The sequence below is a fragment of the Bacteroides salyersiae WAL 10018 = DSM 18765 = JCM 12988 genome (assembly GCF_000381365.1).
Lineage (GTDB): Bacteria > Bacteroidota > Bacteroidia > Bacteroidales > Bacteroidaceae > Bacteroides > Bacteroides salyersiae.
Genome location: NZ_KB905466.1, coordinates 473,100 through 530,770 on the forward strand (window position 1 = coordinate 473,100; position 57,671 = coordinate 530,770).

Genomic DNA, 57,671 nt, shown 5'->3' on the forward strand with positions numbered 1-57,671 from the left:
CGACCACTCTGCCACCTCTCCAAAACTTCTTCTTCATCTCTTTCTCACGAACCTCATCTGTTGTTCGTTTAAATTCAAATCAGAAGCGCTTTTCGTTAAAAGCGGTGCAAAGATACAAAGAGATTCTAAAACTCCAAACGTTTTCATAAAAAAAATGATATAATCTTTTATTCTCATTCCCTATTTATAGGTATTTTATGCTATTAAACACAAAATGGAGAATATTTATACCCATAATATGAAAAATGGTTGTAACTTTGCACGCTCTAAAGAAGATGGATACCCCCAACCACTAACTAAATATTTTATTATGGAATTGAATAAAACCTTTAATGACGGACTTTGGAGCAAAGAAATCAATGTGAGGGACTTTGTCAGCAACAATATCACTCCCTATTATGGAGATTCTTCTTTCCTGCAAGGCCCTACCGAACGTACAAAAGCGGTGTGGAACTGCTGTCTTAAAGCACTCGAAGAAGAAAGGGCAAATAATGGTGTACGATCACTCGACCACAAAACCGTATCAACAATAACTTCGCATAAAGCCGGATACATCGACAAAGAAAATGAGCTAATCGTCGGCCTGCAGACAGATGAACTGCTGAGACGTGCCATCAAACCGTTCGGTGGAATCAATGTGGTGGCTAAGGCATGTCATGAAAACGGTGTGGAAGTAGACGACCGTGTAAAAGATATTTTTACTCATTATCGTAAAACACACAACGACGGGGTATTCGATGTATACACCGAAGAGATCCGCTCGTTCCGTTCATTGGGATTCCTTACAGGACTTCCAGACAACTATGCCCGTGGACGTATCATCGGTGACTATCGCCGCCTGGCCCTCTATGGCATCGACCGTTTGATTGAAGCGAAACAGGAAGATTTGAAACACCTGACAGGCCCGATGACTGAAGCCCGTATCCGCCTTCGCGAGGAAGTAGCAGAGCAAATCAAGGCACTGAAAGAAATGAAAGTGATGGGCGAATATTACGGACTCGACCTCAGCCGCCCCGCATACAATGCCCAAGAAGCCGTTCAATGGGTATACATGGCCTATCTGGCAGCTGTAAAAGAGCAGGACGGCGCCGCAATGTCCTTAGGTAATGTATCATCTTTCCTTGACATTTATATTGAATACGATCTCGCTCACGGAAAGATTGACGAAACATTCGCACAGGAACTAATCGACCAGTTTGTCATCAAACTGCGTATGGTACGCCACTTGCGTATGCAATCTTACAACGATATTTTTGCAGGAGACCCTACATGGGTAACCGAATCAATCGGCGGACGCTTCAACGACGGACGTACCAAAGTTACCAAAACTTCTTTCCGTTTCTTACAAACCCTATACAACTTAGGACCGTCACCGGAGCCTAACATGACTGTATTGTGGAGCCCCGACCTACCGGAAGGTTTCAAAGAATTCTGTGCAAAAGTTTCCATCGACACCTCTTCCGTACAATACGAGAACGACGATCTGATGCGCGAAGTACGTCAGTCGGACGACTATGGTATCGCCTGCTGCGTATCCTATCAGGAAATCGGTAAGCAGATACAATTCTTCGGCGCACGTGCCAATCTTGCCAAAGCACTGCTGTTGGCTATCAACGGTGGACGTTGTGAAAACACCGGTACGGTAATGGTAAAAGATATTCCGGTGTTGACGGGCGAGGTGCTGAAGTTTGAAGAAGTAATGGCTAACTATAAAAAAGTACTGACCCAGATAGCACGTGTATACAACGATGCCATGAACATCATTCACTATATGCACGATAAGTATTATTATGAGAAAGCACAAATGGCACTCATCGATACTAATCCGCGCATCAACTTAGCTTATGGTGTAGCCGGCCTTTCGATTGCTATCGACTCGTTGTCCGCAATTAAATATGCCACGGTGAAAGCCCGTCGCAATGACATCGGACTGACGGAAGGTTTCGACATCGACGGTGAATTCCCCTGCTTCGGTAATGATAATGACAAAGTAGACCACCTGGGTGTAGACCTTGTGTATTATTTCAGCGAGGAGTTGAAGAAATTGCCGGTTTACAAGAACGCCCGTCCTACCCTTTCATTGTTGACCATCACCTCCAATGTGATGTACGGTAAGAAAACCGGTGCCACTCCCGATGGACGTGCCAAGGGCATTGCCTTTGCTCCGGGTGCCAATCCGATGCACGGACGTGATAAAAACGGTGCGATTGCTTCTCTGAGCTCGGTAGCCAAACTGCGTTACCGTGATTCACAAGACGGTATCAGCAATACCTTCTCGATCGTCCCGAAATCACTCGGTGCCACAGCAGAAGACCGGATAGAGAATCTGGTAACAATGATGGACGGATACTTCACCAAAGGCGCACATCACCTGAACGTAAATGTATTGAACCGCGAGATGCTGGAAGACGCCATGGAGCATCCGGAAAAATATCCGCAACTCACCATCCGCGTTTCCGGATATGCTGTAAACTTCATCAAACTAAGTCGTGAGCATCAATTGGAAGTTATCTCACGCAGTTTTCATGAACGCATGTAATGTGAAAAACTGAATCGATCAAGAAGATGATAAACGTACATTCATACGAAAGTATGGGAACATTCGACGGGCCGGGTCTTCGGCTCGTCGTTTTTCTACAAGGTTGTAACTTCCGTTGTCTCTACTGTGCCAACCCGGATACGATTGCCGCCAAGGGAGGAACTTCCACAAATCCGGAAGAGATTGTTCGTATGGCAGTAAGCCAAAAACCTTTCTTCGGAAAACGTGGAGGAATCACATTCTCCGGAGGTGAGCCCACCTTGCAGGCGGAAGCATTATTACCTCTGTTCCGCAGGCTGAAAGAAGAGGGAATCAATATTTGTCTCGACAGCAACGGTGGAGTATGGAACGAGCATGTAGAAGAATTATTGAAGTTGACAGACCTCGTACTGCTGGACATCAAGGAATTCAATCAGGTACACCACCGGAAACTGACCGGACGAAGCAATGAGCAGACATTGCGTACGGCAGCCTGGTTGGAAGAAAACGAACGGCCGTTTTGGTTACGCTATGTATTAGTGCCCGGATATAGTGATTTTGAAGATGACATCCGCGCACTCGGCAGACAACTGGGAAACTACCGGATGATTCAGAAAGTAGAGATACTCCCTTATCACACCCTTGGCGTACATAAATACGAAGCAATGGGACAGACCTATCAACTGAAAGGAATCAAAGAGAATACGCCGGAACAGACCGAACGCGCTGCCGGTCTATTCAGAGAGTACTTTAAAACCGTACAGGTAAACTAAGATAAAAAGACTGACAAGCTGAAATAAAAAGAAGAAAAAGACTTGACTTACACATTTTAAGTTCGTATCTTTACGGATGTAATCATGAAATAGATTCAATTAAACTACACCTAAAGGAGAAGGCCGCCGCTTCCTCCTTTCTTTTTATAAATACAGGAAACCAAAGTTCCAAACACGGTATTTTCACTATCCGAGCACGATACTTTCATAAAATAACACGGCATGTCACGATGAATAACAAGCAACGTTACGATGAATAACAAGTAACGTCACGATGCCTTTCATTATTTGTCGCGGTACAAGTGTTGCTATGGGGCAATGCCACACACTTTCTCCTGAAAAAACAACTATCCGAGTTAATAATACATAAATCCGCTCTTGACAGATTTATCAATAAGTAAAGCGAATCCCCGCCTGAAGATTGAAATTGAAAGGAGTATCTTTACGAATCGTCTGCACATCGGAACCATCGTCAAAGAAATAAGCAACTCCGGGCTCTACATAGACACCGATATGCTTCGTTGCATTAAACTGCGCACCCACCGCACCGGAAACCGAGAATTGCAACGGATTTACCGTCAACTTGTCATTTCCTAACTTGCCATATACGCACTTTTCTACCATTCCGCCGGCAGCTACGTACAATGTGAAACGATCTTTATCAAAGAAATTCCAGTTGGCACGAACAGGAATACCGATATAATGCAGCTTCTGATCAATCCGGGCATCGCTAACCACCGTCTGTACATCGGAAGAAAGCAAAGTATATGTCACACCTGTTTCCACGGAGAAACCTTTCGCAAGTCCTTTACGCACCGACAGCCCGAAAGAAACCGGCTGATGATGTTTGATATCTACTATTTCATCCGTCCGTTTTAAGTAAGGCACCCCTTCTTTAAATACCACCACCTGATTATTGGGAATCTGAATAATCTCATTCCCGGCAGTAGGTGCCAAGTTCAACCGTTGGTCGGAAAACGAACTGTGCAGAGGTTCTACTGTCCCGTTACCGGAGAAAGAGGTACCGCCACCATTCCCGACAGCCGCTCCCACAGACCAACGCCCTTTCTTTGCTTTGGGTTTCTCTGCCGGAATATGCAATTTATCTTGCCCCGAACGTTGATGAGGACGCACGACTGTACCTGATTCTTCTTTCGTCTCTTTCGTTTCATCCGGAAGAGTCTCTTTCGCTTCTGCTTCCGGTATCGGGTTTACCTCTTCTTCCACCGGACAGGTAACAGTTTCGGCAGGTACCGAGGGTTCGATTCCCTGTCTCTCCGTCACTTTCCCCGCTTGGGCAATTACCGGACGTGGCTGCACAGGTTCCACCTTTGCCACTTGCATGTCGGGATCGTGTGCCGGTGGCAACAGATCGGGATCGGAGGCCAATACCGGAGCAACCGTATGACGTATTTCATCGGCCGTAGGAGTATTCAGAAAATAAATACTCAAAGAAGAAGCCACCACCAGTAACACTGCGGCCGCTGCTGCTCCCCATCTGCGATAAGGATACAGTATTCTTTTTTTGACAGGCGGCACCAGCTCCTTCTCCAGTTGTTCCCAACCGAAAGGAGGTATCGGCTCAGAGTAGTTTTCCAACTTCTCTTTCAGCTTGTCCATCCACATCTCTCTATCTTTCATCTTCTCATCCTTCATCTGTCATTCATCATTAACCATTCTTTCACTTTCCTGGCCAGCACGGTTTTGGCACGAAACAATTGCGAAGCCGAGGACTTTTCGTTGATACCCAGCAATTGGGCAATCTCTTTATGCGACTTATCTTCAAACGTGTATAAGTTGAATACGGTACGATAACCGGCAGGCAACTCTTCTACAAAATGCATCAAGACCTGCTGTGGAATGGCCTCCACCTCCGAAGCATCCGGTTCTTCGTATGTTTCAGGAGCATCTTCCAGTGCCATCGACTGGCTCATCACATCATTTTTGCGCAGATATTGCAGTGCCACATTCACCATCACACGTTCCATCCATGCCCTAAGAGAACCTTCACCACGCCAGGTGAATTTATCGAACGAACCGAAAATCTTCAGGAAGCCGTCGTGTAGCAGATCCTGGGCGGTCTCTCTGTCTCCGGCATATCGGAGACAGATACCGAGCATCCGTCCGGCATACTGCTCATAAAGTTCCTTGCGGGCACGGTTGTCGCCTTGCCTGCATAGCTCTGTCAGCTCTTGTTCTTCCATTCTCTTAAACACGTGTTTATCTTATAAATGCAGCAAAGATAGAAATACTGCATATAGAGAACAACACTTTTCCCACTTTTGTTTCTTTAACAATATTCCGTGCAATATTCTTTTCTTTCCTGCATTTTCCATACGGATGCTTCCCACACAGGGAGGTGCACCGGGCAAATGAAAGCCTTTACAATTTAAGTGTAATATTCCAAAACCAAAACGAACTTATGAAGAAATTGAATTTATTTGCAGTAACCGTGATCTTGGCTCTCGTTCCCTTCCTCCAGTCTTGTCTGGACGACGATGATGCCGTTTATTCCGATTTCACAATTGCCACTCTCAGACAAATTGATGACACGGATGATTATTATTTCGGTCTGGACAGTGGCAGAAAGATGTATCCGGGCGATGACTCCGCTATCCGTAATTATCCGATTGTAGACGGAAAACGGGTGTTCGTATGGTTCCATCAGTTTGAAGAACAAGTCCCCGGATATGATTATAATATTCAAGTAGTGAGAATGGATTCCATCCTGACCAAAGACATTATCCCGCTGACAGCCGAAACAGCCGACAGCATCGGAGACAACCGTATCAATATGACTTACCATTGGATTGCACAAGGCTATCTGACAATGGAGTTCCAATATCGCGGAACAAGCAATCCCAACAAAAAGCATATGCTGAACCTGGTATATGATACGGACAAAGATCTCATAGATGAGGAGGGGTACATCAACCTCGAATTCCGCCACAATGCATATGACGACGACGAAGGAAGAATAGGTGACGGCATCGTATCCTTTAAACTGGATAAAATAGCGGAGGAGATGAAAACCGCCAAAGGCTTGAAGATACGTGTAAATACGATTTATGATAATGTGATATACAAGAAAATAGACCTTGAAAAACAATCGAAAAGCAGCCAAATACCTACTGCTAATCAACTCAAACCGATGAGTTACACGACTGGAACGAACTATTAATTCTGATATAATAAAATGATGAAGCGGCTGTTTCCCAAAACCGGAAACAGCCGCCTTTTTATAAGCACAGGTTCGAAGTCTATGAAAAAGAACCTTTCTGCCTTCTCCTCACAAATCAAACAGGCATTTATTACTTATCAGAAGAAAGTATTTTCCAGATTCCGGCACTTAATGCAGCACCGACAAACGGAGCCACGATAAACAACCATAACTGAGACAACGCCACACCGCCCTCAAACAAAGCCGGACCAATACTACGTGCCGGATTGACAGAGGCACCCACCGACCGGTCTTCACTAAACCAAGCATTGTACAGCCTGCAAAGTAAGCATCTCCTTAGGCACAGCAGTCCGTATCTCTTCCTTAAGCACAGCAAGCAGGCTGACACGTATAAAATCCTTATTGGTTGTCAGCACAATAGGCCGGGTGGGACGAGGAATAGCAAACGGACGCACCAACTCTTTCTGCGATTCGGAAAGCTGATACACGGCCAGCTCCGGGATAAATGTAATTCCTTTCCCGCTTTCCACCATCCGCATAAATGTCTCCATACTTCCCAAACGATAAGCCATCTGATGGAGCTTCACGGCTTCCATCTGGCAAAAACGAACCAACTGGTCGCGAAAACAATGTCCTTCATCAAGCAACCATAACCTCTCACCGGTAATGTCGGAAGTACGGACTACCTCTCGCCCGAACAAAGGTTCCTTTCGGGAAACATATCCATAAAACTGTTCATAAAAAAGGATCTCCTCGGACAAAGCCGCATCCTCTAACACACTTGCCAGAATAGCAGCATCGATATCTCCTGTATGTAAAGCCTGGCGAATATCCTGTGTCTTCATTTCTGTCACACGGATATCCAGCCCGGGATATTTCTCCATCATCTGCGGGAAAAAACGTGGCAACAGATAAGGTGCGATGGTTGGCAACACCCCCAGATGGAAAGTGCCGGTAAGCGTCCCCTGCTCCTCATTGATAATATCCTTCACCTGCGAAGCCTGTGTCAATATGGTACGTGCCTGCGCAATCACCTTCTCTCCTATCCGTGTAGGACACACCGGTTGCATGGTACGGTCGAATAGCTTCACTCCAAGTTCTTCTTCCAGTTTCTGAATCATTGCGCTCAAAGTAGGTTGAGTTACCCGGCAATATTCCGCAGCACGGGCAAAATGCCTGAACTGATCTACGGCAAGTATATACTCCAATTGTTGTATCGTCATCTATCAAAGTTTTACGGGTTATAGATTCTGTCTATGCAAAGATAGAAATTATCAGTTTGACACGCATACATTTTCCCCCTATCTTTGCAATACGAAAAAGAAAAATAGTATAAACCAATTAAAATAAAAAAAGTTATGAAAACATTAGATTATATCAAACTGAACGAATCGGGAGTGAACAACGTAGTAGCATCTTTGCAACAATTACTGGCAGATTTCCAGATATATTACACCAACCTGCGTGGTTTCCACTGGAACATTAAGGGACATGACTTCTTCGTACTGCACAGCAAATTTGAAGATTTGTATAACGACGCAGCCGAGAAAGTAGACGAAATAGCAGAACGTATCCTGATGCTGGGCGGCACTCCGGCCAACAAATTCAGCGATTATCTGAAAATGGCTAACATCAATGAAGTAGACCGCGTAAGTAACGGTGAGAAAGCTCTGGAAAATATCCTCGAAACATACAGCCACCTGATCGGTGAAGAGCGCAAACTTCTCTCCATTGCATCACAGGCCGGCGATGAAGTAACAGTAGCATTGATGAGCGATTATCTGAAAGAACAAGAGAAAATGGTTTGGATGCTGACAGCTTACAGCAACAAGTAAGCCCTCATGGCATATTAAATCAAAAGAGACACAATTTACGGTTATTGTGTCTCTTTTCTTTTTTACAACATCAGAATGATTTCATATCTATTTTATTACGATCTCATCCGTGAAAAGCCAGCCACCTTCTATTCCATTAGATAAAGCTTGATAACGGACATAGCGGGCCGAAGCTTTACCGTCCCATTCGTAGGTCCGGAATACCAACCGGTCTTCCGTAGTCGGCACATCGGTATGAAGGCGAGCCTGTTCGGTAAATGTATTTCCGTCTTCCGAAATAGAAATAATCACTTCACGTGGAAGCCATACATAAGGACCGGACAATTGCATAAATTCGGCAGCAATGGAAGAGATTTCTTTCATCTCACCCAAATCGACCGTAATATCCATATCCGTATTGAGGAAACCCTGCCAGCGTTTATCACCGTACGTCCATCCGCCACGAAGCCCGTCAACCAAAGCAGTATCTCCTCCGGCCGTATACTGCGGCGCATAAGGGCTGGTATATTTTACCGTTTTCATTAATCCTAAATGTTCAACAGGAATAGCCGCCTCCGGACGTTCTCCCACCTCCTTACTCAAATCGAAAGGATGATAGCCGTTATCCTGCAACCATTTTACCTCTTTCAATGCGCAACGATGGAAATGTTCCCAGTTTTTCTTATCCGGTTGTGTCCAGGCCACTTCTGCCAGAGCCAGCAGACGAGGATAAACCATATACTCCATATGCTCGGCAGTTGTTATATACTCTGCCCAAACATTTGCCTGCACACCTTGTATATAATCTGCTCCCTCTTTCGTCAAAACTTCCGGAATCGGATCATAAGAATATACTTTCTCCAAAGTCAGGTATCCGCCGATCGCTTCGGGCTGAGTCGTCGGAGCATCCTGGTAAGAATCCAGATAACAAAATCCGCCCGGTGTCATGATCACGTCATGCCCTGCTTTGGCTGCTTTAATTCCGCCTTCTTCACCACGCCATGACATCACAGTGGCACGCGGTGCCAAGCCGCCTTCAAGTATTTCATCCCATCCCAACAACTGCCGGCCGTGCTCATTCAAAAATTTCTCCATCCGATGAATGAGATAGCTCTGCAACTCCTTCACATCCGCCAGTCCTTCCTGCTTCATCCTCTTCTGACACAAAGGACACTTCCTCCAACTATCCATATTGGCTTCATCTCCGCCGATATGAATATATTCCGAAGGAAATATCTCCATCACTTCCAACAATACATTCTGCAGAAAAGTAAAGGTATCTTCATTGCCGATACAAACTTCAGAATTAACATACGGTTTTCCGGAGCAAGACAAATGAGGAAACACAGCCAGCACTTCTTCCGAATGCCCCGGCATCTCTATTTCCGGAATAACCGTGATATGACGTTGCCGGGCATACTCCACAATTTCCCGTGCATCTTCCTGAGTATAATATCCACCGTCTGCACCGGGGGCATCCTTCGTACAATACTTGCGCCCGCCTTTCCACCAGGCTTTCCAATTGGGATAAGGGCGATAGGCTGCCTGCTCCGTCAGTTCCGGATAACGTTTGATTTCCAATCGCCAACCCGCACCGTCTGTCAGATGCCAATGAAAGCGATTCAGCTTATAGCGCGCCATGGCATCGAGTTGTTTCTTGAGAAATTCTTTGGTACGGAAATGACGCGAAACATCCAGATGTAAACCTCTGTATGAAAAACGGGGGGAATCTTTTATCTCGATCAAAGGGAAAGAAAACGTTCCGTCAGCCTCTTGTTCCGCTAACTGCAACAGGCTCTGAAAGCCATAAAATAATCCGGCAGCCGATGGAGCAACAACAGAAATTCCTTTTCCGGTGATAGATAATTGATAGCTCTCCATCGATTCCTGATCGGAAACGGGAGCTATTATCGTAAAGCTAACCACACTCTTCTGGGTACCCTCTGCTTCCGGCTGTAATGCAAACGGAGATGCCTGAAGATATTCGGTAAATTCTTTCTTATCTTCTTCCGGCAAATTAGTGCTAAATACAGCTTGCCGGGGCAATCCGTATGTTCCGGAAGAAAGTTCTGATGACTGGGGCTGAGGTATAATCTGCACCTCGACCTCTTTTCTCTGCTGGCATCCGGCCAACCAGAAACTAATAAACAACAAACACGAAATAATTCCTTTTCTCATAATATTAAATATAAGAGATTGATTTGACAATACCGGGCGCAGTTGAAACGGGCTCCGCTTATCTATAATACAATCAAGTGAACAAAACTACTAAATAAAAATGAGGCTGTCCTAACAAACAATGTCCGGACAGCCCCTCTCTTTTTACCTTCACATAGACTAATAGCGAAAACTATTACCTAATAGAAAACTCCAATCGTCCTCCATGTACCAGCTCATCATGAGTGATACGGAATCGATTGAGCTTTTTGCCACCAATTTTTACATTATCAATATACAAGGCGTCAGGTTTCTGACGGGTAGACTCAATCACGAGTTCTTTTTCCTTGTACCATTTAGGATCAAGACGAATTATTACTTCATCAAAGACGGGAGTTGTCAACGTATACTCCGGCAATCCCGGACAATCCGGATAGAATCCCATCATATTAAAAATAGCCCAAGTAGACATTGTTCCTGTATCATCATTACCCGGAATACCATCCGGCTGCGTAGTGAAATATTTAGCCAACAAACGTTGCGTTTCTTTTTGAGTACGCCATTCCTCTCCCTTAAAATAAGAAAACAGGTAAGGATAAGCGATATCGGGTTCGTTCGCCGGATCATAAAGCCCTTCGTCAAATATCATCTGTAATTTATTGACAAAAGATTTCTTGCCTCCCATTAAGCGGGCTAATCCATATACATCATGAGGTACATAGTATGTGTAATTCCATGCGTTTCCTTCGTGGAAACCGGGACTGGGTTCGAAGTTCTCACCCTGTTTCGGGCTGAAAGGAGAATAGAAAGTACCATCGGGAAGTATCGGGCGGAATGTGCCGAACTCTTTGCTATAATAGTGTTTATATCCCAACGAGCGATTATAGAACAACTTGGCATCTTCTTTCTTCCCTAAAGCATCGGCTAAGCGGGAAAGGGCGAAATCGGCAATGTAATACTCCAACGCATGAGATACCGAGTTGTCATATTGTTCGCGTAAAGGTACATAACCTTTAGACATATAATCATCATTATCCGGACGCATTAAATTTTCCGCACCGGGAAGCGTTGCCGATTTATACATCGCTTCATAAGCAAGATTAATATCAAAATCCCGCAATCCCTTCATCCAGGTATCCACTATAACGGGAATACTGGGATCGCCCTCCATAGTCAGCGTCTCCCGGCCATACAATTCCCACTTGGGCAACCATCCGTGTTCACGATACATATCGAGCATCGTACGTACCATCTCTATCTGGCGCTCCGGATATACCAATGTCAGTAATTGATGTACATTACGATAAGTATCCCACAGCGAGAAGACCGTATAACGGTTACCTTGGGTCGTCAATATCTTATCACTCTCCATTGCCGGATACTCTCCGTTTACATCCTGCAATACATTGGGATGAATCAGCAGATGATACATGGCCGTATAGAAAACGGTCTTCTGCTCTTGCGTCCCTCCCTCAACAAGAATACGAGACAGATCATCGTTCCAACGTTCACGCGCTTCGGCATGTACCTGTTCAAAATTCTTGCCTTCCTGTTCTTTATTCAGATTGAGACGGGCATTTTCTATACTCACAAAAGAGACACCCAATTCCACTTCGATCTGTTCGCCCTCTGCGGTATCGAATGAAAAAAACGCTCCGATATCATCTCCGGCTATTTCTTTTCCATATTTGGTATAAAGCTTATACTTACCGTTATCCGGATCCCACTCCGCCTCCACACCGGTCATAGACCGTTGCTTCTTCCAATACCCGGTTTGCTGTGGGACCTTGTTGACGCGCATCACAAAGTAAATAGGGAATACAGCTTGCGGATTATAGCAAAAAGTACCCAATAACTTCACTCCCTCTATCTCCTGTGCATTTACCCGACGAAGCATAGCACCGGATTCATTGGTGAGTCCTTCACCCAAATTCAACAGGATGTGGCTTTTACCCTTAGGAAATGTAAAACGAGTGACACCTGTACGGGGAGTGGCGGTCACCTCGGTTTTCACATCATATTTAGTCAGATAGTTGGTATAATACCCCGGTGATGCCTGCTCATCTTTGTAACGGCTTCCATATTCCTTATAATCGACATTCAATTCTCCCGTAGTAGGCATCAATAAAAGAGAGCCCAATTCCGGACACCCTACCCCACTCAAATTTACATGAGAATAACCGGTAAAAAAGCAGTTATGATACTCATAAGGAGTAGACCACCAACGGGCATCTTTATCATATCTATTATCGGCCGACCCCATCACGTTGAAAGGTACGACAGACATCATACCATTGGGACAAACCGCTCCGGGATTTGTAGTACCAAAGTTGGTAGTACCTATAAAAGGATTGACATAATCGGCAGGAGAAAGCTTCTCTCCGCTTCCGGCTTTTACCGGAAGCAGAAAGAGAGCTAATGTGTAAGTTAATAAAAGTCGCTTCATAAATCAGAATTACGATTAGACGATTTATAATTTACGGTAAAAAACTCTCTCTTTATCTTCTCTATACCTTTCACCATAAATTATAAAATCGTCTAACCAAATAAAAACTCTCTCTATCTATTTCTCTCTTATTCTAAATTATAGGTCGTTGAATCCGAATGATTAAACAATATTTGTTTTCTTGATAAATTCTATAATGTCAGCAATATAACCGAAAGCCATTCCGACTACAGTATCTGCTGCGCCATAATATACCGCCACTCTTTCGCCGTCCTGCAAAGCGGCACATGGGAACACGACATTAGGAACGTCTCCCTGCAATTCATAAGGAGCAGCCGGTGCAAGCAGATATTCACGCGTACGATATAATACTTTGTCTGGATTATCCCTGTCTAAAATGGCAGCACCCATAGAATAACGGAAACCGTTACAAGTAGTTATTACTCCATGATAGAACATCAGCCATCCTTCTTCCGTGAGGAAAGGAACCGACCCTGCACCTATTTTCGTACATTGCCATGCACTTTCCGGGAACGGAGTTACTTTCATAACACTACGATGTTCTCCCCAATACTTCATATCCGGGCTATAACTGATATAGATATCACCGAACGGTGTATGTCCATTATCACTCGGACGACTCAGCATCGCGTATTTACCATTTATTTTCTGTGGGAAAAGCACACCGTTACGGTTGAACGGTAAAAAGGCATTCTCACACTGGAAGAACTCTTTAAAATCAAACGTATAGGCAATACCGATTGTCGGTCCATGATAACCGTTACACCAAGTAATCCAGTAACGGTCTTCAATCCATGTGACACGCGGATCGTATTTATATTCCGACTCGATCATCTCTGTATTGCCTGCCTTGAACCGGATAGGTTCGTGATTGATATCCCAATGGATACCGTCCTTGCTGAAACCGGCAAAAATATTCATCTGTACCGCTTTGTTATCGCAACGAAATACTCCAGCAAAACCATCTCCAAACGGTACAACTGCACTATTAAAAATACTATTTGATGAAGGAATATGATAACGTCCGATAACGGGGTTCTTTGAATAACGCCACATCACATCCGTACAACCGGCAGGGCGTTCTTCCCATGGCATATTAAATCTCTCGTTCATAATCTTTTTATATTAATATATTAATGTTTATTTTTTAGTATCCGGATAAGTAAACGGCACAAAATAAGTAATCAGGAAAGCCGGAATAGTGGCAAACAAAATAAAGATGAAGAAGTCGCGATATCCCAGCCAATCGCTGACAAATCCACTGACCATTCCCGGAAGCATTACTCCCAAATTCATGATGCCGGAAGCAAAGGCATAATGCGCCATTTGATGTTTTCCGGGAGCCACCTGCTGCATCATAAACAGCGTAAGTCCTACAAAACCGAATCCATATCCGAAATATTCGAGGACAATGGCACCGCCTATCAACATACCGCTTGTAGGTTGGTAAATAGCCAATAATGTATAAGCAATAAAAGGTAGATTGAAAGTACAGCAAAGAGAAAACAACGTTTTTTTCAATCCCCGATGCGAAATGTAATAACCGGCCAATAAAGAACCCAACACAAAAGCTGCTGCGCCATAAGTGCCATAATAGATACCGATCTCCTGTTCACTCAATCCTAATCCGCCAATCTCTCTACCCGCTTTCAGAAACAACGGCACGATCTTCATCACAAAGCCTTCGGCAAAACGATAAAGAATAATAAAGGCGATATAATACCAAATATGTTTTTTCTTGAAGAAATCAAGAATGACTTCCACCAGTTTGTCGAATGTTTCCTTAAACGAAGTAGCCTCGGAAGTTGCAGCACCGCCGGAAGGGAGCATTCGTGTGTGATAAAGCCCCAATGATATCATTACGATCGCCATCACAAACATTACGATCATCCAGGCATGAACATTCGCTTCATACACCACTTCACCGGAAGCTCCTTCAACTCCTCCAAACCGTTTAACCAGCCATCCTGCCAGATATACCAATCCACCGGAAGCCACAATCTTGGCTATATTGTAAAAAGCACCTTGCCAACCGATGTACTTAGCCTGATCGGACTTACTCAGTTCTGTCATATAAACCCCATCCGTTGCAATGTCATGAGTAGCTCCGCTAAAAGCGATCACCGCCAATAACGCAATGGAGCAGGCAAAGAAATGAGGAAGCTGTAATGACAAAGCAACAAGCCCGAAACCGACTCCTGAAACAATCTGCGTGAAGACAACGAAGAACTTTTTAGTTTTAAACATTTCCAAAAACGGACTCCAAAGAAATTTCAGGGTCCAAGGCAACATAATCAACGAAGTCCAAAGAGCAATTTGTGCATCGGAAATATCAAGTCCTTTAAACATCAGGACGGAAACCATATTCAATACAACAAAAGGCAGCCCCATCGCAAAATAAACAGTAGGAACCCATGAAACAGGGTAAAAGGCTTTTCTATTCATTAATAAGTGTTTTATCGGTTAACGATTTTAATACATTTATATATAATACAACCGAAGCCGATAAAATACTAACCGGCACACGTCACTTTTTTATTAAAAAGTATTTCATTTGCTTTTCATCTCTAAAATCACTCTCAAAATTCCGTTCGGATAAAACCGTCAATATAGAAAAAAGACTATCAAAAAGCAAATAACATCAGTCATAAAAAACATCCTTGACCATCTTATGAACAATACTGCATTTCCCTCCCCAGTTCCACCACTATATTTGCACCGGCAAAACCAGAATAAGAACAAAATTCGTACAGTAAAACCATGAAAACAAGAAAACAAGTAAAAGTGCTATTAATCGTACTTATAGGAATATTTATTCCCTACCCACAAAAGGCACACTCCCAAAATTACGTCCCTATGAAAGACGATACCAAAATGGCGGTCAAACCGAAGATAGAAATCAAAGCCTATTCTTTCCACCTAAAACAAATCCGTTTGTTAGACAGTCCGTTTAAAACAGCAATGAACGCTGACAGAAAATGGTTGATGGAAACCCTTAAACCCGATCGTTTCTTACATCGTTTCCATGCAAACGCCGGACTACCCACTAAGGGAACCATTTATGGCGGTTGGGAAAATACCGATCAAAGCGGTTTTTCATTCGGACATTACATATCTGCCCTGTCCATGTTATATGCAACCACAGGAGAAGAAGACATTAAAATACGTCTTGATTATTGCATTTCTGAACTGAAAAGATGCCAAGACAAGCGTGGGACCGGTTATGTGGGTGCCATCCCCAACGAAGACAAACTGTGGGATGACGTATCCAAAGGAATTATTGATGGACGCAATTTTAATCTGAATAACGTATGGGTACCATGGTATAATCTTCATAAACTATGGTCAGGATTAATAGATGCCTACATTTTTGGTGAAAATGAAACAGCCAAAACCATTGTTATTGCACTTACCGACTGGGCATGCGACAAATTCAAAGATCTGACTGAAGAGCAGTGGCAAAATATCCTTACTTGTGAACACGGTGGTATGAACGATGCCTTATATAATGTATATGCCATTACAGGAGATACCAGACATTTGGAAATAGCCAATAAATTTTATCACAAAAAAGTATTAGATCCACTATCGAAAAGAAAAAATGAATTAGCCGGACTGCATGCCAATACGCAAATCCCCAAAGTAATCGGCACTTCACGTTCTTATGAACTTACCGGCAACCAAGACCATCATACCATATCCAGTTACTTTTGGCACACGGTTACCCACGAGCATTCCTATTGTATTGGAGGTAATAGTAATTACGAACATTTTGTAGAACCGGGGAAATTATCGGGAGAATTATCGAATAAGACAACCGAAACCTGCAATACCTACAACATGCTCAAGCTCACACGCCATCTTTTTGCATGGAACCCTTCCGCAGAACTGATGGATTTCTACGAACGTGCATTATATAATCATATTCTTGCTTCACAAAATCCCGAAACAGGAATGGTTTGCTATTGTGTTCCGTTGGCAGCCAATTCACAAAAGAACTACTGTAACGCTGAAAACAACTTTTGGTGCTGTGTAGGTACAGGATTTGAAAATCACGTAAAATACGCTGAACAGATATACTCACACAATGAAAATGAGCTGTATATCAACCTATACATTCCTTCCGAATTGGACTGGAGTGAGAAAAACATGAAACTGAAACAAACAAACAATTTTCCGGATACTGACAACACAACCATTACCATTACAGAAACAGTACCCCAGACACTGACTTTTCATGTACGCTTTCCCAACTGGGTGCAATCCGGATATAGCATAAAAATAAACGGAACAGAACAAGTATTCAACAGTCCCCCCGGTTCATATGTGTCTATCACCCGAGAATGGAAAACAAATGATAAAATAGAAATTAATCTTCCCAAGACCCTCACTAAAGAACAGCTATTAGGAGACAAATATAAAACCGCATTTCTCAATGGTCCTATTGTATTGGCAGGCAAAACAGATATTACCCAAACTCCCCCCGTCTTTATTCGCCATGAGAATAAAAACATTTCTGACTGGATGACTCCAGGTACCACCCCCGGTAATTTCTGGGGCAAAGATGAATCAAATAAAGAGGTTAATTTCCTACCTTTCTATAAAATGCATAATACTCGTTATACAGTGTATTTCGACTATTTCACTCCTGAAGAATGGGAAAAAAAACGTGAGGAATACAAAAAACAACAGGAAGAAGAAATGGAATTGGAGCGTTTGATGGTGGATTATTTCCGAGCCAATGAACAACAACCGGAAATAGATCACAATTTTAAAGGAGAAAATGTGAACAAAGGAACAGGCATTTCCGGTGGAAAATGGTGTTCAAGTAAAGGAGGTTATTTTTCTTTTGAGATGACAGTAGACCCTGATATCCCCGTCGATCTGTCGCTTATGTATTGGGGAAATGATGGCGGTAAAACCAATCAATTTGACATTTTAATAGACGGTGAAATAATTGCATCTGAAAGTTTAACAGCCAGAATCAAACCTAATGAGTTCTTCCGTATTGCTTATCCTGTACCATTTCACTTGACAAAAGGAAAAAACAAAGTGGTTGTAAAATTACGAGCTATCAATTCCAATAACACAGCAGGTCCTATTTATCACGCCAAAATATTTAAAAAGAAATACATGGCTGAAAAGACAGTAATCATACATGATTATTTGTTACCTAAAGAACCCTACCTGATTGAACACAACTTTAGTTTCACCGGTAATAAAAGAACTGGTATTAACATGGGACACCCTTGGGTGGATGCCAACCAAACAAATGCAAGCATATCATTCGATATGAAATGCTCGGCAGATAAAGCCAATATTTTACAACTAACCTATTGGGGTGGAGAAGCTAACGAAAGAAAATTCACTATCCTCATAGATAACCAAGAAATAGGCAAGCAAGAATTACTGCAAAATAAGCCCAATGAAATATTTGAAGTTCTCTATCCAATAGCAAAAGAACTGACAATAGGAAAAAGCCAAATAACAGTCACCCTAAAAATGACACAACGAGCTGCTGGAGGATTATACTATGCATATACATTTTCGGGAGGATCAATAACTGATATACATACAATAGAAAAGGAACGTCAAGTTCCTTTCTCTGTTAGTAACAATAACTCGTATATCACTATCACCAATCATTCCGGACAGGATTTTACAGGAACAGTCACACTGATCAACACAACAGGTGTTATTTTTTATAAAGAAAAAGTTCATATACAAAAAAACATAACCTTAAAAGAGAAAGTCGGTAAAGGGCTTTTTTTCGTATACCTAATTACCGACAATGAAAAAAAACAGCAATGTATAAAAATTGTGATCTAATTTTTATCTATGATATTGAGTGAACCAAAAAACAAAGCCCGTTCAATGTACTTTCAAACGGGCTTTTATTCTTATTTACTTTCACTTTGAAGGTTTAGAACAGCCTTCTTTAATCCACGCCCGATAGCTTCCAGAACAATATCTCCCGGTTTATCCGTCGTTTGGACAATGGCCGTCATCATACCGCTGAAAACCTTCATTTTCGGTAACTGGAAAGATTCCAACGACGCCGGATTTCCATTGGCTCCCGCACAATAAACACCTGCGCCTTTCACTTTAAAACTGATTTCATCAGTTGCATCCGGACAAAGATTTCCTTCCTTATCCACCACTCTCACCGTTACAAAACAAAGATCTTTCCCATCGGCTTGCAAGAGAGTTCTATCCGGAACAAGTTCTATATGATGTGGTGCACCGGCCGTATGTATTTCTTTCTCTGCAACAGCCATTCCATTTTTATCATAGGCAATAACTTTCACAGTACCCGGTTCATATTTAGTATCCATCCACATCAAACGATAACGCTGCTGGCGTTTCAAATTCATCATAGAAACAGAATCGGCACTGTTGTGAACCGTTACAGATAAGTCTTTAGTACGCTTTCCCTGACTTTTTCCATTTATAAATAACTCTGCGGAAGGATAATTCGTATACACGAAAATCGGAGTTACCTCTCCTTCACGGCCTTTCCAGTTCCAGTGAGGTAAAATATGCAATGTCTCCTTTTCCTTATTCCAGTGGCTGCGATACAGATAATAACGGTCTTTTGGCAATCCCGCCAAGTCGATAATCCCGAACAAAGAAGAATGACTTGGCCAGTCCGTATAATAAGGAGTAGGTTCTCCCAAATAATCAAAACCGGTCCACACAAATTCACCGATACAATATGGCAAATCCTCATGCTGGATAAAGTCGTCTTCGGGTAAATTAGACCAGCCACAATGTTCCACATCATAAGAGGAAGCCTGATGGTCATCATACTTTTTCATCCATGCACGCACTACCGGAAACTTATATACCCCCCGTGAACTTACCGTAGAAGCAGTCTCGCTACCCAAGATTATCTGTTGGGGAAGCTTCTTATAAGCTTCCGGATATTTATGAGGACGGTAATTGAAACCGGCAACATCCATTACAGCAGCCATATTATTATTTATTACAGCATCCGGTGCATCCATCCCCTGTGTTACCGGACGAGTAGGATCTTCCCGATGACAGATATCCTGCAAATAGCGTGATAGTTTCGGCCCCTGATCTCCGTTCCACTGATCCGGAACTTCATTACCGATACACCACATCACCACACTCGGATTATTACGATAATGCCGTAATACATTTACCAAATCCTTCTCTACCCATTCATCAAACACTTTATTATAGCCATTCTCACACTTGGCTGCCTTCCACTCATCGAAAGTCTCCACCATAAGCATCATTCCCATCTCGTCACAAGCCCTCACAAGCTCGGGTGCAGGCATATTATGAGAAGTACGGATTGCATTACATCCCATATCTTTCAATATGCGTATCTGACGACGAATCGCCGCATCATTCACGGCAGCCCCCAAAGGCCCCAAATCGTGATGATTACAAACACCTTTAAACACTGTTTTTTTTCCATTCAGAAAGAATCCTTTATTCGGAATAATCTCTATAGAACGAATACCGAACGGAGTGACCGATTCATCCTTCACTACATTGCCTTCATAAACTTTCGATTCTGCCGTATATAAATAAGAGGCATCCGGAGTCCAAAGTTCCGGCTTTTCTACTACAAATTCCTGAGAGAACGTTTGACCGTCAAAGTCAGTAAGTTGCTTCTCCCCCTTACAAACGACACTTCCAACCGCATTTTTTATTTCAGTGACAATACGATAAGACGAAGATGATTTTCCTTCCGGCATCACCAACGATGTATTCAGACGTACCCGTGCAAAATCATTTTTCACTACCGGCGTAGACAACTGCGTCCCCCACATGGGAATATGCACATCTTCATTTACAATCAAATGTACATTTCTATACAGTCCTGCACCCGGATACCAACGGGAAGATTCCACATCATTCTCCAGACGTACAGCCATTATATTTTTTCCACCGGCATTCAAATACGGTGTCACATCCAAATAAAAAGTATTATAACCATATGGCCAATAGCCGGCTTCTTTCCCGTTGATATAAACTCTGGCATGGCTCATAGCCCCATCAAATACCAGAGTCGCCTTTTTGCTTCTATCGAATGCAGGAACTTCAAAGTCCAACCGATACCAACCCACACCTACGAATGGCAATCCGCCCGTACGTCCGGCATGCTCCATGGCCTCTTTCTGCCCGTCTTGTGTTATAGCCACCTTTTGCCGGTCATTCTGAATACTGAAAGGACCATAAACAGCCCAATCGTGAGGTACCGTTACCGACTGCCAACGGCTGTCATCATAATCCGGTTGACTGAAATCCGTATGATCCGAACGAATAAATTTCCATCCTTTTTCAAACGTATACCGTGTACGCGTTGGTCCTGCATCACCGGCAGCTCGTATTACTTCGCAATTGGTCAAATAGAGTAATGTTAGTGCAACAACAAATAAAAATTTCTGCATGGTATTCAAATTAAAAGTAAAGAATAAATCTATTTTGAGACAGGCAAATATATACAAAATCAGTTCAATCATCCTAATTTTCAAAACACAAAATATTAGAAATCAACTATTTTAAGAACTGTCTATAAAATAATCACTTTTAGGTTAGTACTACTCGCTTTACAATTGTATTATATAATAAAGGAATTATCAATAACCCATTAAATTACTACTTATGAGTTTATCGAAGCACTTTCACAGAGTACTATCCGTATCTCTATGCACACTCCTGTTAAGTATGACTTCTTGTCAGGAAAAAGGAAACAAAGATCAATGCTCCCTCATCCCTCAACCGAATGAATTAAAAACGAACGCGGGACATTTTGCTTTCAATCAGTCTACCGTTTTTTACGTATCTCCGGAATTGGACAAAAACAGTCTTTCCATTATTGACTCATTCGCTCAGAATTTGAATGCAATATCCGGATTTCAAACGACATCCCAACCTTTGGAAGGAACAGAAGCCCTCCCTAAAAAGAACATTGTTTTTAAAGCCAACAAAGACATAGTCCCGGAAGGGTATGAACTAAGTATTCAACCTGATGCTGTTATAATACAGGCCTCCGACCGTAGTGGTATTTTTTATGCTATACAGACATTAAAGCAACTGTTACCGACAGCTATCTATGGAGATCAGCCAACATCGGATGCTCAGTGGACGTTACCTTGTATGGAGATAAAAGATGCTCCACGATTCGGATATAGAGGCTTGCACATTGACGTAGCCCGCCATTTCTTCCCCAAAGAGGAAATGAAAAAGATACTCGACCTTATGGCCCTCCACAAACAGAATACATTACATTGGCATCTGACAGACGACCAAGGATGGCGTATTGAAATAAAAAAATATCCCCGATTGACAGAAATTGGAAGTATCCGTAACAAAACCATGATACGCAAAGAGTGGGATAATTATGACACGACTCCTTACGGCGGGTTTTATACTCAGGAAGATATAAAAGAAGTGGTAAAGTATGCAGAAGAACGTTGCATCAATATCATTCCGGAAGTCGATCTCCCGGGACATATGATGGCAGCATTGGCAGCCTACCCCGATTTGGGATGTACGGGTGGACCATATGAAGTATCCGGTCAATGGGGAGTACGTGACGACGTATTGTGTCCGGGAAAAGAGAAAACCTTTACTTTCATAGAAGATGTATTGACAGAAGTAATGGAATTATTCCCCTCGGAATACATCCACATAGGTGGTGACGAATGCCCGAAAGTCCGTTGGGAAAAATGCCCGAAATGCCAAGCACGTATTAAAGCCGAAGGATTGAAAGCGAATGACAAACATAAAGCGGAATTCTTCCTGCAAAGTTATGTTACGGCCCGCGTAGAGAAATTCTTAAACGATCACGGACGTAAAATAATCGGCTGGGATGAAATTCTGGAAGGAGAACTGGCCCCTAATGCAACAGTAATGTCATGGCGTGGAATGGACGGTGGAATTGAAGCGGCACGCTTGAAACACCCGGTAATCATGACACCTAATAATTATGTATATCTGGATTATTACCCCACAATGAACACACAGGATGAACCTTTGGCTATCGGTGGATACAATCCTGTGGAGAAAGTATACTCATTGGAACCTGTTCCGGCTTCACTGAATGAAGAAGAACGTAAATACATTATCGGTGCGCAAGGCAATCTGTGGACGGAATACATATTAAGCAATGAGCATCTTGAATACATGCTGTTACCTCGTTTGGCGGCATTAAGTGAAGTGCAATGGACCCAACCGGAAAACAAGAATTGGGAACGTTTCCTCGGAAATCTTGATCATATTCTGGCTATATATAACAAGATGGGTGTGAATTATGGAAAACATATTTATGAGATAGCGGCAAAATACGATGTACCGTCTTCGGATGGCACAGTGGAAGTTACATTGAGTACAATGGGGGATGCCCCGATCTATTATACATTAGACGGAACAGAACCGACCGAAAAGAGCACACGCTATAATAAACCTATCAAAATTACAGAGAATTGCGTATTGCAAGCTACTGCCATAAGAGAAAATGTCAAAATCAGAACTTTCAAAAAAGAGTTCCAATTCAATAAAGCTACCGGCAAAAAAGTTACTTTAGCCACTGCCCCCACAGAAAAGTATACATTTGCCGGAGCTTCTATACTCACAGACGGATTACGCGGTGATTTCAACTATAGCACCGGATACTGGCTGGGATTCTTCGATGAGCCGATGGATATCACGATCGATCTTGGAGAATCGACCCCTATATCTTCTGTAAAAATAGGTGTTATGATACAGGTTGGAGAATATGTTTTCCCACCGACGAAAATCACAGTATGGACTGCTACCGGCAAAAACGGTGAATTTGTAAAACAGGGAGAAACAAGTATTCCTCTGGCTACAGCCGATATTAAGGACGGGTTGGCAGAATACAGTTGCCAGTTCAAAGAAGTGGAAGCTGACCGAGTAAAAGTATTAGTAAACACAACTTCCTGCATACCCGATTGGCACGGTGCCCGGACAGAAAAGGGACATCTCTTTGTAGACGAAGTTATCGTAGAGTAAACATCTGATAATCAATCAAAATAAAAGTGTACACTTTTGACATGCAAAGGTGTACACTTTTATTATATAAGAATATAGACTTCTGCCTGATAAAAGTGTATACTTACTTATAAGCCATTCATTTATGCGATGCTCTCGTTGTATAAATCAAATATCAGAGAGAAGTTTATATTCCATTTTCATTTATTGAAACAGCTATTCTACATCTTCAATGCTTTGATATTCCTAATATATAACCCATTACATATGCTTCTTATACATTATTGGGAACAAACCAATACTACTTTATTTCAGAAATAAAAAATCCCTCAAGATGGTGAAAATAACACCAATCTTAAGAGATCTATTAAGGAATCAATGGCTAGGCTAAATAAAAAATTTATTTCACCGCTGACAAATAAACATCTTTACCTTCTATCTTATATTGAAAGTGCTTCGTTAAAGACAGAACTGCCAAAATATTATTAATGTCATTATCCGTATGAAATTCGCAGGTAAACACTTCCTTTTTTAATTGTTCATCCTGAAAATGGAAACTAACATCAAAATGCTTTTCCAAACAACTGGTAATATCCACAAATGCGGCTTTATCAAAGGTTAGTTTTCCATTTATCCACAAAAGTACATCCCGCGCTCTGGACGAATCTACAAGTTCAGACTGTAATGTTTTGGAATTAACATTAAGCATCTGCCCGGGCTTCAAAATAAGACCTTCCTGTTCCCCTCCGGGTATATCAACACAAACCGACCCTTTCAACAAAGTAGTAACCACTTTCTCTTCTTCTGCCCGGGCACGCACATTAAATTTAGTACCCAATACTCGTGTTTGTATATTCTTACTGCTAACAATAAAAGGGGAATCGTCATTGTGTACCACCTCAAAATACGCTTCACCAACAAGAGCGACTTGCCTTTTCTTACTCCAAAAAGAATTTCTATAAGACAACTGAGTAGAAGAGTTCAGCCACACCTTAGAACCATCAGGCAATACGAACTGAGCACGCTGGCCGGCTGGAGTCGCCACAATATAATTCGAAACTTTATTATTTAATGTTATATAAGAAAGACCGACAGTTAAAACGATTCCGGTGAAAAAAGCAGCTAATGGAAATACATAACGCTTCCACTTGGCAGAACGGATTTTTGTAGTCGCATCTTCCTTTCTTTTTATGGCAGTCTTCAATCGATTCAAAGATTTTTCTACGTCAACAGACTCCATCACCGCCGCACGCTCTCCAATAAACATTGTATAATACAACTGTTCAAGCATTTTCTTATTGTCTGGAGAAGCCTCATACCAAGCCTCTACCTGCAATATTTCCTCTTCACTGAGTTCTCCTTTTAGATAATTCAGTAATCTAATTTCATCCATTACACTTCAATCTTATACCTTTTATATACTATTACCTGTAAATAGTACAATTATGAGTGCAAATATACTAAATGAGAAACAAAAAAAATATTATTTAATGATTCATTTTGAAAATGGAGAAATTATAATTATGTTTGTGTACATTTTAATTAAAACGATGGGGAACTCTACTAAACCTTTAGATATAACTGACAATAAATCTGTAATTGCCGCAATAAAGGGTAATGATGAACAAGCTTTCGAAGAGGTATATCGTTATTACTTTCGTGGATTATGTGCATTTTGTTCTCAATATGTTTCACAACATGAATCAGAAGAAATCGTACAAGACACCATGATGTGGTTGTGGGAAAACAGATCCAGTTTAATAGCAGAGCTCACACTAAAAACTTTACTTTTTACCATTGTAAAAAACAAAGCATTAAACCGGATTACCCATCATGACGTTCGTCGCAAAGTGCATCAAGAGATAGCTGAAAAGTACGAGCAAGAATTCGAAAACCCGGATACTTATTTAGAGAATGAACTAATCCGACTTTACAACAAAGCTTTAGGAAAATTACCAGCCGAATTTCGGGAATCATATGAACTGAATAGAAAATATCATCTTACACATAAAGAAATTGCAGAAAAGTTAAAAGTATCTCCCCAGACTATAAACTATCGGATAAGTCAAGCCTTGAAAATCTTACGTATAGAACTAAAAGACTACTTGCCATTATTATTACTTTTATACAATTTTCGACTGTAGAACAGATGAATACCTTTATTATTGTATCATTTTTTCAGCCAACAACCGACATTGACTCCGATCTATTTTGCCATTACCCGTCAAAGGGATTTCAGGGATAAAAAGAATTTTTCGGGGTTGCTGATATTTAGGCAATACGGCACAGATTTTCTCTTCTACTTTTTCAATCCCGGCACCTTCTTTCAGCAATAACACCACTGCCTGCCCTAATTTAGCATCCGGAACAGAGGTTATAGCGAACGGAATAGTGATAGAGGATTTTAAAAGTTCCTCCAATATTTCTATCTGTATTTTTATCCCTCCACTATTTATTATATTGTCTTTTCTCCCAAGAATTACAAAACTATGATCCGGATACAGTTGCGCCACATCGTTAGTAAACAAAATATCATCACAAACCAAAGGTGCCTTTATTACCAACGTATTTTCTGGAGAAAGAGAAAGTTCCACAGATGAAAAAGGCCGATAATACGGTGATGCTGAAGAACCGTTCAAGCGTCGTAAAGCAATATGAGACAATGTTTCGGTCATACCATAAGTAGAATAGATTTCGCCAGGCAACAAACGTATCTCATTTTCCAAAGCAGCATCTATTGCTCCTCCCCCTATTATAAGGATATCTGTGTGACAAAGCCGTTCCTTTTCCCGAAGCACCTGCAAAGTATTAAATACTTGTAAAGGCACCATAGCTACAAAACGAAGCGGCACAGTAACATCAGCCAAAGGATGCCCGGAAGGAGTACGCAATATAAGATTCAAGCCGGCAACCAATGCACGGACTACCATCATTTTTCCGGCTATATATTGCAGAGGCATACAGAGCAATGCCGTATCCCCAGTATGAAGATTCAAAAACTCACAGGTCATGCGAGCGCTTTGCATCATTTGTTCTTTACGGACTGTCAACACCTTTGGTGTTCCGGTAGAACCGGAAGTATGTACCGTCATAAAAGGAGAATCACTAAACCAGTCTGCAAGAAAACGGTATAAATCCAATAAAAAAGAAGAAGTATTATCTCCGGTAGCATTGGCAGATAAAGACATTAATTCTTTCCGGGAATACTTCTTACCCTCCAATATTAAACTTTGTTCTTTTATATCCAGTTGCATAATAATAAAACAGCAATCTACCCATACTATTATTTCAAGTACCACAAACTATCTTTTCTTACTTCAAGCGGCATATCTACATTATTTGTAAAAAGTGCACCTGTACCAAGACCTTGCGGCAGAGGATTATTGAATGTGGCACACCAGTGTGCTATCGCATTCAGCCCTATGTTAGATTCCAATGCAGAAGTAATCCACCAACCGATATTTCTCTTTTCCGCTTCTCTTATCCACTCGTTTCCACCAGCCATCCCCCCATGTAGTGACGGCTTCAGAATGATATACTGAGGATGGACACTATCAAGTAAGCATTGCTTTCTTTCAGGAATATTAATCCCGATCAATTCCTCATCCAACGCGATGGGTAACGGAGTTTCAGCAGTCAAACGTGCCATATCTTCCCATTGCCCGGCACGGATAGGCTGCTCTATAGAGTGTAAGTCGAGTTCCGCCAAACGTTTCAGTTTTTCCATCGCATCGGCAGGAGCAAAAGCCCCATTGGCATCCACACGAAGCTCTACTTCTTTTGCAGAAAAGTGGGAACGGATGAAACGCAACAGTGCCAATTCTTCTTCAAAATTGATAGCACCTATTTTCAATTTTATGCAACGGAAACCGACAGCCATTTTAGCTTCTATCTGTTCCAGCATCTTTTTGTAATCTCCCATCCAAATAAGTCCATTAATAGGAATACCGACTTCACCACGTGAAAAAGGCGTATCCCAAAGTTCAAAACATCCTCTCTCTAAATGTCGGAAAGCAGTTTCAAGTCCGAAAAGAATAGAAGGATAATCACGAAGCGATTCAACTGAGAAACCGCCCTGCTCAGTTACTTCATTACAGATATGAGCCAAAACCGACTCATATCCCTGCATATCATCACAACTCAACTTTGGAAGAGGAGCGCACTCACCAATACCGACCCTATCCGGATATTTATCGGATGTAAGATGGAGATACCACACATCACGAGTGGTATAAGAGCCTCTTGAAGTTCCTGCCGGCTGCTTAAAATGAAGCCGGCGAGGAACAATCTTTATAGTATACATATGAAATCAAATCTCTTAAAAATTATGTACTCGTATAATCCGGATCAGCCAATTATATGAGTACAATAAAAACAGAAAAACATCCTCATGAATAACTCTCAAATAATGCTGGGCAAAATCAAAAGCAGGCTCTTAACAAAAACTATGGCAGTTTGGGGAATTGCTTAAAATCCGGTTTACGTTTTTCGAGAAAAGCATTCTTTCCTTCCTGTGCCTCGTCTGTCATATAATAAAGCATGGTAGCATCGCCTGCAAGCTCCTGAATACCCGCCTGTCCATCGAGTTCCGCATTCAATCCGGCTTTGATCATACGCAAAGCAAGCGGACTGAGCTGCATCATTTCTTCTGCCCATTGCACATATTCATCTTCAAGTTGTTCCAAAGGTACGACTTTATTCACCAATCCCATATCAAGTGCCTCCTGCGCATTGTATTTCCGACAAAGAAACCATATCTCGCGTGCTTTTTTCTGTCCTACCACACGAGCCAGATAAGAAGAACCAAAACCGGCATCAAAACTTCCTACACGGGGACCGGTCTGCCCGAAAATAGCATTATCAGATGCAATACTTAAATCACATACCACATGAAGCACATGACCGCCACCGATAGCAAATCCGTTTACTGCGGCAATAACAGGTTTCGGGATACTACGAATCTGCTTTTGTACATCAAGTACACTCAAGCGGGGCACTCCATCTTTACCGATATATCCACCACGCCCCTTTACATTCTGGTCACCGCCACTGCAAAAAGCCTTATCACCGGCACCGGTAATAACAACCACACTGACACAAGCCTCTTCGCGGCAAATACGCAGAGCATCACTCATCTCTCCGGTGGTGGTAGGCGTGAATGCATTACGATAACGCTCCCGATTAATAGTAATACGGGCAATTCCATTATAATAATCAAAAAGAATATCTTCATATTCTTTGATTGTTTCCCATTTTCTTTCTGTTGACATAGTAAATTAGTGATTAGTGATGAACAATAAGTAATAAGTGATTTCTAATCACTTATCATTCCTTTTATTCTTGTGATAATAATCTTTCAATATTCTGGCATCTTTATTTTTATTAGTAAAGACCTCTACCAATACCGGATGTGTCATCGGTTCCGGTTGTGTAAACATGGCCATAGTTTCTTCCAGTTGTACTTCATCTTCCACTTTCTGATAAAGAAAGCCACGCTCTTCGGCCCAGCCACGAGCAGAGGTCTTATGAACAGCTGTTATGAATTTATGCGACGTACCGGACATTTCCAGCCCCGGCAAGGTATGAAAGATTTCCCCTCCTCCATTATTTAAAAGGAGAATACGCAGATTCGGGCCCAAGTTGGTATTCCACAAAGCATTCATATCATAGAAGAAACTCAGATCGCCGATCACTACAAAATTCAATTTATCCGAAGCCGCAGCATATCCCACAGCCGTTGACAAAGAACCTTCAATGCCACTCGTCCCCCGGTTGCAACACACCTCAACCGATGAAGCAACTGTAAACAACTGTGCATAACGTATCACAGAGCTATTGGCCAAATGGAGCGCACACTGTTCCGGCAAAGCTTTTATCAATGCACCGATAGCAGCCATCTCCGAATAAGGAAATTCCGGCTGAGGTAATCCTTTGCAATAATTTTCCCACAAAAGAGGATATTGAGGGGTTTTGTTCTCTAATAAAAAAGCAATCTTCTCAAGGAACTCAAAAGGATCCATTTCAATGACGGTAGTCAGAGAACCATAAAGATCGATCACCTCACCATCTGCCGAGACATGCCAATGTTCTTTCGGAGGATTCTTACGAAGGAAGTTCTTCAACCGTTTGGAAACCACATGCCCACCATAAGTTATCAGTAGTTCGGGTACCATCTTTTCCTGTGTATCCTCATCCATAGCATAAAGTGCCACATCGAAATTCTTCACAGGAATACCAGGAATAGTCTGATTACTGATATGTTCAGTCAGCCATGCAAAATGCTTATAAAGCAGCTTTGAATACTTTTTCTCAAACAGATAAATAAGGTTCATCTGCCCGACAATGATCATACGTTTCTGATATTGGTTTAAGCGCTTGATAAGCTCGTTATAATCACGATCATAGACGTTCAGACCTTGGTAACGGGTAATAACACGCACCTCCGGAAGCGATTCTACAGTAAAACGGAATATAGGTTCGGTAACCGGAACATTAATATGTACCGGCCCTTTGCCATGATGATGCGTTTCGAGCAGAGCCTCATTGATGAGCCGATTGCAATACCACTCATCTTCATCTGTATAAATCTCCGGAAGATTGACTGATTTCTTCACCAAATTGCTAAAAACACCGGGTTGCGGTAATGTCTGTCCATCCATCTGACCGATCCAGGCAGCAGGACGATCGGCTGAAATTACAACAAGAGGGACATTTTGATAAAAAGCCTCAGCCACAGCCGGATGCAGATTAAGCAACGCCGTACCCGATGTACAGCAAACAGCGGCCGGACCTCCCCCGTTCAAAGCCAGCCCGATAGCAAAAAAGCCGGCACTCCGCTCGTCCGTTACAGGATAACAGGTAAAAGAAGAATGTGTAGAAAGCGTGTGTACCAGAGGTATATTACGACTTCCCGGACATAACACGATTTTTTTTACTCCATGAGCTTCAAGCAATGCTACTAACTGGAGGATATTCTTTTTATCTGTATACATGATAAATAATTATTCAATACGTCAATATACCAATGTGCCAATTACCATGCAGCATATTCAACACATTATTAGATTCTTCATCGTTCGCATTTTCTTTTCTGTCTCTTGCCACTCATCTTCCAATTCGGATGAAGCAAGCAATCCACCACCGGCATAAAGAGTCAATACCTCCGATGTTATATTCATACATCTCAAATTGACATACAAATCTGTCTTCCCATCCGGATTCAACATACCGATAAATCCTGAATAATAGCGCCGTTCATGATCCTCATGATCCAGGATAAACTGATAAGCTTTTTCTTTGGGAAGCCCGCAAACCGCAGGTGTAGGATGTAGCAGTTTAAGTAAATCTCCCAAACTGTCATTATCCGGCAATGAGAAATGAAAATCGGTTTTCAGATGAGACAACGCTCCGGCAAAAGCCGGATAAGGACCGAATTCTGCAGGCTGTATACCCAAAGATAACAACTGACTCCGGATATAAGAGGCAACATACTCCTGTTCCTCCCGATTCTTGTCATCCCACTCTCGCGGCAGTTCCCCATTCTGTAAGGATTGTGTACCTGCCAGAGCCACCGTATTCCATTTATTCCTTTCTCCGGAAAGAATTATTTCCGGAGTGCTCCCCAACCACGCCCCTGTATGTGGAGTATAGCAAAAATACACATACGAATAAATATACCTTCTACATGCTTCATAAAATGCAGTAGCGGGAGAAAAAAGAAGCGGTACATTCACTTTCTGGCTACGAGAAAGTACCAACTTATTAAATTCCTTTTTTTTCAAAGCATCCATAAAAACATCAAAACGGCCGGCATACCCTTCCGTAGACGATCCGTCTTGCAGCGATACTACCTGATTATTAAGCATCTGCCGATAAACATCCGGTTGTATTCCGCCCGGGCATTTCAAAGCAGGATCAAAGTCCACAACCATTTCTCTTTCCGGCCTCAACAACACGATCGGTGTAGTCGGCCCTACGTTAAAAGGGGCAATCACAAACCCGGCCTGCCCGTTCAACTCTTCAATATCATATAGCAAGACGCAAGAGTCTCCAGGATCTTTCGACACGAAATGAACCACATTTTCTCCCGGAATACGATAAATGGCAAAAGGAATCTGAAGTTTTATAAACCGGTCTATTCCGGCACAAATATCTTGTTCTAACGTGTCCATCATCCTTTTTTCAAAATACTGTTAACCACCCGTATCGAAGATACCAGTTTGGCAGTCGAAGTAAATACATCCACATTCCATACGTGTGACGAACGCCCTTTATGAACAATAGAAGCCACCGCACGAACAGTATCTCCTTCATGAGCAGAAGAGATATGATTTCCACTGACTTGCATACCCACCACTATCTCGTCGGGTTTACAAAGTATCATCGATCCCAATCCGGCAACTGTTTCAGCCAGTGCCAAAGTAGCCCCTCCGTGTAGAATACCAAAAGGCTGGCGGGTACGTTCGTCTACCGGCATGGTAGCTTCCACTCTATCTTCGGAAGCATAGGTATATTGAATTCCCAAATTTCCCATCAAAGCATGACGGGCACGTTGATTCAGCTGATCCAAAGGAACTTCTGCCGGACGAATCTCAGCAAGTATTGCTTTTTCCACCGCTTCCGCTACCCCGTCTTCATCATTGGAGGCAGTAATCCGGTCGGCACAAACCTTTACAGAATCCTGCGCATTTCCCATTGCAACCCCCAGCCCGGCAGATTGTATCATCGAAACATCGCAAACTCCATCGCCAATAGCAATCACTTCTTCCGAACTAACATCCAGTTTCTCGAGTAAAGCGCCCAATGTATTTGCTTTATCAATTGAACAAGGTACTACTTCAAGGAAATAAGGTTCCGAACGAAATACATCCAATGCCCCATTCAATCTTTTGCGCCAATGCTCTTCAAGCCCTATCAAGGCCTCCTCGTCGTCACTGACCAGCATACACTTGCAAGGTGCAAAATCCACTGCAATAGAAAATTCGGGTTCCACAATTATCTTCAAACCGTTAAGCTGCGCTTCCTTGCGTATGTGTTCGTTTTCGGGTGAATCGGTAATAATCGTATCATCGTGATAGGTAAAGATAGCAAAACCGTTCTTACGGGCTTTCTTTTCCAGATAAGGCAACATTTCGGGATTTATTCTGCGTTCAAACAGCAGTTCGCCATTCTGTGCATTGATAATCTGGCCACCATTATAAGACAGAATAAAGCCTCCATAATTTCCAAGTTCCAATGTCTTAGCCAAAGGCATCAGACCATATGTCGGTCTGCCGGAGGCCAATACAATACGTACTCCCATCTGCTGTACTTTCAATAAGGCAGCCAGTGTACGTTTACTTATTTCTTTTTCACTATTCAGCAATGTTCCGTCTACATCAAGAACTAATAATTTGTACTTCATGACTTATCGGTTTTGAGGTTCTTGACAGCAAAGGTAGGATTATTAAATTAAAAAATGAGAATTAAAAATTAAAAAAGCTTTGCCGTTACAAATTTAGAAAGACGAAAAGGTAGATATAAGTCTGAGATAGATATATCACAAAAACAGTACAAACCCATATAAAAAAACTGCGCGACAATTGTTTTACCAACCTACCGCGCAGTTTTCTTTTATTTTCAATATTTACTTTTTAATCTGATCGCCCATTGTCAATTCCAATGTGCCTCCATTTACAATATCCTGATGAGTAAAGAACGGTTTATCCAAAGCCTTTCCATTCAATACCATAGACTGAATATATTTATTCTCACGGCTATTATTTTTAGCTATCACTGTGAATTTCTTTCCATCTTTCAGATTGACCGTAGCTTTATTAAACAGCGGACGCCCTATCGAATATACCGGATTACCGGGACATACCTGATAGAATCCCATTGCATTGAGAATATACCATGCAGACATCTGCCCACAATCTTCATTGCCCGACAGACCATTCGGATCATTGAAATACAGCGTGTGCAATACACTGTCTACCAATTCCTGTGTTTTGTAAGGTTGGTCTACATAGTTGTACATATGGATAATGTGATGGCTCGGTTCATTACCATGTGCATACTGACCGATTAACCCGGAAATATCGGCAGAAGTCATCTCGCCTTCCAGTGAAGAGTCAGCAGTAAAGAGCGAGTCGAGCTTGTTGATAAAGCCCTCACGACCACCCATCAATTCCACTAATCCGTCAATCTGATGAGGAACAAACCAAGTCCACTGCCAAGCAGTTCCCTCACAATAATCATCGCTGCGGTGTGTAGACGAACGGGGACTGAAAGGTGTACGCCAGTTACCCTCGCTATCCAGCCCGCGCATAAAACGGGTAGTCGGATCAAAATAAGTTTTATATCCTTCGGCAAACTTCGCATATTTGTCGTGATTGGCAACATCTCCAAGGCTTTCGGCAAACACAGAGATACACCAATCATTATATGCATATTCCAATGCTTTGGCAACCGCTTCGTTGTCCTTATCACAAGGCACATAACCGATCTTATTCTTCCAGTACTTAGCCTGCGGCATCAAATGAGGCAATACCAACGGAGGGCATTTAATTCCGGTCGTATCGTACTCTGCCACCCGCAAACAAGCCTTATAGGCTTCATTGACATCAAAATCACGATATCCTTTCATATAAGCGTCTACCACCACAGGCACCGCATGATATCCGATCATCGTACCGGTATAGTTTCCGGCCAACTCCCACATCGGGAACACACCGCCTTCACGATGTTTCTGAATAAGAGAACGGATAAATGCTTCATTCAGATCCGGATCGATAATTGTCATCAGCGGATGATAGGCACGGAAAGTATCCCACAAAGAGAATATGGTATACATCGGCTCATTCACGTCTCCCTGATGAGTTTTTAAGTCCATCCCCAGATAACGGCCGTCTACATCTGTAAAAAGATTAGGTTGCATGCCGGTATGATAAAGAGCCGTATAGAACATGATCTTCTGATCTTTATCATCTGTATCGATATCTATTTTTGAAAGATAATTATTCCATGATGCACGGGCTGCGTTACGAACACCTTCAAAATCCCATTCCGGAATTTCTGCTTCTACATTCTTACGCGCCCCTTCCATATCGACAGCAGAAATGCCGACTTTTACATATACCTCCTCATTGGCTTTTGTATTGAAGTGAAGCAATACTTTTGCAGTAGGCAGCAACGGGCCACCCTCGTCAAGAGCCATTGAGTCGGTTACCATTGTATAAGTAAACGGCTTGGAAAACTTTGCGTAGAAATTAATATATTGGTCAAAAGCCCAGTAAACTGTTTTTTTACGTCCACGGATTTCTGTATCACTGATCACCTCCAACTCCATCTCTTCATTTTTCTGGCGTTGCAAACTATAATCAAAATCCAAGATAAATCCGGCTTCAGCCGATTCCGGGAAAGTATAACGGTGAATGGCCGCACGCTTGGTGGCAGTAAGCTCGGCTTTCACCTGATAGCGATCGAGCATAACCGAATAATATCCCGGTTGCGCTTCTTCATTCTGATGAGAAAAAGCAGATGCATATGCCATTTGCTGGCTTTCCGTTCCCATGGCGTGATAATCCTGTTTACCCACCGTAGGCATCAACAAGACGTCGCCATAGTCACCACAGCCTGTACCGCTAAGGTGTGTATGAGAAAAGCCATTGATAGTAGCATCATCGTAATAATAGCCGGAACAAGCGTCCCACTGATAAATACGCGTATCGGGGCTGGGCTGAATCATACCATTAGGAACAACTACCCCCGGATAGGTATGTCCATGTCCTCCGGTTCCAATAAATGGATTTACGAAATTCGTGTAATCTTGTGATGTGGATGTCTGAGTACAAGCGCCCATTCCCAGTAACAAAGAGCATCCGATTAGTGCAGAAATAAGTTTCATATCTATTCGTTTTTTTGAAATGTTTCAATGTATATTAGTTTAAGAAAGCAAAAGTGCATCCTCTTATTATATAATACAACCGAGAAAGCAAAAACACTAATAACTAAAGTGACAAAAGTAACAAAAAAACGATAATAAGTAACTATTATTTAAGAAAGAACCCGGATCGGTCGGAGTAAATTATCCGCCTGCATCCATCCGGGTCACTTTAATCAAACAAACTTATTTCCACTACCTATTATGGTTACGATGCATATTTCCTTTTTTAGCTTCAGGACGTTGTCCCGGCTTTTGACCCTGCCTTTTTTTCCATTCATTCTGAAACTTACGGGCATTCCCCTTTTCCAATTGATAAATCTTCATGATTTGCTTGGGAGAAAGTATTTTACGGAATTCATTATAATACTTTTCACGTATATCCAATATTTTACGGCTCTGTGCAAACCGGTCTTTTATAGCTTTTTCCACTTCGGCATCCGTAGGGATTGACTTCGGTTCCGTTTTTTGTACATTTTCTGGCGTTGCTGTCTCCTTTGCTTTCAGCTTTCTCGAATTGCTGATACGACTTTCACTCAACTCCTTAAGATATTGCATATAGACAGGTGTAAACTTGGCAGCAGTAGCATCGTCAAGCAGTAGGGCTTTCACCACTTGGTTGCATTGCATAGCTTGAATTTTTTCTCTGTCCGGACGCTTTCTTTCTTGTGAAAAAGCGGATTGGCTATACATTGCAAAGATAGCCACAAGCATAAAAATAATCTTTGTTTTCATCATTCGTTCTCCTTTTTTAAATGATTCATTAAAATAAAAATATATCCGTTTCCGAAAGTTCGGCCAGTTCCTGAAGTTCTTCATCCGACAAACTTTCAATAAAATTATCCATCGCTTCGAAATTCCCCGATTCCGTTCCTGCCATCAGTATAAAAGCAGATGACACATCGGGTATGTCGCTTTTCTCATGAGAAAACGGCATAAATAAAATCCCGACCAACAATGCAGCTACAACAAGTATAGCCGGAACAATGACACGAAACCGGTTTCTCTCATGACGTTCTTCCCCGCACGTATGCTTTAATATTTCACGCCGATTATGTTCAAAAAAAGTTTCAGGCGTTCTATAAGGTATTCGTTTTCCGATATCATCAAAATCAAACTCTTTGTTCATAACTCTAATTATTTACAATGTACTCCTTTATTTTCTCTTTTGCATAGTGATAATTCACTTTGAGCGTTTCCACCCGATCACCCGTTATCTGACTGATAGCCTCATAATCCAGTTCATCGTAATAACGGAGATTGAATACAATCCGTTGTTTCTCAGGTAATTTCAAAACAGCCGTTTGAAATTTTACGGCTAATTCATTATCATAGTCTACATAATCGGAAGTTTTCAACTTATCAAGCAATTCCTCCTGTATCTCTTCGGCAGAAACCACCTCTGCCTTACGGCTTTTCAGAAAACGAAGGCTTTCGTTAGTGGCTATCTTATAAATCCATGTAGCGAGCGAACTCTCTTCACGAAACTGTTTCAAATGCCGGAAAACACGAATAAACACCTCCTGAATAATATCTTCCGCATCTTCGTGAGACACGACAAGACGCCGTATGTGCCAGTATATCGGTTCTTGAAAACTGTCTACCAGCATTCGAAATCCCCGGTCTGGATCGGAAGCACAAACCTCCCGAATTTTATTTTCGTTTATCATTTGTATTTTCTGAGCTTTATTAGGTTAGAACTCAAACAAAGAGGAAAGTTAAAAGGAGGAAAGTCTGTTTTTATATTTCTTAACTCCACTTGTGATCTATAGACATTCCCTAAATTCCGATTCACACAAACTGAATACCCGAATCCAACACTTCGAACATTCGATCCGTGTGAATCTGTAAAAGAACAGAGAGTTTTTATCACACCCCTTACGATATATCGCAAACGCCTTTCCAATGGACATTACAGAGCGTAAGGGGGTACAAAAGACCAAGAGATCCAAAGAAAGCAAATCATACCCGGAGTTTTTCTTTTCAATCAAGAGAAATTTACCGTTGACAGCTATCAAAAGATAGCTCTTACGCACGCAAAGCACGATGAGCAAAGGAAAGCGGAAGGGGGTAGGGATAAAAACAGATAATATATCAATTGAGCAATAAAAATCCCCGTAATGCCGGTATGCATTACGGGGATCCTTTCATTATTGCGGAGAGAACGAGATTCGAACTCGTGATACCCTTTAGGGGTATACACGCTTTCCAGGCGTGCCTCTTCAACCACTCGAGCACCTCTCCTTATGGTTATCGGGCGGCAAAAGTAATGGTTATTTTTGAGATTCGCAATAAAATACTCCTTATTTTAATTCTCTATCAGCAGAAAGATTGTATTTCTCCTGCCGACGAAACTAAAATAAGGAGTATAAACCATGTTGTACCTAAAAGAAAATTCAATTAATTGCTAAGGACAACTCAATTAATTCCCAAGTACGATAATCTTAAATTTGCAAATTTCTTTTGAAACTGTATGTACTTGCAAGATATACATACCCGGCGTTAAACCCTCAACCGGAACAGCTCGCTGATTATCCTCTATCGAGACGACTTCAACCCCTTCCAGATTAAACAAATGTGCTGATGTGAAATTTCCTTCTATGAAAACTTCTTTACGAGCCACTGTAGGAGAAACCTTAATTTCATTTTGTGTAGCAGCAGCCAGCCCTGTAGTAGAATTTAAATTAGGACGAGTTTCCTGTACAAATTTCCGCATAAACGCAGCTTGTTCTTTTGTAAACATGCAAGCGCAGTCCAAAGCATAATCCATATAATTCTCTGTCTGTACCAGATGTCCGCATTGGTAAACCGGTTCTTCACAACCAAGCACAGCATACTGTGTAAACTGAGTATATGGAGTATCCTCAAATCCATCATCCATCGGAACATAAATGCCATTTTTTTCTACAAGGACAATATTGGGATGACGTAATCCGAAATAGTGTCCTAACTCATGAATGGCTGTCTTGAAAGTCGCTCTATCATTTATTTCATTTTTACCTCCAAAAGTATAATAAACATCCACCGTCAGACCATCCAACATAGAACCTTCCTCTGAGTCAAGCCAGTTCTGCCAGAACGTCATATCCTGTTTTTCTACCCAATTCAGATAATCCTGATATGCCGAACCGGACTCAGGGTTAGTAACAAATCCCCCTACCGTGCTCAGTTCATTCCAACCTCCCAAGTCAACGACATAAATATTGATATAGCGTTTGTGATCCCAATTACGGGGAGACAAGTCATCATTAAACTTATAAGCATATTTCTCCCAAATCGTCGTTCCCTCCAACAGGTAAGCATTTTCTTTTGTCTGATAGAAAACCACCCCGGTAGTCGCATTCCCCGACGGATCGACTTTTGCCAATTCAAACTGGATATGCGGGTTACCTATTACACCTTTAAATTGCTCACGCACACTCGCATCATTAGTCGAGCCATACGCTTTATTCAACTCATCAATCATTTTTTGTGCTTGCGCTTCCGTAATAGACTTTGACGGAGTATTCGGATTGTATACAACGTGCACTACTACCGGCAATTTGATTACTTCATTCTCACTTAATGACGCAATGGGCTGAGACATTACTCTGGTTTTAGGCGATACGGTAAACGCCGCACTGTCTGACATATGAACCGGACTTGCCATATTCATACTTCTGGCAACAGAAGGTTCCGGAGCCTGCAGTAACTCACAGTAACCATCATCGTAATCTTCATAAATAGAAGGGTTATTATTCTTCATATATTCCTCCAAATTGGGAGTAACCAATGACATACCATTCACTTGGGCACACAACATTCCGGCAGACATTTCATACATTTGCGGAGCGTATACCACTCCATTGGCCGCAGGAGTAGGAGCACCGCTACCAGACACCTCCCAAAAGTCGATATTGAAAAAGCCATTCAGTGTAATACGGGCAGTAAAATCTTCCGGCTTGGTGTAACGGCTATAACAAGTCGGAGCAAATTTAATGACCGGAACTTTTCTGCCATCAATATCCAATTCTTTCTTATAGCTGACCTCCACCCAGTCGTAAATCGTATTACCATCCTGCCCGAACTGGGTAATAACCCAAGCATCTCCCGGTTTTGCATCCATATCGATCCATTTAAACCAGAATTTCTTAGGCATATCTCCAACAGTGAAATCCACGTCGCGAAGAATATATGATTTGTTTCCTTCCCTAAAAGCATAAAACGTACCACTCTCTTTGACTGCCTTTCCTTGTTCCGACATATTATGCCCTGTTTCATACCGCCAGAGTTCTATTTTTGCCGCCAATATTTCCTCTTCAACTTCGTCGGCATCTTTCTGACCGTTTCCATTACGATCCACAGCAGCCTTTATAAGTTCATGTGCTGTTACTTTGTATTTACGGAATCCATAACTATATTCTCTGGCAATCCAGTAATTCCAATGAGAACCGATTTCTGCCAAAGGCTTTGTCCCTCCATCTGTCGGAGCAGCAATAGCCTCGGCAAGCGAGAAACTTGCCAAGGCTACACATGCGAATATATATGAGAAGAATTTATTCATAGATATATATTTTTTCATTATAAATCTTACCATCAACAATCAATGTAACAATATACAACCCGGCTTCCCAATTACTTGTATTCAAAGCATACTGATTAGAATTCAATCCTGACACACGTATCAACTCTAAACCGGCAATAGAATGAATGAAAACAGCACTGATAAGACCTTCCGTTTGTACACATATCTCTTTTGCAGAAATATTATAATATACATCTGTCTTTTGTGATGTTTCCGTGTTATGTATAGAAGTAGGAACAAAAGGACTGTAAAAATAAGTAATAGGGTTGTTAGGCACCCAATCATTTTTATACGACTGATAGGTTTCTCCTGTTATTTTTTCCAAATTATTATTTGCATCGTAAGTATATGTCACTTTTGCATTTACCTCTATTGTACCTGTAGAGTAATCTTGTCCGGCAGATTCTTTATATGTTACCTGGCCATTATCATTATAAATATACGATTCCCACGAATATAATTTCCAATCTCCAGATTGGTAATCCTGATTATAGAATTCTCTCTTTGCCAACAGGTTTTTATCATTATAAGTGAGTACCGAATAATTACTTAACCTCCAAGTACCTTCTTCGCCGTCTGTTCCTGCTGTATAAAAATAATTTTCTGCCTTTTTAGGCAAATCAATGCCGGCAAATTCCATATATTCTGTTTTTGAACTCTTTTCCATAGGTTTAATCCCTGTTTCCCACGGAGCACCGGCTGGACGAGCCGATTCAATCTTCGTTTTCAGTGACCCATCCTCCAGATATTCATAGTCATTAATAGAATTATCTACAAAAGCTTCAATATTGTCATTATACCGATAGGTCGTTGATTTTATCAACTGCCCCTTCGCATTATATTCATAATCTATATAACTGTTCAATTGATATTCGGGTGTACCACCGTAAGAATTATTACGATAAGTAGACTCTTTTAACAAAAGACCTGCTTGGTCATACGTATATTCAATCGAATCTCCATATGCAGGTGCATAAGCCGGAGTAGACCACTCACTATAACTGATAGACACTTCATATGCTTTGCGCTTTTCCGAATCGTATCCGTACACAACTTTCGCATTCGGTTTGCCTTCCCTTGTTTTTGTCACAACAGAATCTAAAACAAGTTCAGCATTTTCACTTGTTATTGCCGCTGCCATATTCCGGTTTACAACCTGTCCCATCATAGCACTGCTTGCTATCAATGCCATTCCCAATAGTAGTACTGTTTTCCTCATAATACCTCGTTTTATAAATTAATACTGAAAAATAGTTTATACTTCTGTCCCCACTACGATCGTAGAGACAGAAGATTATATATAAAATAGTTAGTTAATAAATGGATACTGTATCGGTTCCTTGGATAGGATAATTGTATTTGTAGGACGATCATCCTGTGTCAACTTAATCTTAGTCGGACGTCTCGGATCATCAACCGCAGTAATCGTATAAGTCTGTTTTCTCGACATGAAAAGCATGATACTCCACCACGTAGCATAACCATCCGGAATAAAATTCTTATACTCCCCACCCATATATCCACTGTACTCCATAATTACTTTATCCTTACCGGATAATTCATAGTACATCAGTGCATCCGAAAAACCAAATCCAGACTCATTCGTATACCATACATAATCTAAAACGCCTTCCCCATAGGGTTCAAATCCTACATATTGTACCTTTTCAGCTCCGACCGGACTGTTTGCATCTATAATTTCCTGCCAAAACCCTTGTCCGACAGGACCAAGACCGCTAAATGAAAGATACCATACATTATTCACAAACATGGCGTTCAACGGATAATCCGGTATAAAATGTACAGACGGATATTCCGGTGAATACAGATAACTATCTTCCCCCTCATCTTTATAAACCAATGAAGTAAACGTTTTACCATTCAGCGTAAAGGGTTGATAAAATTCAAGCCCATCCGATGTCAACACGAAGGGAGCATATGTATATACAACATTATCATCCTCTTTTTGGGTGATTACCAAACGGTTCCAAGAAACAGTAAGATCCTGTGAATAACTACCGTCTTCAAAAATGAATGCAGGATATTCTTGCATGATATCATTCATCTTGAAAATCTTCTCTATATATTCATCCCAATCAACTCCATCGGCTACCGGAGTCATAACTGCCAATGAACCGGATTTCGTTCCTTTCAATACAACTTTTTCCGGAGTACATTCTTCCATAACCGTAAAGTCGTAGTCACCTTCCATACCGGTTCCTATACTCCCCACACCACTATCAGGTGAGGCAAAAAAGTGAATGATGGAATTATAAGTATCAAACGACAATACCGCACCGGCCGACTGTTTCAATGAGTATAAACTTGTCATTCTCTCACCGACCCCGGCTACGTCACTGGCTGCCGTCACCTTTCCATCTGCAGAAAAATACAGGAACAAGTTATACCCCCCATACTTTTGATTTGCATTAGGATAATATTTCATCAACCATCCGTTTTTTGCACTTAAAAGTACCTCATTCACCTGTGCCAAAGAAGCTTCTATACGATTGGCTGATGAGTCGTCAAACAAATCCTTTTCCTCCGGCGAACAAGCGATCAAAGTGAACGCAATAAAAAAAGACAATATATAATTTATTCTTTTCATAATTCGTATCTTATTTTAAACTACTTAAATCAAGGGAAGATATCTCGGCCGAACGGCGCTGAACAATAGTACGAAGTTCGTCCAGACTGATGTTCCAGGAAAGGTCTAAATACTCCTTCACCAACTCCAGTTTTTGCTGTAAGGCCTCTTTCCCATCACCAGCCATGTCCATTCTTTCTCTCCACCATTGTGCATTGTGGGTCACATAATTGGCAATCATTTCTACAAAGTCTTCCTGAGGTTCCGTACTGGCATAATTAGATATAAAACCCAACTCCAAAGCTTCTTCTTCAGTCAAGTTTGTCCAACTGGGACCTGTATACTTTCCGACTGTAATTTCATTATATTCTATCGGATAATCCTTGGTCTGATGCAAAATATGGGCAAATTCATGATGCATCGTTTTAAAATACCATTCATTCAGTATTTCCACATCCGGATTTTCCGTATCCAACTCATTTACATTATATAATACAACTTTCAACCCACCTTCGGCGGTTCCCAATACAACCGAATGAGAATCCGGATTATAGGCTTTCGACCCAATCAAAGTGATGATTTTCGGACAATATGTTTTAATAAATTCTCCGTTGTCGTCCATCAATTCTTCATAAGATTGCAACCAAAGAAACTTTACCAATTTGGCCAATGCCACAGACTTGCCATACTCCGCCGGTACCAGATTATATTGTTGGTCGGATTCCTTATCCTCAAATCTATATTTAAAATTAATGTTATACGGATCTACATATTCCGTCAGAAGCCAATTATCAAATTCATTTCTTTCGGGAGTTTCCGTATCGAAAATGCTGTTATCACTCAATGCATCTTCATTGCAGGAAGTAAGAAATACTCCCGCCATTACTGTTACAATAAATATCCACTTATTATATTTCATAGTTCTTTCCTTTTTTATTTTTTATCTTGGATTAGCTTGCAGACCTGCACTTATAACATCCTGAGGCAACTGGAAAGCGCGGCGCGGATCATCTTTCTTCAATACGATATCCGAATTTCCGTCACGATTATGAGCAAACTCAATACCATAACGTTTCAAATCAAACCAACGCATACCATCGTGAAGCAATTCGATACGACGCAAATGAAGAATCAATTGAAGCATATTTTCTTGCTGTGAACCCTCTTCTATCGCAAAACCAATAGGATTCAAACGCTTTTTGATACTGCGTAGCTCAGTATTCTCTGCAGAAGCGTAACCTATACCATCATAGAAACGGTTGATTTCCCGTAGAGTGGTAGAGGTTTTAGTCGTACTGTGCGACTTAATCCACATATTGATATCAGCCAACGCCTTATTCTCATTTTCTTCTCCACCCAATACCGTATAGGCCTCTGCACGACAAAGAAGAGTTTCGTCTGTTCTGAAAGGTATATCTAAATAATGTACATAACCGACACCGCTCTCTTTATCGATATATTCAAAATATATCTGAGTCTTAAAGAAATTATTCTTGGTTTCCAATGCACTGATCTGATTTAGCATAGCCAACTTGCCCCAAGGACAGGTATTATCACTATAATAAGCTGCCACAGTTTCGTTTGTAAAAATATCATTACCGTGCCCGTAACGTTCACCCAATGTGTAAGAACCCAATACATAACCAGTGTTCGAATAAGAAGGTAAAAACATCAAATTACAAGCCAATTTCGGATCATTGTATACATTAGCCACATCCTTTGAAGCCGATTTAGTGATAGCGCTCCAATCACGCAACACCTTGCTGGGTACACTGCCGAGTACCCGGTCGGCAGCAGTAATCACTTTATCCCATTGCTGGGTAAACAAATAAAAACGGGCAGCAAATGCATAGGCAGCTTTTATGTTGAAATGATATTTGGGAACCGAATACAGATCATCATTTATCAATGGCAACCCCGCCTCCAAATCTTCCTGAATATGCTTATATGTCTCAGCCAACGTACCTCTCTCATAGTATGGTCTTACTTCCGTTTCCGGTTTCACAGCATACGGAATACCCAACTCCGCAGAAGCGGTAGCAGAATTATAATGCACACAGAAAAGATTTGCCAAAATGAAATGAGAATAGGCACGACACAGCAATGCCTCTCCTTTATATGCATTCATATGAACCGGATTCCCTGCTTCTTCTATTTTCTGAAGCACCTGATTAGCAGCAGCTATGGCATTATAATGAGCATCCCACAGCATTTTTGGAGAATCATTCGATTCAATGGTTATATCTTTCCACAGATAAGCTTCTTCTTGCTCCTGCCCTATCAAATCATAACTGATACCATTATCCATTGCATTATCCGATGACATTTCCGTCAACATAATATAAGTAGTAGTAGGATAAGCAGAAACAAGCAACTTGGCCATTTTGTCTGCCGAGTCTATTTCGGTACGATTGTCCGGAAGAGTATCGAGAAAATCACTACAGGAAGCCAATGCCAAAACTCCACTCAACGCTATATATAATATATTTCTTTTCATAATTATCTTCAATCTATTAAATACCTAATCTCAATGTCAATGTAAATTGTTTAGGAACAGGAACTGCTACACCTCCAGAATTGAAAAATTCAGGATCTTGCCCGTTCAATTTCTTATCGGCATACAGCAAGAATAAATTCGTACCCTGTACCTTCAATGACAAATTGCTCAAACTCAACTTGGAAACCATTGTCTTGGGAAATTCATAAGTTACCGAAATCTCTTTCATACGAATAAAATCTCCCTTAGCAATACGTTCTGTAGAATAATTATAGGCATTATAAGCCTTATTCAAATATGAATTCATCGTGTTCTGACGCAAATCTGCAATGACCGGAACAGTGGTTATTTTTTCGTCACCAGCCACCGTCCAACGATTTTTAAACTCCCTTGGCGTAGCATCCAAATCTGAATAAGCATTATGGAATACCGGATCCAAACGAATCACATTACCGAATGAATAAGTCATGAACACATTCAATTTAAAGCCTTTGTAAGAGAATATATTACCAAAACTACCCGTAATGGTAGGATCCGTTGAACCTTCATATACCAAATGTGACTTATTCTCACGCTCTTGAAAATTAATATCCGTTACCGTCAATTCACCTTTCTCATTGATAAAAGTCGGCAAACCTTCTTTATTCAGCCCTTGGAAGTTCAAAGAGTATAACGAACGTACCGGATTCCCTTCCAACGCAAAGCCACTACCCGAAATCATAGACATGACATTCGCATCCGACTTCAATTCTGTCACTTTATTTTTTGCATTGGAAAAAATAAAGTCCGTAGTCCATTTAAAATTCTTTGTACTTATATTACGAGTGGATAAAGTAAATTCCACTCCATGGGATTCCATACTCGCTACATTGGCTAATTTTGAAACCTGGCCACCTACACCCATGGTATTTATTAAACCGATCAAATCATAGTTATTACGTTTATACCAATCGACCGCCAGATTAATCCGATTCTCCAAAAATCCCACTTCTGCGCCAATATTCAACTCATGTTTCTTCTCATAGGTCAACTCACTGTTCTCCAAATCGGTAATCTGCAATCCGGATTCATTGACACTCGATAAAGGTCGCCAAGGATTATACCCCATAATGACAGCCAAAGAATTCGTTACGTTAGCGGGGCCACGGTCAGCAGTCAAAGAGTAAGACGCTTTCAGTGTAAAGTTAGAGAGAGATGGGCGTAATGATTCAAAAAAACTTTCTTCATGCATATTCCATGCCCCCGAAACGTTCCATGTAGGTAACCAACGCGCTGAACGGCTTCTTCCCAATTTATTAGAGCCTTCATAACGCATCGTTCCATTTATTGTGTATTTTCCTTGATATGAATAAGTAGCTGTACCGAAAAATGATACTTCACGGGATTTCGTACGACTCACAGTATAATAAGCGGTATTTTCCTCATTTCCTTGTTTAAAATAACGATAATCATAATTAGAGAGCATTCCCATGTCGTACTGCATACCGACACCGTTAAACCAACTCCTACTACGATCGGTACCATTCAATTCCATACCACCGAATACATTCAAAATATGATCATCTTTGTATACATCATTGTAAGTCATAGTAGCACGAAAATCATAACTACTCATGCCGTATTTCGTTTCACGATAAAAACCTCCCACAGGAAGTACGCTTACCGGCAATGAATTTGTATTATCCGGGTCCGTATACAACCACGGATTGGCGTTACGCATAGTCGCATCGTCCATAGCACGAAATGCCCAAGCCTGATTGGAATGATCCGTTATCGAATGAGTCTGGGTTGTGGTAGAATACTTGTAAGCTCCCAAAGCCGACACTTCTACTTTCGGAATAATTTTCCATCTCGCCTCACCCTGAAAACGCATATCAACCACATTCAAATCCATGTAGTTATTTTCCAATTCGTGAAAAATATTGAATGGAGCATAATTGCGTACATAATATTCATCCGGATCCAATGTACGCGATGTATTCAAAGCAAATGAATACGGATTGATATCGAAATCACGTTTCACCTCACCACTGACAGGATCTGTTTGTGAGCCTAATGCTCCCGGAGCCTTTTGTTTACGATAAGAGACATTACCGATCAGATTCAAAGAGAAATTCTTAAAAATATTATATAGCGCATTCATGTTGGCTGTATAACGTTGAACTGAACTTTGAGAATACCATCCCGGATCATTCAATACACTAAGTGATGTATAATAGGAAGCTTTATCAGTACCGGTCGACATGCTGACTGCATGATTCTGAGAAACACTATTAGAAAACAGAAGATCGAACCAATCCGTATTCCGGTATTCGGCATCACGCAGATAGGCGTTCATTGTTTCCGGCTTGTTAGCAAGCATATATTGTCCTGTGACCGGATCATAAGTATTCATCAAATGATACATTTTTCCATAAACACCACTGTTGGCCGCACGATAAGATTCGGCAAATTTCAAATAACCACCGGCCTCCATTTCTTTATATACTCCCATCTGTTCTTGGGAGTTCATAATATTGAAGTTACGGTAACTCGGTTTCATACGCATGGAAAACTCTCCCGTATAACTGATCTTATTAATACCGGACTTACCTTTCTTTGTCGTTACCACAATTACACCTGCCATTGCACGGGCACCATATATGGAAGTAGCCGAACCGTCTTTCAATATCTGAAAACTTTCAATATCATCGGCATTCAAACCGGCAATAGCCGAACTGACCAACGTTTCCGCATCACCGGAAGAAAGTTCATCAGCGCTGACTTCTGTCACATTCTCCATAATAACTCCATCTACTACCCACAACGGCTTAGAGCTACCATAAATAGAGGTTGCTCCACGTACACGGATTTTGGGAGCAGTACCAAATGTTCCGGAAACATTCTGTACGGAAACACCGGCAGAACGCCCTTCCAAAGCACGGCTAATATCCGGGATACCATCCAACTTAGTAGCTTCTCCCGACAATTTATCTGAAGCACCGGTAAAAAGACGTTTGTCCATTTTTTGCATACCGGTCACCACGACTTCATCAATCATCTCACTATCCGATTCAAGCACTATTATCAAATTAGGCTTAATCGACACTTCCTGTGGTTTCATGCCCACATATGAAATCTGGATTTTTTTTGCGTTGGACGGAATGTTAGATAAAACAAATTTACCATCAATATCGGTCACTGTACCGATCCCCGTATCCTTAATTAATACGGAAGCACCAATAACGGGCTGACCGTCGTCAGCTGAGGTTATAACACCTGTAACTTTTGAAATTTGGGCCACTATCAAATTAACTCCCATCAAACAAAAGCATAGTAGTAGCAGTAGTTTCTTTTTCATATTAACTATTTTGGTTCATTTTCAAAGAGAGAAAAAGTGTCAATTATACGACTTCTTCTGTTAATGAACGCAAATATAGCCCATCTGATTTCCCGAGAATATTTTTGTTGTATTTATAACTACTTTCAATATAATAGAATATACTTCAAAACTACGCACATGGGATATAATCACTTAATAAACAGTATTATATAGATTCAAAAAAAATCAAGTTATATTCTCGTTCCGATATATATTTGTTCTTTCCGGAAGTGTGTTTTTATTCATTAAAAGAGATACGATTTGCCTGTCAAATCCATAAAAGAACATCTTGAAATTCATCATCAACTTTGTTCTATCTCCAATAAATAATCATAAATATCCTTTGAAGTATCTAAATCAAGCTTCTTCTTTAAACGAAATTTTCCGCTTTCTACCCCTCGTACCGACTTATTGGTTAAGTTGGCTATTTCCTTTGTATTCAAACCTAATTTTATTAATATGCACAAGCGTAAGTCCAATATACTCAAATCAGGATGTTTCTTCTTCAATTTATTATAAAAGTCCTGCGCTTCTTGTTCCACATAAAATGCAAAATCTTTTCCCAACTTCTCTGGGGTCAGAAACCCCAATATATCTTCAATTTCCTTTATCCCTTTCAATACATCCGATTTGCTTCCAGCCATACTTTTAATACGTGTCACGATTTTCCAGAACTGGGGCATTATCTCAGTCAAAGCCATCGTTTTCAACAACATATCATTTCCATTACCCGATTCGGACAAAGATTCACCATTCTCTCCATTGGAATCACTGTCACTCAAAGGAGTTTCCACCTCCATTTCTGTTCCAACGCCTCGTATTACTTCTTTCTGCTTTTTAACAGCCGATCTCCATTTGCAGAAAACAAAAACCAATAATAATAAAGTTACTATCCAAAGACAACCCTTTATTGAAAAGTGTTCTTTCTCTTCCAATTCAGAGAGAATCCGTAAGAATTTAACATTATACTCATCCAATTGCGTATATTTAGAACTCTTAATAGCCTCCATGACGAGTGAACGAGCCTTTTCATATTCTTTATTATCAATTAAGAACTCACAATACCCGGTCAGAATAATAGAATACACTACTGGAGCCTCCTCTTTAGACATCGCAAGGCTTTCAATAAAATATTGCTCGGCTAATCCTTTTTTTCCCAGATGATAATATGCAAGAGCAAGATTTCCGGTAGAGATAGCTTCATGCTTCTCTAAAATAACAGATAATCTTCGAGTCTCCAGATATTTCTCCAATGCTTTTGCATATTGCTCAGTTTCCACATAAATATCCCCCAAATTGGACTGAGCATGAAACATGGCTTCAGTATCATCAATCTGTTCGGCTTCATGCAGGGAATACAATGCGTATTTTTCTGATAAATCATACATCTTTTGCATTCCGTATGTGGAAGACAACCCCATGTAAGCCATAGCTCTCTTATGATAAGCGCTATCCGGCAATTCCTGCACTAATCTTGTATAATTATACTCGGCCTGAGAGTAATTCTTCGTCAACGCTTGACTCCATGCCGAAGTACTGAGTAACTGATAATAGATATTTCTAACTGTTTTATTCTGCTTTTGTTTTGCAGGAATACTTTCATAACAGTCCCATGCCTCTTTATTGAAAGTACTTCCTCTCATCAAATCTCCATTGTTATTACAATAAGAAATGGAATCCAATAACCCGGCAAGACTATCACACATTAACTTCAACGAAATATCACTTAACGGCACAGCCCAAACTTTCTGTCCCAAAAGCAAAAACAGAACTAACCATATTCTTATTATACAAATCCTAAATTCGATCTTCTTCACCGACTTCATACACACATAACCCCACTAATATTATTCTCCTTCTAACAGAAATAGTAAGTCTTTTTTTTGCAAATTTAATAATAATATTCGCAAAACGAACGAATTTTATATATTAACAAGATCAAAATATTAGAGATTCCTGCATTTTGTATACAGATTCATTTTTATTCTAAAATAAAAAAAGAGTAAATAGATTAATCCTGTATAATAACTGTATAGTTATCAAAAAAAAGCAATTATCCATTCAAAACATAATTATTTCACGGAAGATATACAGATTCATATCTGTTATTACGAATATGTAAAGTTGATCAGTACAATATTCTTAAATTTGTAGATCAAGACAATATGATTATCACAGATAGGTGAAATACGACAGTTATATTACCCCCAAAGTATAAGGTCATTCCGGACATAAGCAGACATATGATTCCAAAAGTATACTCTTTTATGCACTAAAAGTATATACTTTTGAAGTGTAGAAGTATATACTTTTAGAATACAAGAATATATACTCTTACAAATGAATAATGACCATTGATATTGAGTGAGAATCAAAAAATTATGTGGGTACAACTTCACTCATGAAGAAATCACCTATCTACGGAAAGCATCATAAAATAATTCTACCATCAAGATTGAATTATTGATGAAAAAAGAGATGTATTACGGGAGGAAATCACACACTACCGGAAGTCCCTCCCATAATGATCGAAATTACTTTATCAGCGCCTTATTTACAAAACGCGGATGAGCAAACGGTTTACCAGGCTCAACATATACGGCAGTACTGCGTGTCCGTCCTCCATTCCTTAAATCAAACTCGACAAATTCTTCATACGTACTCTTAGATGCCCCGGTAGCTGTCTTCATCGTCCTGTCGTATAGCGCTTTGCGCGAAGGTGCATTAAATCCCAGTATGTTACTTCTCATCATACTCTCTTCTGAAGGACGATAAGCCCCTTTTATATAAGTACAGGCGCCTTCAAATACTCCCAAATTATCGGAAGTATACCGCTCATCATTCAAAAACGCAGACCAAAGCACTTCATCCCATTCAGCAGTAAAATCGACATTCTGCGCCCATCCAAAGCTTTGCAAGGTTCTCGTATTATTAATTTCCGAAACCGGTATTCTTCCTTGTTCTTCATAAGCATACTCATCCAGCAACTTTCCAAAGCCATGCCCTATCGCTTCATGCACAAGTACTTGTCTGAATGTTTCACTCTCCAGATTATAAATAACCGGACAATAAGCAATTGCAAACTCTACAAAATCCCGGCTACCGACCTCAGAATATCCGAAATAGGTAGTACCGGCATAAGCCGGAGTATTTAATACCACCACTACCAACGTCTCTCCCAAATCGATATTCTTCACACATCGGGCATATTCCATACAAGCAGCATCATCTCCGGAAATCCCCGTACTGTTTCCACCTTCCAATTCGCAACTAAAAGCAGTACTATATCCGTCTCCAAAAGTGTTATTAGCAGAAACAGCCGTCACTGCATATACATTAAAATAATTACGAAGAGACTGTATAGGTTCTTCCGTAAAAAGATTTTCAAAAGCCTTGTCCATCACTTGGTCATAGGTTCCGTCAGCAATCTCTTTATCGATAAACCCATCCCCCACTATAACAATAGGAATGCCTTTCCCGATACTCGCTGTCTGTAATACGCGCACTTTTTTATCTTCTGAATAATCGGTAGACTCCCCTGCCGATACGCCCTGTTGGGTAATAGTAACGGTCCTCAAAATTTTCTGCTTTCCATCGATCTCCTGTACAAAATAAATATAAGCAGTACGGGATGCAGATTCCGCATTCGGTAAAGCCTTCAGACGAAGTATATAAGAAGAAGCCCGTGTATCCGGTTGTTGGGTCAACCATTCATCGGCACCTTTTGAAGCACCTATCAACAGTTCATCTTGGGCAATACTTGTAGAGAACCGGATCTCCAACACCTCACCGGCAGCAGCTACACTATAAGCCGTCTTTTCTAATTGAATAATCGGTTCCTGTTTCAGAGTTATATTTTTCCTCAGCGTTCCGGAAGTCAATGTCAATGTTGCTGTCCGAGTATAGTCATTATCATTCAAGCTATTAGCAGTAACCGTAATACTTACTGCACCGGCATTACCGGACATCGGAGAAATCGTAATCCAATCGGCAGTAGTACTTGCCTGCCATTCGCGAGAACTCGTAAAGCTGATTTGGATTTGTCCCCCTGCTTCCGGAGCGATTTCTATATCTTCCGTAGTTCCAATAGAGAAACTGGGTTCTACCTCATTTTCAGTACAAGATACCGTAAAAAGTAAATACAGGAAAAATAAAAGGAAAGAATTTGCTTTCATATTAACAGAGTATTATTTCATTTCACAAAAGTAAGATATTATCTTAAATAATAGAATATTTTTAGACAAATAAGCACAAAAAGAAGCAAAATAATCATCCTCTCTTTCTAAACTCCTTTTTCACAAGCAATCATTTTCAGCATTCAGAGTACCGATATACATTATTATATAATTCTCAGATTCGTTTTTGACTATTTTATTAACTATCTTTGCATATAGCTAAAGTATTATTTAAACTGTCATTGACGGCAAATGAAAACAAACCTTTTATGAAATATATAATTCTTCTACTCGGAGCTCCGAATGACGAGCAAGGCAGATTAAGCCAAATGGCACAAGACCGTATCGACTGTGCGTACAATTTATATGCAAATAATGAACACATGACTTTCCTCTGTACCGGCGGATACGGGCAGCATTTCAATACGACCAATCGGCCCCATGCCTATTATGCCAAGCAAGCACTCATTAAAAAAGGAGTGAGAGAAGAAGATTTTTTACCTTTTATCTTATCTACCAATACTTATGAAGATTTTAAAATTTCAAAAGAGATCATTGAAAAAGAACTACCGGATATGCTAATCGTCATCACTTCCGATTTCCATATCCGAAGAGCTAAATTATTGCATGACAGAATTATCAACTATCCTCATACCCTATTCTTGCCTGCCAAATCGAATCTTTCTGAAAAAGAATTGTTGTCATTGATTGAACACGAACAAGATGCAATAAAAGCGATAGAAGAAAACAGATTCGGCAATCATTGAGAATGCAATAAAATGAACAGTATAATCAAATCAGTAAAGTCAAAATTCCCATCCATATTATGCTAAAATTTACCGATGACTTTGAAAATAACGAGAAGCTGATCCTTCGTGACCATCTGGCACTCGAAAGAACAAAGTTAGCCAACGAACGGACATTATTCTCTTATATCCGTACTTCCCTTTATCTGCTTACTGCCGGAATCGGAATTTTCCAGATTGAAAATATTTCGCGACTCGACGGTCTTGCATGGGTATGTATCATTTGCGGTATATTCATATTTATTTTAGGATTTGTCCGTTTTATGCAAATGAGAAGACATCTGAAAAGTTATATAAAAACATCTTCCAAATAGCAGGTTTTAAATAATTTCTATTTTAACATTGTTAATTGTCTTTTCCAAGTATTATTTCCAGCTTCGCAAGAAATGCATTTCTTGTGTACAAAGAATACTATTCTTTGCCGGCAAAAGATACGATTTAACAGAGCATTAATATTGTTTTTATATAAAAGAAAGAAACAGTATTCCTATCCCCATAAAATAAGCATCATATAGTTGATATATAACACATTAGTATATTAAGAGCCGAAATTAAAAAACAAAAAGATTTTATTCTGCAAACATACACACCAGATTATAGTTATCAATTAAACAACTACAAAATCATAGATTCATTATTTTTTCAGGAAAGCAATAATAATTCATAATCGAATACATCCAGCCAACGCCCAAACTTCATGCCTACTTTTTCAAAATGAGATACCGGCTTAAATCCAAGTTGTAGATGCAAAGAATTACTTATTTCGTTTCCAGCTGTGATACAAGCAATCAATGCGTGATAACCTTCCTTACGACATTCTCCAATCAACCGTTGCATCAACTGCTTGCCAATGCCCTTTCCGGAATATTCCGGAGACAGATAAACAGCCGTTTCCAAAGTATATTTATATGCGGCCCGTTCTTTCCAAGCATGTGCGTAACAATATCCTACAACTCTCCCATTCACTTCGTAAACAAAATACGGATAATGCGACGATATTTCAGATATGCGAACATACATTTCCGCCTCGGATACAGCTTCCGTCTCAAAAGTAACTATACTATTTACAACATATTCATTATAAATTTCCGTAATGTCTCCAGTATCTTTCAGCTCTACGCGTCTAATCATAACGGTTCTTTCTCAGTTCTTTTTAACTAAAAACTTCTTACTCAGCCATTTCCTTATCGGCTCATCATACAGTTTTAAGCAAAGATAAGCCAATATAATACTTCCGAAGAATACAAGTAAAGCCATCGGCCAAGCCTGAGAGAATGTAAACGTCTTGCTCCATACCCAAGCATAAAACAGGTACATGAAAGGATAATGCACAATATATAGCGGATAAGATATATCCCCTAAGAATTTACAGATTTTGGCCGATTTCTTATCAGTTGTTTTTCCGGAAGCACCCAGATAAACAAGTAGTGGAAAAATAACGATGGTACATACAGAATCATAGATGCCATTCATCCAAGGAGACTCACCATCGCCAATATAAGGCATGGAAAACAAAACAGCAAGTACTAAACTGCATATCCAAAAAGCCCCCTTTATCTTAACCGGCTTGAAAACGCGCGACATCAACAATCCGATAGAAAAGGAAAACAACAAGCGCAGGAAACCTCCAATCAAATTATAATCTCCCATTGACCATCCTACACCCAAATGTCCATAACCGGAAAAATTGAATATGGCAAATGACGCCAATCCGATTCCCGCCAATCCGACAAGTACCGTAAGTACCTTTGTAGGCAACCGACGAAGAAACAGGGCGTATAGTATATTTCCGATATACTCGAAAAACAAAGACCAACTGGGCCCATTCAGAGGATACATCTCACCATTTCCCCGCACCTCAGGACCTGTTCCCGGTACAGCCGGAATCAAGAAAAGCCCCATAAGCATGGCAAGCATCACCATGGACATGGAAACCGGTGTTCCATCCCATTTCTCTGAACCTTGTATATAAAATGTAATAGCACCTAAAACTGCTCCCAACACAACCATCGGATGTAAACGGATTAATCTGCGTTTGAAAAAATCTTTTGTTTTCATCACTTTCCAACGATCATCATAAGCATAGCCGATAACAAACCCCGACAGAATAAAAAAGAAATCGACCGCCAAATATCCATGATTAAATCGCTGATCGATAGGGCTTGTTGCAAAAGCTTCAAATATATGATACCATACTACCAGAACAGCAGCAACTCCTCTCAGTCCGTCAAGAAGATCATAATGTGGTTTTGTGTCTAAAAGTGCAGTAGAAGATTTTTTTTGCATGATAAATTTATAAATTAAATGATTGATTCCTAATTTAACGGTTAACTAATAATGTGCTGCAAAGTTACACAACTTAAAAACTCTAAAATTTGTCCTATGACAAAATATCATCGGTTTAAATATTATTTTGAGCTCTAAGGCGACTGAGCGTTGAAAGCGTTATTCCCAAATAAGAGGCAATATATCCTAAATTCACTCGCTGATATATCTGAGGAAACTGCTGTTTAAACTCTTCATATCTCTCTTTTGCCGGCAACGTAAGTCGGTCTTTATGAGAGCGGTGCAAACGCCTGTATTCATCTTGATGAATAATTCTTCCCCAGTTAGCCAATTCGATATTGGTTTGAAAAAGCCTGTTCAAATCAGACAGTGATATTTTATACGCAACAACCTCTTCAAGTGTTTCTACAAATTCTTCGCTCAATTTATTATAATAAAATTCATCCATGCTAAAGACAATTCCTCCTTCCCATGAAAAGGAAGTTGTTATCTCCTCTCCATTTACAAGCCAAAAAGAACGGGTTATTCCCTTTTCTATGAAATAAGCCGATCTGGAAAACGTATTTTCCTTTATCAACAGATGTTTTTTAGGAAAATGGCAAATAGTCACACTCTCTTTCAACGTGCGTATGGTATCATCGGAAATTGGATACAAAGAAGTTATCTTATCTATAACATTCGTCATAAAGCAAAAAGAATTTAAGAGCTATATAACCTTTAATCGAAATAAAACCCTACATAAAACAAAAAGACCCAACTTTACATTTTCAGGTGCAAAATCGGGTGCTATTTTCTTAATTTATTGATCTTCAATATTTATTGTAAAAGTTAGGGAGTTATATCCTTTGTTTTTTCTCCACTATCTATCAACCAATTATCTACATCCGAAATGACAGGTTGCATTATAAAGAAAGTTCTCTATTCTGATATTAAAACACCTATTTTTTAACCCCATCTTTTATATTGCAAAGATAGGTCCTTGAGTCCGTTTCTCAAAAAAATCCGGCACTTTTTGTCACCAGGCCCTATCCTTTATTATTTATTACGATCTCTCTCATCTTTTCTATTTTCCTATTATCGCCACTTTAATGACTCCGTCCAACTTATTTTCAAAAATACGGTAGGCCTCCCCAACTTCGTCTAACGGAAACCGATGCGTAATCAAAGGAATGGTATCTATCTTGCCCTCCTCAATCAGGCTAAGAATCTCAGCGCAGTCACAACCATCTACTCCACCTGTTTTAAAAACCAGATTTTTACCATACATATCCGGTAAGGGGAGAATCTGAGGTTTATCATAAAGAGCTACAATAGTGACAATACCATTCGGACGGGCACATTCCCATGCCAGACAGAAAGTATCCTCTACCCCTGCCACTTCCAACACAACATCCGCCCCGCCATGATCGCTATTGATTAGCACAAAATCCTTACAGTTTTCCGGATTTGTCAACAGCACATCAGGATAATGCTCACGAACAAACTGGATTCTTTCGGAAGACTTCTCACAGACAATGATACGTCGTGGCTTCTTCAACATCGTACACAGCAAAGTACATATTCCAGT

At 40.7% G+C, this 57,671-nt stretch carries 40 protein-coding genes, 2 tRNA genes and 1 pseudogene (2 of these 43 cut by a window edge); 9 read left to right on the forward strand and 34 right to left on the reverse strand.

Features of this window, described 5'->3' with window-relative positions; genetic code table 11:
* A tRNA-Ser gene (locus tag HMPREF1532_RS01845) sits at nucleotides 1-21 on the reverse strand; it reaches 64 nt to the left of the window's first position.
* A gap of 289 nt (nucleotides 22-310) precedes the next feature.
* On the opposite strand from HMPREF1532_RS01845, the gene pflB reads away from it, so the two are divergent.
* Nucleotides 311-2,539, forward strand: coding sequence for a formate C-acetyltransferase (gene pflB / locus HMPREF1532_RS01850; RefSeq protein WP_021935498.1), 2,229 nt, complete (start codon nucleotides 311-313; stop codon nucleotides 2,537-2,539).
* A 26-nt stretch (nucleotides 2,540-2,565) separates the two neighbouring features.
* On the forward strand, nucleotides 2,566-3,291 hold the full coding sequence (pflA, locus tag HMPREF1532_RS01855) for a pyruvate formate-lyase-activating protein (protein ID WP_005924046.1): 726 nt from the start codon (nucleotides 2,566-2,568) through the stop codon (nucleotides 3,289-3,291).
* A gap of 390 nt (nucleotides 3,292-3,681) precedes the next feature.
* On the opposite strand, the gene HMPREF1532_RS01860 is transcribed toward pflA, so the two are convergent.
* Complete coding sequence (locus tag HMPREF1532_RS01860; protein ID WP_025819259.1) at nucleotides 3,682-4,932, reverse strand: outer membrane beta-barrel protein; 1,251 nt, start codon at nucleotides 4,930-4,932, stop codon at nucleotides 3,682-3,684.
* 11 nt (nucleotides 4,933-4,943) lie between these two features.
* Nucleotides 4,944-5,495, reverse strand: a complete 552-nt coding sequence (locus tag HMPREF1532_RS01865; RefSeq protein WP_005924050.1) for an RNA polymerase sigma factor — start codon at nucleotides 5,493-5,495, stop codon at nucleotides 4,944-4,946.
* A 218-nt stretch (nucleotides 5,496-5,713) separates the two neighbouring features.
* On the opposite strand from HMPREF1532_RS01865, the gene HMPREF1532_RS01870 reads away from it, so the two are divergent.
* Complete coding sequence (locus HMPREF1532_RS01870) at nucleotides 5,714-6,472, forward strand: NigD1/NigD2 family lipoprotein (RefSeq protein WP_005924052.1); 759 nt, start codon at nucleotides 5,714-5,716, stop codon at nucleotides 6,470-6,472.
* 130 nt (nucleotides 6,473-6,602) lie between these two features.
* Here the strand turns inward: HMPREF1532_RS01870 and HMPREF1532_RS21670 are convergent.
* Together HMPREF1532_RS21670 and HMPREF1532_RS01875 are read right to left on the reverse strand one after the other, a co-directional pair.
* Nucleotides 6,603-6,752 (reverse strand): annotated as a pseudogene (locus HMPREF1532_RS21670) (aquaporin); the annotation flags it as partial.
* 16 nt (nucleotides 6,753-6,768) lie between these two features.
* Nucleotides 6,769-7,695: a hydrogen peroxide-inducible genes activator gene (locus HMPREF1532_RS01875; RefSeq protein ID WP_005924054.1), complete on the reverse strand. Its 927-nt coding sequence runs from the start codon at nucleotides 7,693-7,695 to the stop codon at nucleotides 6,769-6,771.
* 135 nt (nucleotides 7,696-7,830) lie between these two features.
* Here HMPREF1532_RS01875 and HMPREF1532_RS01880 point away from each other — a divergent pair, with 135 nt between their 5' ends.
* Nucleotides 7,831-8,307 carry a Dps family protein gene (locus tag HMPREF1532_RS01880; protein WP_005924056.1) on the forward strand — a complete coding sequence of 159 codons (477 nt, stop codon included), beginning with the start codon at nucleotides 7,831-7,833 and terminating at the stop codon, nucleotides 8,305-8,307.
* An 87-nt stretch (nucleotides 8,308-8,394) separates the two neighbouring features.
* Here HMPREF1532_RS01880 and HMPREF1532_RS01885 read toward each other — a convergent pair whose 3' ends face one another.
* The 4 genes from HMPREF1532_RS01885 to HMPREF1532_RS01900 all read right to left on the reverse strand — a co-directional run bounded on the left by HMPREF1532_RS01885 (nucleotide 8,395) and on the right by HMPREF1532_RS01900 (nucleotide 15,355).
* Nucleotides 8,395-10,464, reverse strand: a complete 2,070-nt coding sequence (locus HMPREF1532_RS01885) for a glycoside hydrolase family 20 protein (protein ID WP_005924059.1) — start codon at nucleotides 10,462-10,464, stop codon at nucleotides 8,395-8,397.
* Nucleotides 10,465-10,639: 175 nt separating this feature from the next.
* Entirely contained in the window at nucleotides 10,640-12,889 is a 2,250-nt protein-coding gene (locus HMPREF1532_RS01890) for a GH92 family glycosyl hydrolase (RefSeq protein WP_005924060.1), read from the reverse strand.
* Between the two features lie 162 nt (nucleotides 12,890-13,051).
* Nucleotides 13,052-14,023, reverse strand: a complete 972-nt coding sequence (locus tag HMPREF1532_RS01895) for a glycoside hydrolase family 130 protein (RefSeq protein WP_005924061.1) — start codon at nucleotides 14,021-14,023, stop codon at nucleotides 13,052-13,054.
* 27 nt (nucleotides 14,024-14,050) lie between these two features.
* Nucleotides 14,051-15,355 (reverse strand): MFS transporter, encoded by a 1,305-nt coding sequence (locus HMPREF1532_RS01900; RefSeq protein WP_005924064.1) that lies wholly within the window; start codon nucleotides 15,353-15,355, stop codon nucleotides 14,051-14,053.
* Between the two features lie 315 nt (nucleotides 15,356-15,670).
* Here HMPREF1532_RS01900 and HMPREF1532_RS01905 point away from each other — a divergent pair, with 315 nt between their 5' ends.
* A complete protein-coding gene (locus HMPREF1532_RS01905; protein ID WP_005924067.1) occupies nucleotides 15,671-18,739 on the forward strand; it encodes a glycoside hydrolase family 127 protein in 3,069 nt (1,022 codons plus the stop codon).
* A 71-nt stretch (nucleotides 18,740-18,810) separates the two neighbouring features.
* On the opposite strand, the gene galB is transcribed toward HMPREF1532_RS01905, so the two are convergent.
* Entirely contained in the window at nucleotides 18,811-21,411 is a 2,601-nt protein-coding gene (gene galB / locus HMPREF1532_RS01910) for a beta-galactosidase GalB (protein ID WP_005924069.1), read from the reverse strand.
* 142 nt (nucleotides 21,412-21,553) lie between these two features.
* Between galB and HMPREF1532_RS01915 the strand changes: the two genes are divergently transcribed.
* Nucleotides 21,554-23,926: a beta-N-acetylhexosaminidase gene (locus tag HMPREF1532_RS01915; protein ID WP_005924071.1), complete on the forward strand. Its 2,373-nt coding sequence runs from the start codon at nucleotides 21,554-21,556 to the stop codon at nucleotides 23,924-23,926.
* A 379-nt stretch (nucleotides 23,927-24,305) separates the two neighbouring features.
* Here HMPREF1532_RS01915 and HMPREF1532_RS01920 read toward each other — a convergent pair whose 3' ends face one another.
* Nucleotides 24,306-25,298, reverse strand: a complete 993-nt coding sequence (locus tag HMPREF1532_RS01920; protein ID WP_005924074.1) for a FecR family protein — start codon at nucleotides 25,296-25,298, stop codon at nucleotides 24,306-24,308.
* A gap of 157 nt (nucleotides 25,299-25,455) precedes the next feature.
* Here HMPREF1532_RS01920 and HMPREF1532_RS01925 point away from each other — a divergent pair, with 157 nt between their 5' ends.
* On the forward strand, nucleotides 25,456-26,049 hold the full coding sequence (locus HMPREF1532_RS01925; RefSeq protein WP_025819252.1) for an RNA polymerase sigma-70 factor: 594 nt from the start codon (nucleotides 25,456-25,458) through the stop codon (nucleotides 26,047-26,049).
* A gap of 18 nt (nucleotides 26,050-26,067) precedes the next feature.
* Here the strand turns inward: HMPREF1532_RS01925 and HMPREF1532_RS01930 are convergent, their stop codons facing one another.
* From HMPREF1532_RS01930 to HMPREF1532_RS02020, 19 genes are all read right to left on the reverse strand, one after another.
* Complete coding sequence (locus HMPREF1532_RS01930; protein WP_021935487.1) at nucleotides 26,068-27,159, reverse strand: AMP-binding protein; 1,092 nt, start codon at nucleotides 27,157-27,159, stop codon at nucleotides 26,068-26,070.
* Nucleotides 27,160-27,188: 29 nt separating this feature from the next.
* Entirely contained in the window at nucleotides 27,189-28,208 is a 1,020-nt protein-coding gene (locus HMPREF1532_RS01935) for an o-succinylbenzoate synthase (protein WP_005924081.1), read from the reverse strand.
* Between the two features lie 142 nt (nucleotides 28,209-28,350).
* Nucleotides 28,351-29,175, reverse strand: a complete 825-nt coding sequence (menB, locus tag HMPREF1532_RS01940) for a 1,4-dihydroxy-2-naphthoyl-CoA synthase (protein WP_005924083.1) — start codon at nucleotides 29,173-29,175, stop codon at nucleotides 28,351-28,353.
* A gap of 48 nt (nucleotides 29,176-29,223) precedes the next feature.
* Complete coding sequence (gene menD, locus HMPREF1532_RS01945) at nucleotides 29,224-30,897, reverse strand: 2-succinyl-5-enolpyruvyl-6-hydroxy-3-cyclohexene-1-carboxylic-acid synthase (RefSeq protein ID WP_005924085.1); 1,674 nt, start codon at nucleotides 30,895-30,897, stop codon at nucleotides 29,224-29,226.
* A gap of 57 nt (nucleotides 30,898-30,954) precedes the next feature.
* A complete protein-coding gene (locus HMPREF1532_RS01950) occupies nucleotides 30,955-32,076 on the reverse strand; it encodes an isochorismate synthase (protein WP_005924087.1) in 1,122 nt (373 codons plus the stop codon).
* Complete coding sequence (locus HMPREF1532_RS01955) at nucleotides 32,076-33,308, reverse strand: Cof-type HAD-IIB family hydrolase (protein ID WP_005924089.1); 1,233 nt, start codon at nucleotides 33,306-33,308, stop codon at nucleotides 32,076-32,078. Before HMPREF1532_RS01955 ends, HMPREF1532_RS01950 begins: the two co-directional genes overlap by 1 nt.
* Nucleotides 33,309-33,530: 222 nt before the next feature.
* Complete coding sequence (locus tag HMPREF1532_RS01960) at nucleotides 33,531-35,792, reverse strand: GH92 family glycosyl hydrolase (protein WP_005924091.1); 2,262 nt, start codon at nucleotides 35,790-35,792, stop codon at nucleotides 33,531-33,533.
* Nucleotides 35,793-36,023: 231 nt separating this feature from the next.
* Nucleotides 36,024-36,566 (reverse strand): hypothetical protein, encoded by a 543-nt coding sequence (locus HMPREF1532_RS01965; protein WP_005924093.1) that lies wholly within the window; start codon nucleotides 36,564-36,566, stop codon nucleotides 36,024-36,026.
* Between the two features lie 25 nt (nucleotides 36,567-36,591).
* Nucleotides 36,592-36,957 carry a hypothetical protein gene (locus tag HMPREF1532_RS01970; RefSeq protein ID WP_005924095.1) on the reverse strand — a complete coding sequence of 122 codons (366 nt, stop codon included), beginning with the start codon at nucleotides 36,955-36,957 and terminating at the stop codon, nucleotides 36,592-36,594.
* 4 nt (nucleotides 36,958-36,961) lie between these two features.
* A complete protein-coding gene (locus HMPREF1532_RS01975) occupies nucleotides 36,962-37,498 on the reverse strand; it encodes an RNA polymerase sigma factor (protein WP_005924097.1) in 537 nt (178 codons plus the stop codon).
* A gap of 486 nt (nucleotides 37,499-37,984) precedes the next feature.
* A tRNA-Ser gene (locus HMPREF1532_RS01980) sits at nucleotides 37,985-38,072 on the reverse strand.
* A 178-nt stretch (nucleotides 38,073-38,250) separates the two neighbouring features.
* Nucleotides 38,251-40,371: a M43 family zinc metalloprotease gene (locus tag HMPREF1532_RS01985; protein ID WP_005924100.1), complete on the reverse strand. Its 2,121-nt coding sequence runs from the start codon at nucleotides 40,369-40,371 to the stop codon at nucleotides 38,251-38,253.
* Nucleotides 40,364-41,611 (reverse strand): hypothetical protein, encoded by a 1,248-nt coding sequence (locus HMPREF1532_RS01990; protein WP_005924102.1) that lies wholly within the window; start codon nucleotides 41,609-41,611, stop codon nucleotides 40,364-40,366. Before HMPREF1532_RS01990 ends, HMPREF1532_RS01985 begins: the two co-directional genes overlap by 8 nt.
* A 90-nt stretch (nucleotides 41,612-41,701) precedes the next feature.
* Nucleotides 41,702-43,000: a DUF4302 domain-containing protein gene (locus HMPREF1532_RS01995; RefSeq protein WP_005924105.1), complete on the reverse strand. Its 1,299-nt coding sequence runs from the start codon at nucleotides 42,998-43,000 to the stop codon at nucleotides 41,702-41,704.
* Between the two features lie 10 nt (nucleotides 43,001-43,010).
* A complete protein-coding gene (locus tag HMPREF1532_RS02000; RefSeq protein ID WP_005924107.1) occupies nucleotides 43,011-43,898 on the reverse strand; it encodes a zinc-binding metallopeptidase in 888 nt (295 codons plus the stop codon).
* Nucleotides 43,899-43,919: 21 nt separating this feature from the next.
* On the reverse strand, nucleotides 43,920-45,476 hold the full coding sequence (locus HMPREF1532_RS02005) for a RagB/SusD family nutrient uptake outer membrane protein (protein WP_005924109.1): 1,557 nt from the start codon (nucleotides 45,474-45,476) through the stop codon (nucleotides 43,920-43,922).
* Nucleotides 45,477-45,492: 16 nt separating this feature from the next.
* Nucleotides 45,493-48,816, reverse strand: a complete 3,324-nt coding sequence (locus HMPREF1532_RS02010; protein WP_005924111.1) for a SusC/RagA family TonB-linked outer membrane protein — start codon at nucleotides 48,814-48,816, stop codon at nucleotides 45,493-45,495.
* Nucleotides 48,817-49,139: 323 nt separating this feature from the next.
* The gene (locus HMPREF1532_RS02015; protein ID WP_224202817.1) at nucleotides 49,140-50,480 is read right to left on the reverse strand and encodes a tetratricopeptide repeat protein; all 1,341 of its coding nucleotides are present in this window, start codon (nucleotides 50,478-50,480) and stop codon (nucleotides 49,140-49,142) included.
* Nucleotides 50,481-51,371: 891 nt separating this feature from the next.
* Nucleotides 51,372-53,012: a M64 family metallopeptidase gene (locus HMPREF1532_RS02020; protein WP_005924115.1), complete on the reverse strand. Its 1,641-nt coding sequence runs from the start codon at nucleotides 53,010-53,012 to the stop codon at nucleotides 51,372-51,374.
* 269 nt (nucleotides 53,013-53,281) lie between these two features.
* Between HMPREF1532_RS02020 and HMPREF1532_RS02025 the strand changes: the two genes are divergently transcribed.
* Nucleotides 53,282-53,779, forward strand: a complete 498-nt coding sequence (locus HMPREF1532_RS02025; protein WP_224202816.1) for a YdcF family protein — start codon at nucleotides 53,282-53,284, stop codon at nucleotides 53,777-53,779.
* 59 nt (nucleotides 53,780-53,838) lie between these two features.
* Complete coding sequence (locus HMPREF1532_RS02030) at nucleotides 53,839-54,132, forward strand: DUF202 domain-containing protein (protein ID WP_005924121.1); 294 nt, start codon at nucleotides 53,839-53,841, stop codon at nucleotides 54,130-54,132.
* Between the two features lie 328 nt (nucleotides 54,133-54,460).
* Here HMPREF1532_RS02030 and HMPREF1532_RS02035 read toward each other — a convergent pair whose 3' ends face one another.
* From HMPREF1532_RS02035 to HMPREF1532_RS02050, 4 genes are all read right to left on the reverse strand, one after another.
* Nucleotides 54,461-54,949, reverse strand: a complete 489-nt coding sequence (locus HMPREF1532_RS02035) for a GNAT family N-acetyltransferase (RefSeq protein ID WP_005924124.1) — start codon at nucleotides 54,947-54,949, stop codon at nucleotides 54,461-54,463.
* A 12-nt stretch (nucleotides 54,950-54,961) separates the two neighbouring features.
* Nucleotides 54,962-56,104, reverse strand: coding sequence for an acyltransferase family protein (locus HMPREF1532_RS02040; protein ID WP_005924126.1), 1,143 nt, complete (start codon nucleotides 56,102-56,104; stop codon nucleotides 54,962-54,964).
* A 115-nt stretch (nucleotides 56,105-56,219) separates the two neighbouring features.
* A complete protein-coding gene (locus HMPREF1532_RS02045; RefSeq protein ID WP_005924128.1) occupies nucleotides 56,220-56,789 on the reverse strand; it encodes a Crp/Fnr family transcriptional regulator in 570 nt (189 codons plus the stop codon).
* Between the two features lie 378 nt (nucleotides 56,790-57,167).
* Nucleotides 57,168-57,671: the 3' end of an alcohol dehydrogenase gene (locus tag HMPREF1532_RS02050; RefSeq protein ID WP_005924130.1), read on the reverse strand. It continues 534 nt past the right edge of the window; the window shows 504 of its 1,038 coding nt (coding positions 535-1,038); its start codon lies beyond the right edge, outside the window; the stop codon is at nucleotides 57,168-57,170.

Bases quoted from the DNA above. Each gene is read 5' to 3' on its own strand.
- pflB (WP_021935498.1), top strand. From the start codon at position 311: ATGGAATTGAATAAAACCTTTAATGACGGACTTTGGAGCAAAGAAATC.
- pflA (WP_005924046.1), top strand. From the start codon at position 2,566: ATGATAAACGTACATTCATACGAAAGTATGGGAACATTCGACGGGCCG.
- HMPREF1532_RS01860 (WP_025819259.1), bottom strand. From the start codon at position 4,932: ATGAAAGATAGAGAGATGTGGATGGACAAGCTGAAAGAGAAGTTGGAA.
- HMPREF1532_RS01865 (WP_005924050.1), bottom strand. From the start codon at position 5,495: ATGGAAGAACAAGAGCTGACAGAGCTATGCAGGCAAGGCGACAACCGT.
- HMPREF1532_RS01870 (WP_005924052.1), top strand. From the start codon at position 5,714: ATGAAGAAATTGAATTTATTTGCAGTAACCGTGATCTTGGCTCTCGTT.
- HMPREF1532_RS01875 (WP_005924054.1), bottom strand. From the start codon at position 7,695: ATGACGATACAACAATTGGAGTATATACTTGCCGTAGATCAGTTCAGG.
- HMPREF1532_RS01880 (WP_005924056.1), top strand. From the start codon at position 7,831: ATGAAAACATTAGATTATATCAAACTGAACGAATCGGGAGTGAACAAC.
- HMPREF1532_RS01885 (WP_005924059.1), bottom strand. From the start codon at position 10,464: ATGAGAAAAGGAATTATTTCGTGTTTGTTGTTTATTAGTTTCTGGTTG.
- HMPREF1532_RS01890 (WP_005924060.1), bottom strand. From the start codon at position 12,889: ATGAAGCGACTTTTATTAACTTACACATTAGCTCTCTTTCTGCTTCCG.
- HMPREF1532_RS01895 (WP_005924061.1), bottom strand. From the start codon at position 14,023: ATGAACGAGAGATTTAATATGCCATGGGAAGAACGCCCTGCCGGTTGT.
- HMPREF1532_RS01900 (WP_005924064.1), bottom strand. From the start codon at position 15,355: ATGAATAGAAAAGCCTTTTACCCTGTTTCATGGGTTCCTACTGTTTAT.
- HMPREF1532_RS01905 (WP_005924067.1), top strand. From the start codon at position 15,671: ATGAAAACAAGAAAACAAGTAAAAGTGCTATTAATCGTACTTATAGGA.
- galB (WP_005924069.1), bottom strand. From the start codon at position 21,411: ATGATTGAACTGATTTTGTATATATTTGCCTGTCTCAAAATAGATTTA.
- HMPREF1532_RS01915 (WP_005924071.1), top strand. From the start codon at position 21,554: ATGAGTTTATCGAAGCACTTTCACAGAGTACTATCCGTATCTCTATGC.
- HMPREF1532_RS01920 (WP_005924074.1), bottom strand. From the start codon at position 25,298: ATGGATGAAATTAGATTACTGAATTATCTAAAAGGAGAACTCAGTGAA.
- HMPREF1532_RS01925 (WP_025819252.1), top strand. From the start codon at position 25,456: ATGGGGAACTCTACTAAACCTTTAGATATAACTGACAATAAATCTGTA.
- HMPREF1532_RS01930 (WP_021935487.1), bottom strand. From the start codon at position 27,159: ATGCAACTGGATATAAAAGAACAAAGTTTAATATTGGAGGGTAAGAAG.
- HMPREF1532_RS01935 (WP_005924081.1), bottom strand. From the start codon at position 28,208: ATGTATACTATAAAGATTGTTCCTCGCCGGCTTCATTTTAAGCAGCCG.
- menB (WP_005924083.1), bottom strand. From the start codon at position 29,175: ATGTCAACAGAAAGAAAATGGGAAACAATCAAAGAATATGAAGATATT.
- menD (WP_005924085.1), bottom strand. From the start codon at position 30,897: ATGTATACAGATAAAAAGAATATCCTCCAGTTAGTAGCATTGCTTGAA.
- HMPREF1532_RS01950 (WP_005924087.1), bottom strand. From the start codon at position 32,076: ATGGACACGTTAGAACAAGATATTTGTGCCGGAATAGACCGGTTTATA.
- HMPREF1532_RS01955 (WP_005924089.1), bottom strand. From the start codon at position 33,308: ATGAAGTACAAATTATTAGTTCTTGATGTAGACGGAACATTGCTGAAT.
- HMPREF1532_RS01960 (WP_005924091.1), bottom strand. From the start codon at position 35,792: ATGAAACTTATTTCTGCACTAATCGGATGCTCTTTGTTACTGGGAATG.
- HMPREF1532_RS01965 (WP_005924093.1), bottom strand. From the start codon at position 36,566: ATGATGAAAACAAAGATTATTTTTATGCTTGTGGCTATCTTTGCAATG.
- HMPREF1532_RS01970 (WP_005924095.1), bottom strand. From the start codon at position 36,957: ATGAACAAAGAGTTTGATTTTGATGATATCGGAAAACGAATACCTTAT.
- HMPREF1532_RS01975 (WP_005924097.1), bottom strand. From the start codon at position 37,498: ATGATAAACGAAAATAAAATTCGGGAGGTTTGTGCTTCCGATCCAGAC.
- HMPREF1532_RS01985 (WP_005924100.1), bottom strand. From the start codon at position 40,371: ATGAATAAATTCTTCTCATATATATTCGCATGTGTAGCCTTGGCAAGT.
- HMPREF1532_RS01990 (WP_005924102.1), bottom strand. From the start codon at position 41,611: ATGAGGAAAACAGTACTACTATTGGGAATGGCATTGATAGCAAGCAGT.
- HMPREF1532_RS01995 (WP_005924105.1), bottom strand. From the start codon at position 43,000: ATGAAAAGAATAAATTATATATTGTCTTTTTTTATTGCGTTCACTTTG.
- HMPREF1532_RS02000 (WP_005924107.1), bottom strand. From the start codon at position 43,898: ATGAAATATAATAAGTGGATATTTATTGTAACAGTAATGGCGGGAGTA.
- HMPREF1532_RS02005 (WP_005924109.1), bottom strand. From the start codon at position 45,476: ATGAAAAGAAATATATTATATATAGCGTTGAGTGGAGTTTTGGCATTG.
- HMPREF1532_RS02010 (WP_005924111.1), bottom strand. From the start codon at position 48,816: ATGAAAAAGAAACTACTGCTACTACTATGCTTTTGTTTGATGGGAGTT.
- HMPREF1532_RS02015 (WP_224202817.1), bottom strand. From the start codon at position 50,480: ATGAGAGGAAGTACTTTCAATAAAGAGGCATGGGACTGTTATGAAAGT.
- HMPREF1532_RS02020 (WP_005924115.1), bottom strand. From the start codon at position 53,012: ATGAAAGCAAATTCTTTCCTTTTATTTTTCCTGTATTTACTTTTTACG.
- HMPREF1532_RS02025 (WP_224202816.1), top strand. From the start codon at position 53,282: ATGAAATATATAATTCTTCTACTCGGAGCTCCGAATGACGAGCAAGGC.
- HMPREF1532_RS02030 (WP_005924121.1), top strand. From the start codon at position 53,839: ATGCTAAAATTTACCGATGACTTTGAAAATAACGAGAAGCTGATCCTT.
- HMPREF1532_RS02035 (WP_005924124.1), bottom strand. From the start codon at position 54,949: ATGATTAGACGCGTAGAGCTGAAAGATACTGGAGACATTACGGAAATT.
- HMPREF1532_RS02040 (WP_005924126.1), bottom strand. From the start codon at position 56,104: ATGCAAAAAAAATCTTCTACTGCACTTTTAGACACAAAACCACATTAT.
- HMPREF1532_RS02045 (WP_005924128.1), bottom strand. From the start codon at position 56,789: ATGACGAATGTTATAGATAAGATAACTTCTTTGTATCCAATTTCCGAT.